Source organism: Pontibacter ramchanderi, from assembly GCF_002846395.1.
GTDB classification, from domain to species: Bacteria; Bacteroidota; Bacteroidia; order Cytophagales; family Hymenobacteraceae; genus Pontibacter; species Pontibacter ramchanderi.
Map to the genome: position 1 here is coordinate 57,395 of NZ_PJMU01000005.1, position 57,671 is coordinate 115,065.

A 57,671-nucleotide genomic window follows, 5' to 3' on the forward strand; every position below is an offset into this window, starting at 1 on the left:
GCCGACCAGCATTACACCGGGCTCAAAGAGTTTGCCGACCGGCTAGGTATAAACATTGGTAAACTGACAGGCTCTACCAAAACCAAAGACCGTAAGGTACTGCACGAGCAGCTGCGCTCCGGCGAGATGAAAATGATCGTGGGCACGCATGCCCTGCTGGAAGATGTGGTACAGTTCCATAACCTGGGCCTTTGCATTGTGGACGAGCAGCACCGCTTTGGGGTGGAGCAGCGCTCTAAGCTTTGGCGCAAGAACCCACGCATCATCCCGCACGTGCTCGTGATGACAGCCACGCCTATACCTCGCACCCTGGCCATGACGCTCTACGGCGATCTGGATGTGTCGGTGATCGACGAGATGCCGGCCGGCCGTAAAGAGATCGTGACGGTGCACCGCTTCGATTCGCACCGCCTGAAGGTGTTTCAGTTCGTGCGCGACCAGATCAAGTTGGGCAGGCAGGTATACATCGTGTACCCGCTCATAGAAGAGTCGGAAGGGATGGATTACAAGGATTTGATGGACGGTTACGAGAGCGTGCGACGCGCTTTTCCGGAGCACCAGGTGAGCATGGTGCATGGCAAGCTGAAGGCGCAGGACAAAGACTACGAAATGCAGCGCTTCGTGCGCAACGAAACCCAGATCATGGTAGCCACTACCGTGATCGAAGTAGGCGTGAACGTGCCGAATGCTTCCGTGATGATCATCGAGAGTGCCGAGCGCTTCGGTCTGTCGCAGTTGCACCAGTTACGGGGCCGTGTGGGGCGTGGTGCGGAGCAGAGCTACTGCATCCTGATGACAGGGTATAAGCTTAGCAAAGACAGTAAAACCCGCCTCGAAACGATGGTGCGCACCAACAACGGCTTTGAGATTGCCGACATCGACCTGAAGCTGCGCGGACCGGGTGACCTGATGGGGACGCAGCAGAGCGGCGTTCTCGACCTGCTCATTGCCGACCTGGCCAAGGATGCTCCCATCCTGCAGGAGGCACGGGCAGCGGCACAGCGTGTGCTGAACGAAGACCCGCAACTGGATCAACCACAGCACCAAAACATCATGCGCCACATCAAATCGCTCAGCGTAAACACGATCAACTGGAGCCGCATCAGTTAAAAATTCCTATCTTTACGGCGTTGGTGGTACCGCAGCCAGGTATAGGCTGGGGTTTAAAAAGGAACCGTGTGCAAATCACGGGCTGACGCGCAACTGTAAGTAATGATCAATTGCTGCTAAACAGTAGTCCATTGTCCGGGAACCGGATGAGAAGGACGGCAGCTATGTTACAAGCCAGGAGACTTGCCTCAACTATTATTCACGCATGCTTTCGCGCCTGAAGCCTGTGGTAGCATAGTAGTCATCTCCTGCGGCCTGAGTTGTCTTTGCCATGCAGGTACGCTCACTCCCTCTCCACATCCATACCTGCGCCGGCATGCCAAAATCACCCGTGTATGTCGCTGATCGATCACATCGCTATCCACCTTGTAACCACAGCTAAAGCTGTGCGACGCGGCATACCTGTATTTCAGCAACACCAACCCCATATAGCATGAATTTACAGAAACGTATTACCGATTCAGAAACGCGCATCTTCAAGGCAGTTTTCCCGAACACAACCAACCACTACGACACACTGTTTGGCGGCACCGCCATGCAGCTGATGGATGAGGTGGCTTTCATAACGGCTACCCGATTCTGCCGTAAAAGGGTAGTCACGGTATCGTCCGACAAAATAGACTTTACGCAGCCTATACCTGCCGGCACCATTGTGGAGCTGATCGGGCGGGTAAGCAGTGTTGGCAATACCAGCCTGAAAGTGCAGGTAGAGATCTTTGTCGAGGAAATGTACTCCAGCACACGGCTGAAGGCGGTACACGGCAGCTTTACCTTTGTAGCCATCGATGAGCACAAGCAGCCAGTATCTGTATTGGCCGAGGAGGTGCAACTGTAAACCTATACCTTTGATTTACGGCCTGTGACTAGCCTATACCTCGTTCCACGAGAAACAATTTTGATTATATTAGCTCCTGAATATCTATCAGAACAAACATGCAGTTACCTGTTAACCTTACTCCCTTAAGGGCATTGCGCCTGTTAGTGCTTCTGCTCCTGGCCACAAGCTATGCAGCCACACCGGTATCGGCCCAGGGCAAAAAAGCGGCTATACCTTTCAGCTACATACCTGACAATACCGAAGACCAGTACAACCAGACTATCCGCAGCAAAACGCTCCCTCTGGGCGCTGATGGCTTCGTGATACTGAGCCGCAGCAAACCTTCGGAGTATGCCATTGAACGCTACAATGCCGCCCTCAAGAAAGCCTGGTCTGCCAGCGTGCCCCTCGCCGCTGAGGAAACGGTAGAGGCTTTCACGAAGAACCAGGACGCGGTGCTGCTGATCACCCACCGCACCAACGAGCAGGGAAACCAGGTGCTGTATGCGCATCGGGTCGATTTACGGAGCGGGCAGAAAGATAAACCGGTCCTACTGCTCGAAGCGCCGGCTGACGTGCGCAAAGCAGGTATAGCCACTTCACCGGACGGCAACCGGCTGCTGGCCTATCGCTTTAATGTAACGGGAAACCAGGTGGTGCAAGGTATAAGCGGCAGCCTGTATGATAGCAAACTCCAGAAAACAAAGGACACCAAGTATAACCTGAGCGACCTGCGTGGCATTGTATCAGCAGAAGTGGCCCTAAACGACGCTGGCGACCAGTTCATCAGCCTGATCTCGGAGAACATGGAACGACTGACCGTGCGCCAGTATACCCTCAAGTCGCCGGAGGTAAAAGGGATGTCGGTGCTGGTGGGCGGCACTTTCGATGGCAAGAAGGTATACATTATGGATAGTAAGTATGCACTGCAGCCCAATGGCAACCTCTATGGCGTGGTGCTTACCGCCGACGAAAAAACCGGTGACTACTACAGCCTGAAGTCCGTAAAGTTCGATTTTGAAAACGAAGACATGGTGTTTGCCGAGGAATTCCGGTTTACACCCGAGTACCTGGCCAGCATAAATAAGCTGGACAAAAGCGGTGCAGCCAAAGCCAGCCGCCTGGAGGATATTTACCTGACCGACCTGATTCTGACGCCTGAGGAGAAGCTGATTGTGCTGGCTGAGAAAAAGTACATGGAAGGAGGCGAAAACTCACCCTACTATGCCAAGGAGATACACCTGTTTGCCTATGATCAGTTTATGGGTACTGCCTGGAGCTCTGTGCTGATGAAAAACCAGAAAGCACCGGCCGACGAGGCTTTCTCCGGTATATCGTACCGCTATAACTTGGCTGGCAACACGCTGCATTTACTCACGCTGGAAGAGCTGGAAGGCAAGCACGACCTATACCTGCGCCGCATTGATACCACCACCGGCAAAGCCGAATCCCCTAAAGCTGCCGGCTTAAACGTGGCCAAAGGCGAGGACACCGCCTACGTCAAAGACTTCACGGCGTGGCTAAGCGAAAAAGACCTCGTAGTGGTGGTGCGACCATCCAAAAAAGCGAACAGCCTGCAGCTCCGTCGCCTGCAGATCAAGTAAAAGCTATAGTTTTATACCTGCAAAAAAGCGCGGCCACTCTCTGGTCGCGTTTTTTTGCTTTTTGAGCCTTCGGGTAAAGGAGCCCAGTTGCACCAGCATGTGCACAAATCCCACATAATCCACAATCTCAATGTACATCTTAAGCTCCCGGCGAGACCCCTCCAACACGCCAAGCTTGTCTACCTTGTAAGTATTCATGGCCGACCAGGGCACCCAGCGCACTAATTTGTGATGCTTGATCATGTAGCGGTTAATGGCTACCTCCAACTGGTAACGCGCCACAGGTTGGACCAGCACCTGCTCCAGGTCATGGCGCAGCAATAGCCGCTCTCCGGATAACAGAATGTCGCTACGGTACCAGCGCACAAACCAAGGCGACCGAATACGACGCAAAATGAGCATATCGACTTGGGCTGTTTGCCCGAAAGCGCTGACGGCCTTTTCTAGCTCGACTCCATTTAACTCCTGCAGGTCGGCATCCATTAGCAATACCAGTTCGTGCTGCACAAACTGTAGCCCGTATTGTATGGCAGCTGCCTTGCCCCGGTTTTGGCTGAGCCGGATGACCTGCACCATAGGCCACTGGCGGCTTATCATGGTGGCAGTGTTGTCAGATGATCCATCGTCAATGCAAATAACCTGCTGTATACCCCGCACTTGCGTTACCACTTGCAGCACGTGTGCAATGCGGTCCTGCTCATTGTAACACGGAATCAGACAGGTCACTTCCATACCTTTAAACTTTCTTATCGATCCTCTCTACAAATAATACGTACCTCGCCACATGAAGTAATTTACCACACTACCTTGCAAACAAAAAGGCTGCCTCCTACGGAAGCAGCCTTTCCAAAACTATAGATTTGTCAGAATCTAGTATACAAACTCATTTGCCTCGATCATGGAAGCCGCAATACGACGACGGGCTTCTTTGGTATTGTAGAGGTCTTTTTTGGTGAAACGCTTCAGGCCCATGAACAACAGGCGTTGCTCATCACCCTCTACCATGGAGGCAATAGCGTCCTTCCCTGCCAGGTAAGCGGTATCCACGGCATCGTTCACGGTCACGCGCACAATGTCGATCTGGTTTGCTACGGCCTCCTCACCTTTCATACCTACCAGCTTCTCTACGCGCAGTAGCGTCGATTCAGCCACATAGGTTTTGATAGCCATGTCGGCGATGTTCATCAGGATCTCCTGCTCTTTAGCCAGCGAGTTCATGTATTTCTGCACAGCCGTGCCTGCTACCATCAGAATCGCTTTCTTCAGGTTACGGATGGCTTTGTGCTCGGCAGCGAACAGCCCCTCCTCTTCCGACCCAAAGTCAGGTATAGCCATCAGTTCGCTCTGTACCGCCTGGGCTGGGCCCATCAGGTCGAGTTCGCCGTTCATGGCTTTCTTGAGGATCATGTCAACGGTAAGCATGCGGTTGATTTCGTTGGTACCCTCGAAGATGCGGTTGATACGGGAGTCGCGGTAGGCACGGTCCATTGGGTAGTCAGCTGAGAAGCCGTAGCCACCGTAAATCTGTACACCCTCGTCCACCACGTAGTCTAGTACTTCAGAGCCTTCTACTTTTAGCATGGCGCACTCCACGGCAAACTCGCGGGCGGCACCCAGCATGGCTTCGTTCTCGCCCTTGCCAGCTGTTAACAGTTCCTGCTCTTTGCGGTAGATGTCCATACCACAACGGTACAGCGCCGACTCCACCGCGTAGATGCGGATAGCCTGCTCCGCCAGTTTGTGGCGGATAGCGCCAAACTTCGAAATTGGCAGTTTGAACTGCTGACGCTCGTTGGCATACTTTACCGACAGGTCCACCACTTTCTTGGAGGCTCCCAGCGTAGCTGCACAAAGCTTGATGCGGCCGATGTTGAGGATGTTGAAGGCAATCAGGTGACCTTTGCCGATCTCACCCAGCACGTTTTCTTTCGGTACTTCGCAGTCCGACAAGAATACCTGGCGTGTAGACGAGCCTTTGATACCCATCTTATGCTCCTCGTTGCCAAGGCTCAGACCTGGGTAGCCTTTCTCCACAATAAAGCCCGTGAATTTATCGCCGTCCACCTGCGCGAACACGATAAACACATCTGCAAAGCCAGCGTTCGTGATCCACATTTTTTGTCCGTTGAGGATATAATGTGTACCAGATTCGTTCAGAACAGCTTTGGTTTTGGCCGCCAAGGCATCAGAACCAGAGCCTGGCTCGGTGAGGCAGTACGCCGCCGCCCACTCACCAGAAGTCAATGGTGGCAGATACTTAGCTTTCTGCTCATCGGTGCCGAAGTACAGGATAGGCAGCATGCCTATACCTGTGTGCGCCGCGAAAGCCACCGGGAACGAGTGTCCCCCGCCTACCGATTCCGTTACCAGCAGGGAGGTGTTAAAGTCCATGTTCAGGCCACCGTACTGCTCCGGCATTGATACCGCGAAAAGTCCCAGTTCACCGGCCTTCTTCATCAGGCCTTCCATCAGCCCTTCCTCGTGGTTATCGAGACGGTCGAGCAGCGGGTTCACTTCTTCACGCACAAAGTCCAGACAGGTCTGCGCCATCATGCGCTGCTCCTCACTGAACTCGGCAGGTATAAACACGTCCTGCGGATTTGTTTCTTTGATCAGGAATTCACCACCGCGGACAGTGGCTTTGTTTTTATCTGTTACATTTTCCATGGCAGATTATGATTAGTGTTTTAGGTACAGGTTAGTATTTACTTCAGTAATTCAAATATGCCAGCTACGCCTTGGCCACCGCCAACGCAGGCGGTCACGATGCCGTGCTTGCCGCCGGTGCGGCGCAGGTCGCTGAAGAGCTGCACGCTCAGCTTGGCGCCAGAGCAACCCAGTGGGTGACCGAGGGCAATAGCACCACCATTGATATTCAGCTTGGCTGGATCAAATTCCAAGTGACGCATCACGGCGATGGACTGGGCCGCGAAGGCTTCGTTCATCTCGATCAGGTCAATATCGTTGAGGGTCATGCCCGCTTGCTTCAGGGCTTTCGGAACGGCGGCGATCGGGCCCATACCCATGATGCGCGGATCCACGCCACCGGTGCCGTAGCTTACCAGGCGGGCAATTGGCTCCAGGTTCAGTTCTTTCACCATGCGCTCGCTCATCACAACCACAAAGGCAGCCCCGTCAGAAGTCTGGGAAGAGTTACCGGCTGTTACCGTACCACCAGCCGCAAACACGGGCTTCAGACGCGCCAAGGCCTCTATAGAAGTATCGGCACGAGGACCTTCGTCGGTATCTACCACGTAGTTGCGGGTTTTCTTCTTGCCATTCTCGTCGAGGTAGGTTTCCTCTACCGTTACCGGCACGATCTGGTCTTTGAAGTAACCGTTTTTGATGGCATTGATTGCCTTTTGGTGCGAATGGTAGGCAAATTCGTCCTGGTCTTCACGTGAAACCTTATAGTCTTGTGCCACGGCCTCAGCGGTAAGGCCCATGCTCAGGTACCAGTCCGGATTGTTTTTAGCGATCTTGTAGTTCGGCACAGTCTTCCAACCGGCAGTCGGCACCATCGACATCGATTCGGTACCACCTGCAATGATGCAGTCGGCCATACCTGCGGCAATGCGGTTGCAGGCAATGGCAATAGTCTCCACACCCGAGCCGCAGTAGCGGTTCACGGTCATACCTGAAACAGACATCGGCAGTGACAACAGGGCGATCATACGACCGATCTGCAGGCCCTGCTCCGCTTCCGGCACGGCGTTTCCTACGATCAGGTCGTCTACGCGCTCGGGGTCAAGGGCAGGCACAGAGGCCAGTAGGTGTTTGATGACATCAGCGGCCAGGTCATCGGGTCTGGTGAACCGGAAACCGCCACGGTTGGCCTTGCCCACTGCGCTACGAAATCCGGCTACGATATATGCGTTGTTCATATTTTCTAATTGCTAAATTGTTAAATGGCCGATTGTTGATTCTTCAGTATTGCGGATGAAGAGCACAATCATTACTCATTATTCATTAGTCATTAATTTCTTAGCGGCTTGCCTGTGGTCAGGATGCTCTGGATACGCTCCAGTGTCTTGCGCTCGCCGGTCAGTGACAGGAAGGCTTCGCGCTCCAGGTCCAACAGGTACTGTTCGCTCACCTCGGTTGGGGCCGACAGGTCGCCGCCGCACATCACGTAGGCCAGCTTTTGTGAGATCTTCAGGTCGTGTTCCGACATGTAGCGGCCAGTGAACATCGCGTTGGCACCCGTCAGGAACATACCCAGCGCGCCACGGCCCTGCACCTTGATGTTTGTGCGCTGGATCGGCTTGGTATAACCAGCCTCTGCCAGTCTTATGGCCTGTGCCTTGGCATCGGCTATCTGGCGGTTGCTGTTCACCGAAATGCCGTCTGACTTACGGATGTAGCCCAGATCAATTGCCTCTTTCGCTGAAGTGGAAACTTTGGCCATACCAATGTTGAGGAATACGTTTTTCAGGTCGTTCAGCTCGATGTCGCCATCAGCGTACATGTCGGCCGCGCGCAGCGTCATTTCTTTGGTACCGCCACCGCCAGGTATAAGGCCCACGCCAAACTCTACCAGACCCATATAAGTCTCGGCAGCCGCCTGAATATGGTCGCAGTGCAGGTTCAGTTCGCAGCCACCGCCCAGCGTAAGGCCGTGCGGCGCGCCTACCACAGGTATAGCCGAGTAGCGCATGCGCATCATCGTGTTCTGGAACTGGCGGATGATCATGTTCAGTTCATCGTAATCCTGGTCCAGCGCATACATATAGATTAGTCCCACGTTGGCACCGGCAGAGAAGTTGGTGCCCTGGTTGCCGACCACCATACCGCGGAAATCTTTCTCGGCAAGCTCAATGCCTTTGTTCAGCGCCATGATTACGTCGCCGCCCATGGTGTTCATCTTGGTGTGGAACTCCACGTTCAGGATGCCGTCACCCAGGTCGATGATGGAGGCACCGCTGTTTTTCCAGATCAGTTTATTACCGCGCAGGTTCTCCAGGATGATGAAGTTCTCCGCGCCAGGTATGGCCTTGTATTCTTTGCTGTTGATGTCGTAATAGCGGCGGTTGCCGTTCTCTACAACGTAGAAGGACTCTTTGCCATGCTCCAGCATCTCCTCTACCCAACGGGCCGGCTGGTAGCCGTTTTCGATCATGCGCTGCACCCCTTCACGGGCACCGATCGCATCCCAATACTCAAACGGACCCAACTCCCAGCCGAAGCCGGCACGCATGGCATCGTCGATGCGGTAGAGTTCGTCAGAGATTTCCGGTATGCGGTTGCTTACGTACTGGAACAGCCCATAAAGCGATTCGTTGAAGAATTTAGCAGCCTTGTCCTCTTGTTTGGAGAACGCCTTGATACGCTTTTTCAGATCTTCGATCGGCTTGAGCACTTCCAGGCTCTGGAACTTAGCACGCTGCTTCGGGCCGTACTCCATGGTGTTCAGGTCGAGCGTCAGGATCTCAGTTTTACCCTTCGCGTCTTTTGTCTTTTTGTAAAAGCCCTGACCTGTCTTATCACCCAGCCATTTGTTCTCTACCATCTTCTGCAGGTAGTCCGGCAGCTTAAACAACTCGCGCGACTCGTCCTGCTCACCCGTTTGGTACAGGCCATTGGCTACGTTCGCCAAGGTGTCCAGACCCACCACGTCCAGTGTTCTGAAAGTGGCTGACTTCGGACGACCGATCATCGGGCCCGAGATGCGGTCCACCTCGTCCACATTCAGGCCGAGCTTGTTCATCACCTGCAGGCCCTGCATGATGGCGTAGATGCCCACGCGGTTGGCGATAAAGGCTGGTGTGTCTTTGGCCAGTACCGTGGTCTTGCCCAGGTACAGATCGCCGTAGTGCATCAGGAAGTCGACAACATCCTGATCCGTATCTGGCGTAGGTATGATCTCTAATAACTTAAGATAACGAGGCGGGTTGAAGAAGTGCGTACCGCAGAAGTGTTTCTTGAAATCGTCGGAGCGACCTTCCAGCATCATGTGGATAGGTATACCGGAAGTGTTGGAGGTGATCAGGGTGCCCGGCTTACGGTGCTGCTCCACCTGATCGAACACTGTCTTCTTGATCTTCAGGTTCTCTACCACTACCTCAATGGTCCAGTCAGCCGTGGCAATCTCCTTCATGTTGTCCTCAAAGTTGCCGGTCTGGATCAGGCGGGCGTCGGACTTGCGGTAAAGCGGCGAAGGGTTGGAGTTGATGGCAGCCTGCAGTGCACTGTTCACAATGCGGTTGCGAACATGCTTACTTTCCAGCGTCAGCCCTTTTTTCTCTTCGTCGGGGGTAAGTTCGCGCGGTACGATGTCGAGCAACAACACCTGCACGCCGATATTGGCAAAGTGGCAGGCAATGCGGGAGCCCATGACACCAGAGCCCAGCACGGCTACTTTCTTAATAATTCTTTTCATAGAAAAAGCTTGATGGTCTACTATGGTTAGAAAATCTCTTTGTTTTCGATCATGTTGATGATGCGCTCCGACACACGGAAGAACGTATTCAGCTCTTCCTGCGGAATGGCATCCTGCACCTTGTGGTTAAAGTGCAGCACGGTGCGCCTCGACACTTCTTTCTTCTCCAGCCCCTTTTCGGTCAGGAAGATGCGCACCAGCCTTTTGTCTTTGTCGTCCGACACCTTATAGATCAGGCCTTTTTCTTCCATGCTCTTCAGGATGCGGGTCAGGCTGCGTGCCTCCAGGCCGAGCAGGGGAGCTATCTTGGTGGCCGGGGTGCCTGTTTCCTGGTTGATGTTGAGCAGGACGAACCCAATGGAAGTGGTAATGTCGTTTTTGGCTGCCTCGGTATTGTACATACGCGAAATGGCGTGCCAACATACCTTTACATTATAATCTACGGTCTCTTCAGGCTTCATGCATTATAGTGTTTATACCAAATATATAAAATAATGTTATGCAAGCATACTATTTTATATAAAAAAATTATTTCGCATCCCGCCCTATTTATCAAAAGCGGGTTATTCGTAATTATCCCTTTTTATATGGTTTATGTATAATCCGGAGAATGGTTACAAACAAAAAACCCTTTCCGGATCGGAAAGGGTTTTTTGTTTGTAAAAGTGCCTTGGTTAGAACATGGCATCTATTTCTTTCTGGTAATTGCTTGAGATGTTTTTGCGCTTCACCTTCAGGGTCGGAGTCAGCTCTCCGCTCTCCACTGTCCACATGTTAGGTATGAGCGTAAACTTCTTGATGGTCTCGTACTGCGCCAGGCCTTCGTTCGCCTTGTCTATCTCGCGCTTGTACTTCTCCAGAATCTCTGGCTTCTTGATCATCTCGGCATCGGAGGTATACGGTATACCTTTGTGCGCGCACCAGTCCTGCAGTCCCAGGAATGCAGGCACGATCAGGGCAGCGGCGTACTTCTGCCCGGCTCCCACTACCATGGCCTGCTCTATCACCACCGACTCTTTCAGCTTGTTCTCGATCGGCTGCGGTGCCACATACTTGCCGCCCGAGGTTTTGAACATCTCTTTTTTGCGGTCTGTGATCTTAAGGAACTTGCCCTCCACCAGTTCGCCAATGTCGCCCGTATGGAACCAGCCTTCGGCGTCGATCACCTCGGCGGTCAGGTCCGGCTTCTTATAATAGCCTTTCATCACGTGCGGCCCGCGGGTCAGGATCTCACCGTCTTCGGCTATTTTTACCTCCACCCCGTCGATCACCATACCTACCGTACCGATCACATTGTTCTCCGGCTCGTAGCGGTTCACGGTAATTACCGGCGATGTCTCTGTCAGGCCGTAGCCTTCCATCACGCGGATGTTAGCCGACCAGAACACACGGGCCAGGCGCGGTTGCAAAGCGGCGCCACCCGACACAATGGCGATCACGTTACCGCCCAGCGCCTCGCGCCACTTACTAAAGATGAGTTTATTGGCCAGTTCCAGTTGCTTGTTGTACCACCAGCCTTTGTCTTCGCGGGTATCGTAGTCCAGCCCGAGCTCCAGTGCCCAGAAGAACAGCTTGCGCTTGATGCCGGTCAGTTCCATGCCTTTGGCCACAATCTTGTCGTATACCTTCTCGAGCAGGCGCGGCACGGTGGTGAACACGTGCGGCTGCACCTCTTTCAGGTTGTCGGCCACTTTCTCGATGCTCTCGGCATAGTAGATCGACACGCCAACGCGCAGGTATAGGTATAGGAGCATGCGCTCGAAAATATGGCAGAGCGGCAGGAAACTGAGTGCGCGGTGCGAGGCATTTAAGGGCACATAAGGCAGCGCCCCCATAAAGTTGCTCACCAGGTTCGAGTTCGTCAGCATTACCCCTTTCGGGTTGCCAGTGGTACCAGAGGTATAGATGATCGTGAGTACGTCGTCCGGAGCAACGGCGGCTTTCATGGGCTCCAGTTGGGCCACATCCTCGCCCTGCCCCAGTGCAACCAGTTCCTTCCAGTTTTTGGCACCGTGTATCTCATCGAAGGTATAGATCTCTTTCACGCCCTCCATGCCTTCGGTAGCAGCTACTACTTTATTATAGAGTTCGCTGTCGGACACGAAAACCGCCTTTACCTCGGCATCATTAAAAATGTAGCGGTAGTCTTCTACCGTGATGGTGGGATACATGGGCACGCTGATCGCGCCGATCTGCTGTATACCGAAATCAGCAAAAACCCATTCCGGTCTGTTCAATGAAATTATGGCAACTTTGTCGCCTTTCCCTATACCTAGTTTCAGCAGCCCAAGGCTCACCTGGTTGGCCATGTCCTGCACGTCTTTCGTGCTGTATTTTACCCACTGTCCGTTTACTTTGGTGGCCAGGCAGTCTGGTTGGGGAGCGTTTTGCAGCTGAAAAGGCAGCAAATCAAGCGTACGCGTTACGTTCATGGTGATTGCTTAGGTTAGTGTCAGTCTTGTTATAAAGCGTGTGGCGAACAGCACAGCGTTGGCCATGCCTACGTTCGTTAGTGCATTTTAATTATTTTTTTCTGAAATTTCTATACCTGCCTGTACAAATATTTGTCAATTATTATATTGATAGCACTTTTTACATTAAAAAGTTAGACTTAACTAAAGGGCGCTCGCAAAAGCTGCATTTTCACTATATTTGACTTTCCTCTTACTGCTCTATGAACCTTTCTATCTTCTTCGAACCTCTGAACGAGGACATCTTTGCCCTGCTTGACAGGCCCCGCACGCTTGGTGCGTACATTGGCCGCTTCACGGGCAAGTTTCCGGACTGGCGCGCAGCCGACATTGCCCTGCTGGGTGTGAATGAAACCCGCGGACGAGGAGAAGAAGCGGTATCGGAGACGTTTCCGGCGCGGGCGGTACGCAAAAAACTGTACAACCTGCACAAAGGAGCCGGCCGCTGTAACATTGTGGATCTAGGCAACCTGCGCCCAGGTATAACACTCGACGACACGTACCTGCGCCTGAAGGAGATCGTGGAAATCCTTATCTCGCATAATACAATCCCTGTTATCATCGGCGGTTCGCACGACCTGGAGTATGGCCAGTACCTGGGCTACGAGCACCTGGAGCGCGCCGTGAACATGGTGACCGTGGACAGCAGCGTGGACATGACCGAGGACAGCGAGGTGCCGGCCAACAAAAAGCAACTGCGCCAGATCCTGATGCATGAGCCCAACTATCTTTTCAGCCTGGGCCAGATCGGCTTCCAGTCATACCTGGTGGATCCAGAGGTGATGGCTACTTTCGAGAAGCTCCATTTTGAGGCCTACCGTGTAGGCGAGGTGCACCGCCAGATACAGGAAATGGAGCCGGTCGTGCGCCAGGCCGATTTGCTCACCTTTGATATTTCCGCTATCCGGCACCAGGATGCCCCCGGCTATACCCCTGCCAACCCGTTTGGGCTTACCGGCGAGGAGGCTTGCCAGCTTTGCTGGTATGCTGGCATAAGCGACCAGATGACGTCACTGGGCATCTATGAGTATGAGCCGGAGCAGGATAACCAGGAGCTGACGGCCATGACCATCGCGACCATGATCTGGTACTTCATAGAGGGCTTCTACCACCGCAAGCACGAAACAGAGTTCAGCTCTGGCAAGTTTACCAAATACGCCGTGGCCTTCAACGACAACCCCGACCGTATGATCTTTTTCAAGAGCAAGGTGAGCGAAAAGTGGTGGATGGAGGTAGAGCCCCTGTCGGATGAGAAAAGCGCGCGCATTGTACCCTGCAGCTACGAGGACTACCTGCAGGCCATTAAAGGCGAAGTTCCCAACCGCTGGATCCTGACACAGGCCCGCATCGGCTAAGCCACGAGGCCCGAACAAAGAAACAAACTTGATTCTGCTTCGTTTGCCCCAATCACTAGGGTAGTATTATTATATTTGCAACCCGGGCTCTGCAGAGCCTGCCATTACATGGAACAAAATCTCCCGGAGTATACCCTGCAACAGCTCGCCCTGCGCAACGGCCAGGACCGCGACGAGGTATGGGTGGCCTACAAAGGGCTGATCTACGACGTGAAAAAATCGAGGCTGTGGCGAAGCGGCAACCATTACGAACACTGGGCAGGCCAGGACCTGACAGCGGAACTAAAAGACGCCCCGCATACCGAATATGTGTTTGACAAATTTGAGGTGATCGGACAAGTCAAAAACTCAGTATACCGAAAATAAAGCACAGGGAGTACCGCCGTAGCAGGCTGGCTCCTGATCAACTATAAATTACCACTACTATGATTCTGATAGCTGACAGCGGCTCTACCAAAACAGACTGGCGCATCATCGATGCCGAAAACCAATACGAGCAGGTAACTACCACTGGCATCAACCCACAGTACCTCGATACTGACAAGATCTACAGCATTTTTGAGACCGAGCTGCTGCCACAGCTGAAAGAACGGAACATCAGCGCCATTTACTATTACGGCGCCGGCTGCAGCTCTCCGGAGCGCAACAAGCGTGTGGAGGATGCCCTGACCCGCGCTTTCCCGAGCGTGCCGAATTACGTGGACCACGATCTGCTGGCGGCGGCGCGCGCCTTGTGCGGCCACAAGCCAGGTATAGCCTGCATTCTGGGCACGGGCTCCAACTCCTGCCTTTACGATGGCAAGAACATCATCGACAACGTAACCTCGCTCGGCTTCCTGATGGGGGACGAAGGAAGCGGCGCCTACCTGGGCAAGCTGCTGATCAAAGCCTATATGTACCGCGAACTGCCGGAAGAACTGGCCACTTCGCTCACTAACAGGTATAACCTAACCAAAAACGGCATACTCGACGCCGTGTACGGCTCCGACATACCTAGCCAGTACCTGGCTACTTTCGCCAAGTTTATGCACGATAAGCGCAAAAACCCGGTGATCAAAGAGATGATCTACGAGAATTTTGAGGAGTTTTTTGAGCGCCACGTGAGCAAGTACGAGGGCTTCGGTGAGCTTCCGGTAAACTTTGTGGGGTCTATCGCGTTTCATTTTGCAGATACACTGAAACTAGTGGCGAAGAAATACGGCTGCCATATCGGGGTAATCATCTCCAGCCCGAGCGAAGGCCTGATCAAGTACCACCAGGAGCTGCTCAAAATGCAGAATGCCTAAGCGCACGCACTTTATTTCCAGAATTAAATTTGACCGACCAACACCGTGTCCACTACCGAATCCGATTCCCTCTACGATAGATTAGAGCAAATGCCCGTGCACGAGCTGCTCACCTGCATCAACCAGGAAGACAAGAGCGTGCCCCTGGCCGTTGAGCGGGTCATACCGCAGATAGAAAGCCTCGTGAATGCCACAGTAGCTCGACTTCGCCAGGGAGGCCGGCTTTTTTACATCGGGGCTGGCACCAGTGGCCGCTTGGGTATAGTAGACGCCTCGGAATGCCCACCCACCTACGGGGTGCCCCACGGCATGGTCATCGGCATTATAGCAGGCGGCGATGGCGCCATCCGGAAAGCGGTAGAGTTTGCTGAGGATGACACTAAACAGGCCTGGAAGGACTTGCAGGAGCACAACATCAGCAATAAAGACATGGTGGTAGGTATAGCCGCCTCCGGCACTACGCCTTACGTGGTAGGAGGTCTTGAAGCCTGTCGCCGCCAAGGTATAGCTACGGGCTGTATCGTGTGCAATGCCAACAGCCCGGTAGCTGCCGTAGCCGATTATCCGGTAGAGGTGATTACCGGACCTGAATTTGTGACGGGCAGCACGCGCATGAAAGCCGGCACCGCCCAGAAACTGGTGCTCAACATGCTCACAACAGCTACCATGATCCAACTTGGCCACGTAAGAGGCAACAAAATGGTGGATATGCAGCTGTCGAACGTGAAGTTGGTGGAACGCGGCACACGCATGCTGATGGAGGAACTGCAACTGACAAAACCAGAGGCCGCCGCCCTGCTCAAGAAGTATGGCAGCGTGCGTGCCGCCATTGAAGCATACCGAAACGGGAACCGGCTTTCCTAAGCCAACAAGCTATACCTGATAAAGCAGCTCGGCCTGCCCGTAAGTGTCATACGGGCAGGCCGAGCTGCTTTATGCTATACCTGAAAGTGCTTAATCGAGTATGGCCATGCTCTCCACGAGCACCTTGGCGGCTTCTTTGCTTGGCACTTTGTAATTGGTTACCGCCCAGTCGTAGCCCAGCTTAAAGCGGTCGTCCTTTATGGCGTAGCGTACTTTTTCGCGGTAGTCTGCCACCGGCTCCAAACCGAGCGTCTGCCGTAGCTCGTTTGCTTTGGCCTCTTCCTCCTCGCTCATGCGCTGCACCAGGTAGCGGCTCGAAAGGTCTCCAAACTCCTCATCATCTTTGCAGTCTTCCGGCTTGTTACAGATCACACGGGCGAGCACTTTTGAGCGGTACACGTTTTTCCCCTGCTGTTGGTCCAGCAGATAGGCGGCTGCCTGTGGATCGAGCTTGCCGTCCTGCACGGCTTGCGTGAGCACATTATTAAAATCGAAGCCATTGCGGGCGGTGGTCTGCCGCTGAATCACGATGCTGAAGCGGGGCAATATCTCCAGTGTGTCAGGTAAACCGATCAGTACTTCGCCGGGGTAGCCGTGCTTGCTGATCCAGGCCAGCAGGGTTTTCACGTTGTCCGCTTCAATTTTTCTGATAGTGTCGGCGTGTACGCGCAGCCCTCCCTTCGCCTGACGGAAGTACTGATCGCGAGCCCAGAGTTCGTCCAGGTCGGCACGCAGGTCTATGTTGGTGTTCTCCCGGAAGGCTTTTCGGCGTTTCGGGTATTTCTTGGCGAACTTCTTCCAGGCTTTGTGTGCTCTTAGCGGCTCCAGCGCTTCTTGCTGCTCCAGGTATTCCAGGGAAATTCCCTTTGCGACGAGCTTTTCCAGGTAATCTATACCTTGTTTTTCGTGGCCTGTGAGGGCGGCGCATACGGCAGCGTTGTAATAGTCGCGGGCGAAGCCATGTGGCACGGCGGTAAAAGCTTGCTGGTAGGTTTTGAGCGCGCCTTCATAATCCTCGGCCATCACCTGTCGCTCGGCTTTGTTTATGTGTGGGTGGTAATCCTTTGTATAGTCTGCCTTGGCCCAGGCGCTGGTATTAAAACTCAGCAGGACCAGCAGAAAGAGTAAAACTGCTGCTGGTCTAAGTGAAGTGTGGCTGAATGTGAACTGCATAGACAATGGGTGATGTTTTCAGATGGAACGTGCTATGTTATAACGTAACCGGAACAGCCTTAGCATACCCGGTCGCGATTTTGTACGTGCTTATACCTGCATCGGCACACAGGAGTTGGCCAATGGCGCAATTTCTTCCTTAAATATAGCCAACTTTGTGTTTATTCCTTAAGTAGACAGACAAATGCCGCCCTCAGCTAGCGGCGGCACCAAAACCTGACTTATGCACACGATTGAACCCTTTTACAACTGGCTGGAGCTGTACTCGGCCACCGACGACCCCCGCTCGCCGCTCTATGGCGCCGAAAACAGCCTGACACACTATACCCATACCATTTACGGCTACTACATACACCCGCAGTGGGACGACATAGACTCTGAAACGCTGTTCCTCAAAATACTTTACGCCGACTACGACCTGGGCTTTGCCGTGATTGAGTTTATCGGGGAGTGGAACGATGCGCTCAACAACGACATCATGAAACTCAAGCGCAACATCATCGATCCGCTGGTGCAGGAGGGCATCAAGCACTTTATCCTGATCGGTGAGAATGTATTCAACTTCCACGGTTCGGAAGACGATTATTACGAAGAGTGGTTTGAGGATGTAGAAGAGGGCTGGATCGCCGCCATCAGCTTCCGGGACTTTGTGCTCAGCGAAATGCGCAGCTACAACATCGACTCGTACATCAACTCCGGAGGCACCCTGGACGACCTGCACTGGCGCACTTACACCCCCAAACGCCTTTTCGGGCTGGTCAACAGTTTAATTCAAAAACGACTTGGGGCTTAATATGCCAGCAAACAGGTATAAACAAAAACGGCAGACTCTAAATGAGCCTGCCGTTTTCTATGTCGCCTGACGCCTACTGTACGGCATCTTCTGCTTTATCTTCAGCTTCATCAGCAGCATCCTCTACGTCGTCGGCCGCATCCTCAGCTTTGTCTTCTATTCTTTCTTGTCTGTTCTCCTCCCGCGTATCGCAAGATGCAAAAGAGAAAGTGAATAATCCGGCTGCTAGTAACATTACAATTGGCTTTTTCATATTAAGTTGGTTATGGTGAGAAATAAGCTTCTTGCATTACGGGCATCTTAAGTATAGGTTTTGGTATATATAAAAAAAGCACTCCTGAGAGTGCTTTTTTCTTTTGCCCAGCTTGCGCCAGGTAGTACTGGTACCAGCGATTACTGAACAGTAGTGGTGTCTTCCATTACAGAAGTAGTGTCCATTTCTACGTCAGACTCAACTTCAACTGTCTCTACAGTTTCTGTTTCAGTAGTCTCCACTTCAGTTGCAGTCTCTTCTGCGTTGTTGCAAGATGCGAAAGCGAAAAGACCTGCAGCGAATAGTAAACCGAATACTTTTTTCATAATGTTTTGTGATTGGTTAAGGATGAAGCTTCAAATATAACACTATATCCGAATATATTGATACAGAAGCTTTTATTTTTTCTTAAACAACACCTTGATCGGCACACCCTCGAAACCAAAGTGCTTCCTGATCGCATTCTCGAGGTAGCGCGCATATGGCTCCTTTACATACTGCGGGAGGTTGCAGAAGAACGCGAACGTAGGATTGTGCGTCGGCAGCTGCGTCACATACTTGATCTTGATGAACTTGCCTTTCATGGATGGCGGCGGATAGCGCTCGATCTCCGGCAGGATTTTATCGTTCAGCTTGGAGGTAGAGATTTTCTGGGTTTTGTTCTCGTATACCTGCATAGCTGTTTCCACGGCCTTGTGCACGCGCTGCTTTGTCGCCACCGATGTAAAGATGATCGGCACATACTTGATCGGCGCAATCGCCTCCAGTATCTTCTCCTCAAACTCTTTGGTGGTGTGCGTGTCCTTCTCAACCAGGTCCCACTTGTTCACCAGTATCACGATGCCCTTGCGGTTCTTTTCGGCCAGCGAGATGATGTTCACGTCCTGCGACTCAATGCCTCTGGTAGCGTCCAGCATCACAATACACACATCGGAATCCTCCAGCGCACGCACAGAACGCATCACAGAGTAGAACTCGATGTCCTCGCTCACTTTGCTCTTGCGGCGCAGACCAGCCGTGTCCACAATAATAAACTCTTTGCCAAAGGCATTGTAACGTGAGTCGATGGCATCGCGGGTGGTGCCGGCAATGTCGGTTACGATATTACGCTCCACGCCCAGCAGCATGTTCACAAATGAGGACTTGCCCACGTTCGGGCGACCCAGCACGGCAAGCCTTGGTATACCTGCATCCGGGTCTTCTACGCCTTCTGTTTTAAAGTGCTTCACTACCTCGTCGAGCAGGTCGCCGGTGCCGGAGCCGCTCTGCGATGAGATCGGGAAAATGTCGATACCTATACCCAGCGCATAGAACTCGCCCATTTGGTGAGCACGGGCATTGGTATCGGCTTTGTTGGCCACTACGTAAATCGGCTTGTCGGTGCGGCGGAGCACGTTCGCAAACTCCTCGTCCAGGCTGGTCAATCCGGCCTCCACGTCCACCATAAACAGAATCACGTCGGCCTCTTTAATGGCCAGCTCTACCTGCTTGTTAATCTCCCCTTCAAAAATATCGTCGGAGCCGTGCACGTAACCGCCTGTGTCGATTACGGTAAAAAATTTGCCGGTCCAGTCGCCGTGGCCATAGCTACGGTCGCGGGTTACGCCGCTCTCGTTGTCCATAATGGCTTGACGGCGCCCTACCAGGCGGTTAAAAAGCGTAGACTTGCCCACGTTCGGGCGGCCTACGATTGCAATGATGTTGGTTGACATCTAATAAAAATAAAATAGTTAAAGTGCCCCCGGAGCACCTTGCCCCGAAGCTTTAAAAGTGCGCTACTCGCTGCTGTAGCCGAATCGGCGTAGCAGCTTCTGGTCGGTTCGCCAGTTCTCGTTCACGCGCACGTATAAATCAAGAAATATCTTTTTCTGGAAAAACTGCTCCATATCCACACGGGCCTGTGTGCCCACTTTTTTCAGCGCCTCGCCTTTGTGGCCGATCACAATGCCCTTCTGGCTCTTGCGCTCCACGCTGATCTCGGCCCGGATACGGATGATGTCCTCTTCTTCCTTAAACTCCTCTACCACCACCTCGCAGCTGTAGGGAATTTCCTTTTTGTAGTTGAGTAGAATTTTCTCGCGGATGATCTCAGACACAAAGAAACGCTCAGGCTTGTCCGTCAGTTCATCTTTCGGATAAAAAGCCGGGTGCTCGGGCAACAACGCCAGCAAACGGGCGAACAACTGCTCTACCCCGAAATTATGCAAAGCCGAAATCGGGTGGATCTCGGTCGGGTTCATCTTCTCCTGCCAGTAGGCCACTTTCTCGTTCACTTCCTCCTCGGTGGCCTGGTCAATCTTGTTGATGAGCAATAGGATCGGCACATTGGCGTGCTGCAGGCGTTTGATCACATCGTCCTCGTCGTGCTTTTCGTAAATGTCCGTCACAAACAGGATGATGTCGGCGTCCTCCAGCGAGGTGCGCACAAAACTCATCATCGACTCGTGCAAAGCATACTGCGGCTTGATGATGCCAGGCGTGTCGGAGTACACGATCTGGAAATCATCGCCGTTCAGGATACCCATGATGCGATGGCGGGTGGTCTGGGCCTTGGACGTGATAATGGATAGCTTCTCCCCCACCAGGGCGTTCATGAGCGTGGATTTACCCACGTTGGGCTTACCTACTATACTGACAAAACCAGCTTTGTGCGGATTTTCGGACATACACTAAAATTTAAGGACGCAAAATTACTTCTTTTTTTACGAAACCCGGTGAAAATGTGTGGATTTAGAAATGAGTGAGTGAATAAGCGATTTGGAGAATGAGTGAATTGTTAAATTTTTGAATGGTTGAATGGTTGAATTGCTGATTGTTTATTGTTGTTCGTGCACGATTCGGACAGGTATAGCCGGCAGCATTATTTGTTGCTGAACAAGATAGGTATACCCAGGAACATTACTGGTGCACCGTTCGGACAAGTCTTAACCTGTTCCTTACAGCTCATGCTATACCTGCTTCATAATTACATGCACATAGCAATAGCTTGCTTACCAGTTTGCGCCGCTGCATTTTCTGGCTTACCAGCCCTGGAATTCATTAGCGCACCTAGCTCTACATTTCCAAACCTTCCAAATTTCAAATCGCTGCCAAACATTTTCTGGCGTTCATTACTTTACAGTTCAGTCCCTTTATCAGGGTATAGAAACTATCGATCTTAACTAACCCGTTATACTTCGTATCTTTGTATAGCAAAAAGCACTATTGATCTAGATGAGCAAGAAAAAAACAGGCAAGATTGGCGTACTGCTGGTAAACCTTGGCACACCAGACACGCCCAGCACTCCTGATGTCAGAAAATACCTGCGCGAATTCCTCCTGGACCCACGCGTGATCGATATAAACCCTGTAGGCCGCTACGCGCTGGTAAACGGCATCATCGCGCCGTTCCGGGCTCCTAAGTCAGCCAAAGTGTACCAGCAGCTCTGGACCGACCGCGGCTCGCCGCTGATGTACCATGGACGCGACCTGCAGTCCAAACTGCAAACCGCCCTGGGCGACGACTTCCATGTAGCCTTCGGTATGCGTTACCAGAGCCCAAGCATCAAAAGCGCGCTGGAAGAACTCCGCGAAAAGAGTGTTTCCCGTATTATTGTCGTGCCACTGTTCCCTCAATATGCGGCTGCTACCACCGGCTCGGTGCAGGACAAAATAATGGAGATCGTGAAGGAGTGGTGGATCATTCCGAGCATCAACTTTATTTCGACTTACTGCGATGATCCGGGCTTTATCAATGCCTTTGCCGAGTTGGGCAAGAAGTACATGGCCGAAGACGATTACGACCATGTGGTGTTCAGCTACCACGGCGTGCCGGAACGCCAGATCCTGAAAGGGAGCGACCATGGCTACTGCAAACTGGGCTCATGCTGCAACAGCTACAACAAACGCAACCGCTACTGCTACCGCGCCTCCTGCTTCGAGACCTCTCGTTTGCTGGCTGCCGAACTGGGCTTAAAGCCGGACCAATATACTGTTGCTTTCCAGTCTCGGCTGGGCAAAGACCCGTGGCTACAGCCCTACACCGACGAAGTGCTGAAAACAATGCCGGCCAAAGGAATTAAAAAGGTGCTGGCCTTCAGCCCCGCCTTCGTAGCCGATTGCCTGGAGACAACTATTGAAGTAGGCGAAGAATTTAAGGAGGAGTTTGAGCACGCCGGCGGTGAGAAATGGGTGCTGGTAGAAAGCCTGAACTCCAGCGACACGTGGGTGGAAGCGCTCAAGAACATGGTGCTGGAGAATTAATTTTGAAAGTTTGGAGTTGTGGAGATTTGAAGATATCTCCACAGGTATACTAACACTTTAGGTATAACCAGAAGCGCCGCGGCAGTTTTTGCCGCGGCGCTTCTGGTTTATCATATAGCTGCACATCCAACGCTGCTATACCTGTGCAAGACCCGGACAAATTGCGATAAATTGCCTTCAAATAAATATTCCGAGTAGCTGATTCTGATAGCGCTATTCGGACCTGAAACCCTGCGGGTCAGGAGGTCTGCAGAAGCCGGCATGATGGAATGCGGTAATATCCTAAACGGTTTGCCTGAATTACGAGAAGTCCCACAGCGCACCTGCTGGAATGCTTTAACTTGACAACATGGGGTTGCGAACTGCCCTTACAAGCAACTCTGATTATCCATCAGCCATTTAACATTCAACGATTGGCAATTTAGATCCTCTTGAAATCAACCCAGTAGTCGGAAGTAGCATCGGCATAGGCTTTGATCTTCTGAAGCAGTACTTCCGGGTCGCTCTCTATGATCAGGTTTTCGCGCTGGTCACGCTTCACGAAACCTTCGCTCACCGTATGGTCGATCATCTCGAAGAACTTGTCCCAATAACCGTTGATGTTGTAAAAAGCCACAGGCTTCCGGATAATGCCGAGTTGGTTCCAGGTGATGATCTCACAGATCTCGTCGAAGGTACCGAAGCCGCCGGGCATGGCAATAAAGGCATCGGAGCGGGCTGCCATAATCGCTTTTCGCTCGTGCATGGTTTCTACCACCACCAGCTCCTGCAATCCACGATGCGCCACTTCCCGATCTACGAGGCTCTGTGGAATAACGCCTATACCTATCCCTCTGCTTGCCAGCACGGCATCCGCAATCACGCCCATCAAGCCCACGTTGCCGCCACCGTACACCAGCTTTATACCTTGCTCGGCCATCAGTTTGCCTAGTTTGGCAGCGTCCTCGCTATACCTGGCCTCTATACCTGTGTTGGCGCCACAAAATACACCTATACTTCTCATTGCTATACCTTAGTTATAATGTTAATCTTAAACAGTGCTCCCAGCTCATCGAAAAGAGGAAGGCAACAGGCCTATACTCGGCCAGTGTTACCATCTTTTAAAAAGCTTGTCACTTTTTTGAAGGGATAAAGAAAGGCTCCAGCATTGCTGCTGAAGCCTTATAGGTTGTAAAACCAGCTACTATACCTAGGCCAGCTCTTTTTTATACATTTTGGCGACCGTCTCAGCCACGTAATCAATTTCTTCCACAGTGTTATACTTGCTGAAAGAGAACCTAACCGAACCGCGGCTTGGATCAACGCCCAGTGCACGCAGCACATGCGAGCCTGCATTGGCACCGCTGCTGCAGGCACTTCCACCCGAGGCCGATATCTTGGCAATGTCCAGGCTGAAGAGCAGCATCTCGTTGATGTCAGAGGCTGGTAAGCTCACATTGAGTACCGTGTACAGGCTCTTGTTACCAAATTCCGACATGCCATTGAAGCTCACGTCCTCCATCTGCTCGCGCAGCTTGTAAATCATGCGGTCTTTCAGTCCCTGCATGTGCTTCTGGTGCTCGGCCATGTCGCGATAGGCAATCTCGAGCGCCTTGGCCAGACCGATAATGCCATATACGTTTTCGGTACCGCCACGCATGTTGCGCTCCTGCGCACCACCCTGGATGAGCGGCTGAATCTTGGTACTGGCATCGCAGTACAAAAAGCCAACTCCCTTGGGACCGTGGAACTTGTGCGCCGAGCCTACCAGGAAATTAGCCCCTATTTTCTGCACATCGTGCACGTAGTGGCCCATGGTCTGCACCGTGTCCGAGTGGAAAACGGCGTCATACTTTCTGCAGATTTCGCCAATCTTCTCAATATCGTTTATAGTACCTATCTCGTTATTGGCATGCATGATCGAAACGATGGTACGCGGCTGATTAGCCAATAGCTCCTCCAGGTGCTCCAGATCCAGGTTACCGCGTTCGTCGTGACGCAGGTAGCTCAGTTGAAAATCGCCCTGCTTCTCCAGCATCTCCATGGTGTGCAGCACGGCGTGATGCTCCAGTTTAGTAGTAATGGCATGCTTTATACCCAGCGAACGGCAGGAACAGACAATAGCCGCGTTGTCGGCCTCCGTACCGCCCGAGGTGAAGAACACCTCGGCAGGCGACGTGTTCAGCAATGTAGCTACCGTACGACGGGCTTTTTCTATGGCGGCCCTCACCTCGCGGCCGTGAGAGTGGATAGAAGAAGGGTTGCCAAAATGCTCCAGCATAAAAGGGGCCATTGCCTCAAAAACCTCTTTATCGAGCGGTGTGGTCGCTGCATTATCTAAATAAACACGCATGATATTTTGTATTGGATTCTCTTTAACGAACTACTAAAGTATAAAAAAAAGTTGCGCCAATGGAGAAAAAGCATTGTTTCTCCTTTGGCGCAACCTCAGATTGCTAAGTTGTAAATATGCTACAGCAACAACACATTAGGCTTTTGTCGAAATGATTTCTTTGATGTCAGCAATAATCTTATTGGCCAAATGCTCCGCTGTGGCATTGCTCTCCGACTCCGCATAAATGCGAATGATCGGCTCGGTATTGGACTTGCGCAGGTGAACCCACTCTTTGTCAAACTCAATCTTTACCCCGTCAATGGTATTGATCGGCTGCTTGGCGTAGCGCTCCTGCATCTGAATCAGCACCTGGTCTACATCCACCTCAGGCGTCAGCTCTATTTTGTTTTTAGAGATGTAATAGTTTGGGTAGCTGGCACGCAGACGTGTCATGCTCATACCTGACTTGGCCAGGTGCGTCAGGAACAGGGCTATACCTACCAGGGCATCGCGACCGTAGTGCAACTCTGGGTAAATGATGCCGCCATTGCCTTCACCACCGATAATGGCATTCTCAGCTTTCATCATGTTCACCACGTTCACTTCCCCTACTGCGGCGGCATAATAACTACCACCTGCCTTCTCGGTCACATCGCGCAGCGCTCTGGTTGAAGAGAGGTTGGAGACCGTATTGCCCATCTGGTTTTGGAGCACATAGTCAGAAACAGCCACCAGCGTATACTCCTCACCGAACATACTGCCGTCTTCGTTTATCAGCGCCAATCTATCTACATCCGGGTCTACCACAATGCCCAAGTCGAACTTGCCTTTCTCAATCACGCGTGAGATTTCGCGCAGGTTCTCTGGCAGCGGCTCCGGGTTATGCGGGAAGTTCCCGTCTGGCTCACAGAACAACTTTTCTACCTTATTTACTCCCAGCGCTTCCAGCAACATAGGTATAGCTATACCTCCCGAAGAGTTCACACAGTCGATGGCAACGCTGAAATCCTTTTCTTTGATTGCCTGAACATCTACAAGCGGCAGCGCCAGAATAGCGTCAATGTGTTTTTGCAGTGCTTCGTCATCACGCTGGTATTTACCCAGGTCGTTTACCTGCGCAAACTCAAAAGCCTCTTTATCGGCCAGCTCCAACACCAGCTTACCCTCTGCATCAGAGATGAACTCGCCTTTCTGGTTAAGCAACTTAAGGGCGTTCCACTGCTTCGGGTTATGGCTCGCGGTCAGGATGATACCACCACCAGCTTTATAGTCAGGCACAGCCATCTCCACTGTAGGGGTGGTAGATAAGCCCAAATCGACTACGTTTATACCAAGGCCCTGCAGGGTAGCACATACCAGTTTATTCACCATGTCGCCTGACAGGCGGGCGTCGCGTCCTACTATAATGGTATTGTTGCCGGTTGTCTGCAATACCCAGGTACCGAAAGCGGCGGCAAACTTCACCACATCCACAGGAGTAAGCGCTTCACCGGCCTGCCCCCCAATCGTACCTCTGATTCCTGAAATTGATTTTATTAATGCCACTACGAGAATATTTTTTTCAGCTGCAAAAGTAATAATTTAGAATTAACGTTTAGCAGTTTATGGAATTTAGCTCCTGTCTGCATCTTATATTTAAAGGGCATGCTGCGCAGGGGCTGCCCTGCTGTGGAGTACAACCTCGCCACAGATGATTTTATTATCTTTGCACGTATGAATAACACGCAAAAATTTGAGGATAGTCCGCGCGGGCGCCAGTTGCAGGCATTCGACCGACTGCTGGACGTAATGGACGAACTGCGCGAAAAGTGCCCCTGGGATAAAAAGCAGACAATTGAGAGCCTGCGCCATTTAACCATTGAGGAGACTTACGAGTTGTCTGACGCCATTATCCGACAGGATATGCAGGAGATCAAAAAGGAAATCGGAGACATCATGCTGCATATGGTGTTTTATGCCAAGATCGCCTCCGAGCAAAAAACTTTTGACATAGCGGACGTGCTGAACGCCCTTTGCGAAAAGCTCATTTTCCGGCACCCGCACATTTACGGCAATACGACTGCTAACACAGAAGAGGAAGTAAAACAGAACTGGGAACGCCTGAAGCTGAAAGAGGGCAACAAATCAGTATTGGGCGGCGTACCAGCTTCACTGCCCGCGTTGGTGAAAGCCATGCGTATTCAGGAAAAAGCCAGGGGAGCTGGCTTTGACTGGGATGACAAAACCGAGGTATGGAAGAAGGTGCAGGAGGAATTGCATGAATTCGAAGCAGAGTTCAATACAGCCGACGTGCATGCCATCGATCATGTGAAAGCCACAGGAGAATTTGGAGACCTGCTGTTTTCACTCATTAATTTTGCACGTTTTATAAACATAAACCCGGAAGAAGCCCTTGAAAAAACCAATTTAAAATTCATCGATCGGTTCCAGTATATGGAGGAGGAGTCAGCTAAAGATGGCAAACGATTGCAGGACTTGTCCTTAAAAGAAATGGACAATTACTGGAATCAGGCAAAAAAAAGATAGGCATGCATAAAGTTTTAAAGAACATGCCTTATATTTAGGCTTCAATTTGTTCTTAAAACCTATCCAAACAGACTTACTTACGTTTAATTCTTCTGTTTAAAACTAGCTCGAATACTTTGCTCGTCTCATCAAAATTACCGGCCTGATTTATTACTATTACGGGAAGCTTCTTAACAGCTATTGTTAAGAATGCACTTATCCCGGGGCACATTGCCCGAAGTCAGCACACCAAACACCTGATTAGCAGACACTAACAAAGATATCAACCTATTTCAAAAAGCGAACACGGAGTTTAAACTTTGGATAAGAATTTAAAATAAAATATATTTGTAGAGTCGCCCAATTTGCTCTAAGTAAGAATACCGAAAAATCCATTTTGTACTTACTTTACAGTATTCTGGCGGGATTTTTCAAAATTAAAAGCGCTATATCGTTTGAAAATTGCGGAAAAAGCAGAAATTGCAAAACCAATAAAGAACTAAATCCAAAACAATTACATTTTATATTACACAAACAATTTTAATTACAACACAAACAGCTAAACTTTAAACTTTTAAACAAAATGGAAAAAAAGACTGCAGTAGTGAGCAAAGATGCTAATGTAGAGAAAAAGCCTAGCCCGATTGGTGGCGTGTTTGCAAGTATCGTTATTCCACTTGCACTGATAGCATGTGTGCTTATCTATATGTTCGTTTTTGGCAACCCTGCCAACTTCGAAGGCAATGACCCGAACAACCACCCACTTCCAGGCAACTACCTTGGCATTGTTTACAAAGGTGGATGGGTTGTACCTATGTTGTTAACACTTAACCTGCTGGTATTCATTTTCGCTATCGAGCGTGCGCTTACCATCAGCAAGGCAAAAGGCACAAAAGGTGTTGCTGAATTCGTTCGCACGATCTCTGCTAAACTGAAGCAAAACGACATCAACGGCGCTATCGCTGCCTGCGACGCTCAGAAAGGATCTGTTGCTAACGTGGTGAAGGCAGGTTTGCTGAAGTACAAGGAAATGCAAAACGAGCCAGAACTGCTGAAAGCAGAGAAGGTTGCCACTATCCAGAAAGAAATCGAAGAGTCTACTTCTCTTGAGCTGCCAATGCTGGAGAAAAACCTGGTAGTTATTTCAACTATCGCCTCTATCTCTACACTGGTTGGTCTGATCGGTACAGTACTTGGTATGATCAAGGCCTTCTCGGCACTTGCAACTTCAGGTGCTCCTGACTCAGTAGCACTTGCAAACGGTATCTCTGAGGCCCTTATCAACACGGCCCTGGGTATCACAGGTTCTACTATCGCGATCATCGCTTACAACTACTTTACAAGCAAAATCGACGAGCTTACTTACGGCATCGACGAAGCAGGCTTTAGCATGGTGTCTACTTTCACAGCTCAGCACGAAACACCAGCTGCAAGACCTCACACTGTATAAGTTAAACCGTATTTAACCAGATAAGATGCCTAAAGTAAAAGTAAAAAGAACAGCCCCCTCATTGGACATGACGCCAATGGTGGACTTATTCTTCTTGCTGGTTACTTTCTTTATGCTGACTGCAACAGCCCGTCCAGATGAGGCTGTTATAGTAGATACTCCTTCATCTGCTTCAGAAATCAAGATCCCGGACACTAACGTAATAACCATCACGGTAGATAAGAATGACCGTGTGTTCTTTGGGGTAGACGGGCAGCATACAAAGGAGGTATTGCTTGACAGAATTGCTAAGAACTACAATATTGGTTTTACCGAAGAGGAGCGAAAAACATTTTCTCTTCTAAGCAACTTCGGGGTGCCAATCAACCAATTGAAAGGTTACCTGGCAATGGAGTCAAATGCACGTAAAGAAGTGAACCAGCCGGGGATCCCAATTGATTCGACACGTAATGAACTTGGCGACTGGGTATTGCAGACACGCCTTAGTAACCCGCAGGTGGTAATTGCCATCAAAGGTGACCAGGACGTAAGCTACCCTACCGTTAAGCGTGTAATGGACATTCTACAGGAAAAGAAAGTAGACAGGTTCAACCTCATTACGGACATGGAGATGAAGCCAACTAACTAATAATTAGAAAGGAGATAAGATAATGGCAGAAATGCAACAACAGGCCGACTCTGGCGGCAAAGGCGGGAAAAAACGCGCCAAACGCCAGTCGACCAAAATTGACATGACACCGCTGGTAGACCTTGCCGCCCTTCTGATTACGTTCTTCATGCTTACCACTACCTTTAACAAGCCGCAGACGATGGAAATCAACATGCCGAAGAAGGTTGACAACCCGGAGGAGCAGATAGCATTGAAAGCCAGTAACGCCATGACCATTATACTTGGCGAGAACGACAAGCTGTACTACTACTTCGGTTTGGCAGAGGATAATCCGGAAATAATCGAGTCGAGCTACGCTGCTAACGGCATACGTTCAGTCCTCACTTCATCTAGAGTGAAATCGAACGATATGATGACCGTTATGGTAAAGCCAATGGAAGGATCACGCTACAAGAACATGGTGGACATCCTGGACGAGTTGAAAATTACGGATACCAAAAGGTTTGCGATGGTTGAAATCGCAGATTCAGACAAAAAATTGGTACAAGATCAAATTGGGAATTAAGATATGGAAGTAAGTCAGTTAGAAAAAGCATCGCTCGACGATATCGTCTTCGAAGGACGAAATAGGGCGTACGGTGCCTACCTACTTCGCAAAATCTACAATAAGCACATCACAATTGCCGCCACTGTAGCAATTTCATTGTTCTTCCTTTTCCTGAGCATTCCTTTGATTACTAAAATGATTAAGGGTGACCAGGAAGAAGAGCAAGTGGTAGACCGAATTGTAACCGAAGTAGACTTGGCTCCACCGCCACCACTGGATGAGGCAACGCCGCCACCGCCGCCGCCACCGCCACCAGATCTTCCGCCGCCGCCGCCGCCAGTACGTGCACAGGTAAAGTTCACGCCTCCGGTTGTGAAGCGTGACAACGAGGTACAGGAAGAAGAAAAAGTGCCAGATCAATCAGAGCTGGAGGACGTAGACATCGGAACCAAGACGGTAGAAGGTGTTAAAGGTGCTCCCCTGGATCTGGGTAATATCGACGGTACTAGTGACGTAGTTGCAGAAGTAGTAGAAGAAAAGCCATATACTTACGTTGAGCAGATGCCTGAATTCCCAGGTGGTGAAAGCGAAATGATGAAGTACCTTGGCAAGAACATCCGCTACCCAGCAGCCGCACAGCGTGCCGGTGTAGAAGGCCTGGTAGTTCTTTCGTTCGTAGTTAGCCGTACAGGCGAGATCTCAGAAATTGAGGTTGTAAAGAGCCTAGGCTCTGGTACAGACGAAGAAGCCGTTCGTGTTGTGAAAACAATGCCGAAATGGTCTCCAGGTAAGCAGAACGGTAGATCAGTACCTGTTCGTTACACATTGCCAGTACGATTTGCTATCAAGTAAGTTTTAATGCCTGAAAACAAAAAAGGCCCTCCCAGGAGGGCCTTTTTTGTTTTCAGGCAAGGCTCCATCATACCTATACCTTATAGCCTATCAATAGATAAAATAAAAAATAGCGCAAAGCTTATGGAATTGTAAACTGTGGTGCATCCAATAAGAAAATGCAGGACATACTGCTTCACCTCTAAAACACTTGCGCCATGAAAGAGAGCTATTTATTCGACACAACTTTCAACAACGTAGTATTCGCCACCCGAAACAAAGCCTACGGAGCTTATGAATTAAGGAAAGAATACGGCAAGCATATTCTGACTGCGGCGCTAATGGCGACAAGCCTGTTTGCGGCAGGATTAGGATGGCCCCTGCTGATGCCGGTTCAGGAAGCAAATGCTCCCAATGAAGAGAAGACTGGAATAAAAGAAAAAGTTATTCTGATCGACCAACCATTATTTCCTCCCCCGCCAACAAATCCTGAACCTAAGCAGGAAACAGTTGCGCCGGCTTCTGAAAAGCAGGTTAAAACCGTTAAAAGCACGACAATCAACGTTGTGCCCGACTCACATCCTGGTCCAGATGAAGCACCTCCCACTGACAAGGAAATGGCCGGAGCGATTATTGGTACTCAAAATCAAGATGGAGAATTGTCGAACAACCTAAACCTGGCAGGTATAGACGGCGATGAAAATAACGCGACAAGCGGTAACGGTAGCAGCGAAAGCAACGAAGTGTTTGAGTATGTAGAGGAAATGCCGCATTTCGAGGGAGGCGAGGCAGCACTGATGCGCCACATTAGTAAGAAGATTCGATACCCGAGACAAGCCGTTACAGAACAGGTTGAAGGTATAGTGATCGTGAGCTTTGTGGTAAGTAAAACCGGAAAAGTAACTGACGCAACTGTGCTGAAAGGCTTAGGTTATGGAACGGAGGAAGAGGCACTTCGCGTCATACAAAGTTTGCCGGCCTGGACGCCAGGAAGGCAAAATGGCAAACCGGTAGCAGTGCGCTATACCCTGCCAATACGCTTCAACCTGCAACGATAAGTTTGAATATAAAGTATAAAGCAGAGGCTAAACTACATATAGCGTGGCTTCTGCTTTAATTTTTAAAGTATAAACCTTAAATTTAAGCCTACATATATAGGCAAACCTGAACATGCTACGACCAAGAGGACAAGACGAAAGACCGTCTGTTACATTTTTCAACAAATTTGCACGCTACTTCGGCATGCTCATGACACTGGTTTATGTAGCATTGGGCCTCTTTATGATTTTCATGGATGAAGAGCAGTACAACCTAAGTATGTCAGACACGGCACGCACGATCTTTGGTGGAGTACTTATTCTTTATGGTCTCATTCGGTTTGTAAGAGCATATCAGATTAATTCCAAATCAAGGAGAGATAGATAAAATGATCAAAGCAGCCAAGGTGATTTTGGGGCTGGGGCTGATCGCTCTGGCAGCCTGCAACAGCAACCCCGAAACCAATCGTGACACCTCCACTACAGGTACTATCAGTATCAGCGTCGACGAAACCCTCCAGCCTATCATAGAAAGTCAGGTTAACACGTTCGAAGGTATTTATCGGTATGCCAATATCAATGCGAACTACAAGGCAGAAGGCAAGGTATTTCAGGATCTTCTTGACGATAGCACGCGCATTGGCATTGTATCGCGCACATTGACAGCAGATGAGAAAAAGGTCTTCGATCAGCGAAAAATCACCCCGCGGTATACCAGAATTGCTATTGATGCCGTTGCACTTATTGTAAACAACAAAAATCAGGACACGCTGCTGACCATGAGTGCGCTCCGGGACATCTTCTCAGGCAAAATCACGAACTGGAAGCAGCTAAACCCCGAGAGCAACTTACGTGATATCGCCCTGGTGTTCGACAACAACAATTCCAGCACCGCCAGGTATATGCGGGACACACTCATAGCCGGACAGCCATTGCCGCCATCAGCTACCGCCAGCAACTCTCACCCAGCCCTTATTGATTATGTGGCAAAGAACGAGAATGCAATTGGTGTAATTGGTGTGAACTGGATCAGTGACCGGGATGATACGACCTCTCTCAATTTCCTGAACCAAGTAAAAGTGGTAGGTATAAGCGCAGAAGAGAATCCAATAACAACGGACAGTTACTTTCAGCCGTATCAGGCATACATCGCTCAGGGTGATTATCCATTGCGTAGATTCTGGTATATCATTAGTACTGAGGGCCGTGTAGGTCTTGGCACAGGTTTTGCATCCTTTGTAGCAAGTGACCGCGGACAACGTATTATATTAAAGTCTGGCCTGGTGCCGGCCACTATGCCCGTACGGATAGTGGGCTTTAACAATAGGCCAAGCAAATTCAGACAAGACTAACGATTACAAACAATAATAACACAACCTAAATTAAACTAACAATGACAAATAACTGGAAATATGCTTTGCTGGTAGCTGCCATGTTCCCTACAGCAGCGGCATTTGCGCAGTCTGGTGATCAGGGTCGCAGAGCGACAGAACTCGGACGCTATCAGGAGGCTAAATCTATTTATAAATCTCAGTTAAACAGCAAAGACGCCGACAACGCTTATTTTGGGCTGGGTAATGTTTACCTGCGTTCAGAAAATGTTGACTCAGCTGCTTATTACTTCAACCAAGGCTTAGCAAAGAATTCTAAGTCTGCCATCAACATGGTGGGCCTGGGTAAAGTAGAGATGGCCAAGGGTAACCGTGCTGGTGCTGAGAAGCACTTTGCCGATGCCATGAAACGTGGTAAAAAAGACTCTAATGTGCTAGCCGGTATCGGCGAAGCTTACCTGATGGCTCCTGAAGCAACTGAGCAAGATTACAACAAGGCAATCGAGTACCTGAAGCAAGCTGTTGAGCGTGACAAAAACAATGCTGAAGCCTACCTGCTGATGGGTGATGCTTATTTGAAGCTGGGCAATGGCGGTCAGGCGATGACAAGCTATGATAACGCTATCCGTATCAACGACAAGTCTCCGAAGGCTCATTTGAGAAGAGGCCAGCTTTACACGAGCTCACGTAACTATAACGAAGCAGAAGAAGCTTATAAAAAAGCCATAGAGCTTGATCCAAACTACGCTCCTGCTTACAGCGACCTGGGTGAGCTTTACTACTTTGCCGGTCAGTACGACAGAGCACTGTCTACTTTCAAGCAGTTCGTAGACATGTCTGAAAACACACCTGCCACACGCGCCAAATATGCGTCTTTCTTGTTCTTAACGAAGGATTACGAAGGCACCATGCGCGAAGTACAGGAAGTACTAAAATCGGATCCTGAGAATAAGACCATGAACCGTCTGTTGGCCTACTCATACCTGGAGCTAGGTAAACCGGAGGAAGCGCTTAAGGCGATGGAAAACTACCTGAGCAAAGTAGACAAGAACAGCCTGATTGCAAGTGACTATGAGTACTATGGCAGAATACTAGCCAGAAACAACCAGCCTGCTAAAGCTGTAGAGAATCTGGAGAAGGCAATTGAACTGGATCCGAACAAACCAGAGCTTTACTATGACCTGGCTAACATGTACGCCCGTGAAAAGCAGTTCGACAAAGCTGTAGCGGTTTATAACAGAAAGCAGGAGAAGCTTGGCGCCTCTAACACGGACTACTTCCACCTGGGTAACGCCTACATGATGGCAGAGCAGTTTGAGAAGGCTGACGAGACTTACAAGAAGATTACAGACGCCAACCCTACTTATGCTTACGCTCACATCTGGAGAGCACGTGCCCAGGCGAACCTTGACCCTGAAACAGAGAAAGGTTTAGCAAAGCCTCACTACGAAGAGTTTATCAAACTTACGAATGGTGAGAAAGAGAAGTATAAGAAGGAGCTCATCGAGGCTAACACCTATCTGGGCTATTACTTCTACCTAAAAGGTGAGCGTGACAACGCCATCAAGTACTGGACAGAAGTGAAGACGTTGGACCCAACCAATACACAAGCTGAAACAGCTTTGGCTGAGATTAACAAGACCTCCACTGCTAAAAAGAAGCGTTAATTTTAATCAAGCGCTATAACAATGAAAAAGCCCGCTCCTCACAGAGCGGGCTTTTTCATTGTATACCTTATTGGTTTTTGCCCCAGGTTTATTGATTCTCATAAAGCGACCACTTCTCCAATGCTGCCTGAAAGTCGTCGGGGAGATCGGAATTGAATTGAATGAACTCCTTTGTAGTTGGATGCACAAAGCCCAATGATTTGGCATGCAGCGCCTGACGCGGCATCAGCTTGAAGGCATTCTCTACGAATGTCTTATAAGAGCCCGTTGGCATACCTTGTAGTATCTTGTCCCCTCCATAGGTTGCATCCGAGAAAAGCGGGTGGCCCAGGTACTTCATATGCGCTCTTATTTGGTGTGTTCTACCAGTCTCGAGGTTACACTGCACCAGCGACACATACTTAAACTTTTGGAGTACCTTGTAATGGGTAACTGCATGTTTACCAAACTCACCACCAGGGTACACGGTCATCACCCTTCTGTCTTTTACGCTACGCCCTACGTGGCCCACTATAGTACCTTCATCCTGTTTGGGCACTCCCCACACCAGGGCATAATACGTGCGCTCTATGGTATGCTTAAAGAACTGCTTGGCCAGAAAAGCCATGCTACACTCCGTCTTGGCTATAACCAGTAAGCCGGAGGTATCTTTATCGATGCGATGCACCAGCCCAGGTCGCCCCTCCCCGTTACGGGCGGTAGGAAGCTGCTGCAGATGATACGTAAGCGCATTAACCAAAGTGCCGGACCAATTATTAAATCCCGGATGCACCACCATACCTGGTTCTTTGTTAATGATCAGGAGCTCATCATCTTCATAAATAATGTTGATAGGTATAGCCTCCGGTATAATCTCGGTATCGCGAGGTGGGGTAGCCAGTGTGATAGTGATGACATCGAGTGGCTTTACCTTATAGCTTACCTTGACAGGCTTTTGGTTCACCTGCACCGATTCGGAGCGTATAGCGCCCTGTAGTTTGTTGCGGGTTACGTTGGGCAAACGGTCCATCAGGAACTTGTCGATGCGCAGCAGCGCCTGCCCCTTGTCCACCACAATGCGGTGGTGTTCGTACAATTCGTCCGAATCTTCTATACTGTCCTGCTCTTCTTCTTCAAAGTCAATCACGGTACTGGAGTTAGGTATAAACAAAAAGAAAGCCGAGGTATAAAACATCGGCTTTCCTGAACTCACAAAGGAGTGTTAATTACTTTTTCTTCTTGGCTGGAGTTGTAGTAGCTGGCTTAGCGGCAGCTGGTTGCTGCTGAGGTTGGGCCTGCTGAGCAGCGGCTGGCTGCTTGCTAGGATCTACGCCCAATTTTTTAAACACCAGGTTGTTGATGCTGCCGCTCTCAGGACCTTCTAGGATAGCCTGCTCGCTCAGGATGTACAGGTAGCCATTCTCTTTCGCTACTTCTTTGATCGCGTTCTCGATCTTCACCAAAACTGGCTGAATCAGCGACTGCTCTTTCTCACGGATAGACATCTGCGCATCATACTGGAACTTCTGGATTGACTGCTCCAGGTTTACCAGCTCACGCTCTTTGTCTTCGCGTACAACTTTGTCCATAGTGGAGGCACCTTTCTGGTAGGCCTGCAGCTTGGTGTTGTATTCGTTTTCTTTAGTTGCGAACTGCTCCTGCAGCTTCTGACCATATACTTCCAACTCCTTTTGCATAGAGGCTCTTTCCGGCATCTTGCTCAGAATCTCTTCTACGTTAGCATATCCTATCTTAGTCGCCTGCTCGTTAGTTTGGGCAAAAGAGGCAAAGCTGATAAAGAAAAACGCTACTACTAAAAATTTGATTTTGTTCATGATTGGATGGTTAATTGTTATTCTTGTTGTTTAGTTGTTTGACTTCTTTTTAGTTGGGGGAGTTTTCCTCTTGTCCTGTTGCTGTGTTTGGTTCTCCTCGTTCTGTATACCTGTTTCAGGCAGACTATCCGGATCATCCACTAATGCATCAGCCGGCTGTTTGCCAGGTACATTCTGCTTGTCAGTTGCAAGGCCCAGTTCCTCCAGCACATACTCCGTGTAGTCATGCACCGGGTTGGTATAGATCATGATCAGGTCGCCTGATTTATCAAATACCGTTTGCAGGCCTTTTGCCTTTGCCACTTTCTCAACAGCCGTAAATACCTCATCCTGTATTGGTCTGATCAGGTCCTGGCGACGCTTGAACATCATTCCCTCAAAACCGAAGACTTTGCGCTGGTATTCCCGCACTTCGTTTTCCTTGCGGGATATCTCTGCCTGGCGCTTCTTTTTCATTTCCTCGGTCAGAAGCACCTCTTCGGCCTTGTAGTCTTCTTTCATCTTCTCCACAGCCTGGTGCATCCCTTCGATCTCCTTCTGCCAGGCCGCGCTTTGCTTATCCAACTCCACCTGTGCTTTGGCGTATGCCGGCATTTTGCTCAGGATGAAGTTAGAATCAATATAGCCAAACTTCTGCGCCTGTGAAACAGTCGTCAGGAAAAATCCGGCTAAAAAGATGAACAAAAACTTTTTCATACTAATTCCTTATCGAATCTGCTGCCCGATCATGAAGTGGAACTGGCCACGCTTCATTTCCGGACGGCCAGGCACATCGTCAAATCTCCAACCGTAGTCAAAACCTAACAGACCGAAAGCTGCCATGAAGATACGCACACCCACGCCACCAGAGCGGTATAGCTTGAATGGATTGTATCGGTCATAAGAGCCAAAGCTGTTACCTGCCTCCAGGAAAGCCAAACCGTAAATAGTGGCACCCGGGTTAGGCGATATCAAATATCTTGCCTCCGTCACGAACTTGTTATAGGCAATGCCACCCGTGTTCAGGAGAGTCGGGTCCGGGTTGTTAATCACAGACTCGTCATCGTAACCACGCAGGCCAATATAGTCGGTTCCTACAAAGATGTTGGCACCACCTAGACCATTACCTCCTAGTCTAAAACGCTCAAATGGCCCAATGCTTGTCTTCGAGCTGTAGTTATTCAGGAAGCCGAAGTGGGCTCGGGTGTTCAATACCAAATTCCCTGCCAAATTCATGAAGAACGAGGCGTCGAGCATCCATTTGTTAAATTCTACAAACTCGAAGTTGTTGCGCTTGTCTGAGAACAGTGAGTAAGGTGGTGTCAGGTTCATGGCAAGCGATATATTGGAACCTCTTCTTGGGAAAGTAGGGTTGTCAATACTTACACGAGCCAGCGTGGTGTTGAACGAGATATTGTTAGACACGCCATTTTGGAAAGCTGTACCGAAAAGTGGGTAGTTTCTGAGGGTATAGCGGTTGTAGCTCAGGGTATGGCTCAACTGGAAGAAGTTATCCGGCCATTGCAGGGTACGGCCTAAACTTAGGGCACCACCATCCACATTCAGTCTTCTGTCGATATCTGCTCTCGGCTCGCGGCGCACTGTCTTGAACACACTCGCGGTAAGCGCGTTTCGCTTGCGCCCACCCAGCCAAGGCTCTGTGAACGAGAACGAGTAAGATTGGTAATAGCGACCGTTCGCCTGCACGTTAAGCGATAGGCGCTGGCCATCGCCGCTTGGCAGTGGTCTCCACTCCGACAGCTTCAGGAGCTTGCGGGTAGAGAAGTTGTTCAAGGTAAGACCTACAGTACCCACCGCACCGATCGGGCCACCCCAACCACCTGAAAGGCTGATCTGGTCATTCGGACGTTCTGATACAGTATAGTTGATATCCACAGTTCCCTCCTCCGGGTTTGGCATTGGGTTCAATCCTATCGTTTCCGGATCAAAATAGCCCAGGTTCGCCAATTCGTTTCTGGAACGGATCAGGTCTTCGCGGCTGTACTTCTGGCCAGGCAAAGTACGGATCTCGCGGAGCACCACGTGGTCACTTGTCTTGGTATTGCCTGTTACGGTTACTTTGCTGATCGTAGCCTGCGGGCCTTCCGATACACGCATTTCAATGTCTATCGAGTCGCCATCTACGGTTACCTCAACCGGGTCAATGTTAAAGAACAGGTAACCATCGTTCTGATAGAGAGCGGACACGTCTATACCTGTTGGGTTATAGTTGAGGCGCTTGTCCAGTTCCTGCTTGTTGTACACATCGCCTTTGTTGATACCCAATACACGAGTCAGGTAATCGTCTTCGTACAGGTAGTTGCCATTCCAGGTAATGTTTCGGTAATAGTAGCGGTTACCTTCGTCGAGCACGATGCGTACGCCCAAACGGTCAGGGCTCACGTTATACACGCTATCCGATACGATGATCGCATCACGGTATCCTTCGGAATTGTAGAAGTCAAGCAGGAGCTGCTTGTCGTTCTCGTACTCTGATCGCTGAAACTTCGATGAAGTAAAGATCTTATAGAAGCGCTTTTCTTTTGTCTTCTTGAGCTGCCGGCGAAGCTTCTTGTCAGAGAAAGCCTCATTGCCTTCAAAAATGATTTCGGATATTTTTACTTTGTCGCCTCTGTCAATGTCAATATTCAGCACTACACTGTTTGGCAGCAATGAGTCAGGGCGCTGCACAATATTGATTTTAGCATTGAGATAACTTTTCTCCGCGTAGTATTTACGAATGGCAGCGCGTGTCTGGTTAAGCACGGCATCTGTTACCACCTTGCCTCTGATCAGGTTGATCTTCTCGCGCAAGGCGTCCTGCTGCGATTTGTTTATACCTTTAAACTCAAAGCGAGACAGACGCGGGCGCTCTTTCAGGTCGAAGTTCAGGAAGATCTGGTTGCCCTCGATACGGGTCACGTACACATCCACATCGCCCAGAATACCCTGGTCCCACAGCTTCTGAACAGCGCGGCTGATATCCTCGCCAGGCACCGTAATTTCGTCACCAACTTTTAAGCCCGAGACTGCCGTAAGTGAAGTGGGGTCGAGGAATTTAACACCTGTAAACTCAATCCCGCCGATGCGGTACCGCTGGGGCTGGGCGTAGTCAATCGAATTGCTCTGTGCTTGATTATTCAGAACTTGTGAAGAAGCTGTGCCTGTCATTAGCAGAAACACAAGCACCCAGATGCATCTTGTCATTAATATGTTCACTTTGTTAGTTGTTCACTTGTCTTGCCAAAGCGGCGTTCTCTTCTTTGGAAGGCACAGATGGCTTCGTAAAGGTGTTCTTTTCGGAAATCAGGCCACAGCAGATCAGTAATAAACAGCTCGGTATAGGCTAGCTGCCAAAGCAGAAAATTGCTGATACGCTGCTCTCCGCTCGTACGAATCAATAATTCCGGATCGGGTATACCTGCCGTGGAGAGATACTGCGCGACAGTGGCCTCGTTAATGTCAGCCGGTGCTATAGTACCATGACCCACTTCAACAGCAATACGTTGCATGGCTTGCGCAATGTCCCAGCGACCGCTGTAGCTCAGCGCCAGCACCAGCGTCATGCGGCTGTTATCCTTTGTTATCTCGATTGCCTCAAGCAGCTCTTTCTGACAGGCTTTTGGAAGGCTATCCGTATCTCCTATTGTCTGAAGCCGAATGTTATTTTTGTTCAGCGTAGCGGTTTCTTTTCTGATAGTAGATACCAGCAGCTGCATTAAGGCGGAAACCTCTGTTGCCGGCCTCGACCAGTTTTCAGTGGAGAAGGCGTATAGGGTTAGGTATTCGACTCCCATCTCTGCTGCAGCCTCCACCGTTTCGCGAACAGCTGTGATAGCGTTCTGATGACCAAAAATCCGCAGGCCGCCTCGTTTCTTTGCCCAACGTCCATTTCCGTCCATGATAACGGCAATGTGTCTTGGCAAATTGTCTAAATCTACTTGTTCCCTGAAATTCATTAAACCACAATTTCCTTGCAAGTTACAAAAAGCAAGATAATTTAATGAAATTTTAGCGGGTTAATCTAGTATTCCGGCTTTGCGCTTGTAAACGGGCGGGCAGTTGAGTCGGTATAGCGTATAGGACAGGCTGATACCGTTATAGAAGTACATGTCCTTATCAAAAGGGTTGGCATATGCCTTGGATTTACTGGCACCCAGATCGGCCGCCAACAATGGAGAGCCATTTTCCTGCAGATAGTCCAGGTTATCGGTAAGCATAAAGCGGGGCCCAAACTCCAGGCCCAGGTTCCAGTGCTTGCTCAAGGCATATTTCACACCTACCCCCAAAGGTAAAGTAACGGTAAACTTGTTATCGAACGGTTCCATCACATCGCCCTGCCGGCTAAGCTGATGGTTGAAATTGAGCAATGCAGCCCCCAGGAAAAAGTAAGGCGACACGCGGTGTGGCTGTCGGATATTGGCATAGTAATCCAGGAAATTATACTCTATACCCAGTGAGAACTCGATCATACTCAACTTCAGCTCCGTATCGCGCCAATCGTGGTGTGGCAGGTTTTGCGACTCGTCTTTAAAAGTTTTGTCGTTGAATATACGGTGACTGCCCATTAAGGCAGCCTTGAGCGTAATGGGCGCAGAAATATCATGCCGGTAGAAGACCGTCATGGCAGGCTGGTTGCTTAAGAAACGGTAGTTAGGAGAGATTTCGCCAACGTAGTTCGCACCACCTATACCCACGCCAATCTCGCTGGTGGTGATTGGCTTAATCTGCTGCAGCTGGGCGTTCGCCGTATTGCATAAAAAGACGCTCCCAATTTGCAGTAGTACACAAATAAGGAGCGTCTGTCTGAATGTATTCAAAGTCATGTAAACTGATTTCGGAGTTTAGGAAAACAACGCACTACCCTCCGTTATATTATCTGAATTTAGGTCTTCTTATACGTGGGTTCAGGATATAGTTCAGACCCAGGCTTGTCTGAATGTACCAATCGTTGTCAGAACTGTTACCACGTGTACGGTTGTTGCTTGTGCCATACGGTCGCAGTCTGCTGAACCCGTTAGGCTCTGTGATCAGGTCGTTGGTAAAGCCAGACTCTGCACTTCTGTCAGAGAAAATAACAGAGGCGTTGCGGTTGTCTACGCGGTTGTTCTCGCTTAACAGAACGTCTTTGTCAACGTGGGCTGTACTTACATCATCTAGGTAATCGGTGAAGGTCGCTCTCCAACCTACCTCAAAGCTAAAGTCCCAGTTGCGGTCGAGCTTGTATCTTACACCAAGGCCAAACGGAATAGCAATCTGCACACGGCTGTAAGGATCGCTTACTGTACCCGGATGGTCTACAAACTGACCTTCCGTTCCAAGCGGTTGCAGGGCATACCAGCCAGAAGGGATGTCTTTATCTGCCGACAGGCCTGGATGTGACCCGTTCTCGTAATACGCTTTCGGGTTGTGGTGCAGTACCGCTACACCAACAAAGCCGTAAGGCACAAAATCAGGGCGGCGGCGGTAGTAGTTGCGGTTTTCGAAAAGGTCAATGATCGCTACGGCGCTTAGTTCTTTAATATCGTTGCGGAAAGAAAGGTTACGTCTGTAACGGCCTAAGTTCTCGCCTTCATCAGGCCCCGCTGCTTTGGCATCATCACCCGCAATGCGGTTCCAGTTGAAAGCTACACGTGAGGAAATGCGCGGGAAATGGCGGTGCGTATAGTTGATGCCTATACTTGGCCGGGTGGACTTTACACGCATACTCGTGAAGTTAGGCTGAGGTACCAGATCGCCAAAGTAGTTTGCAGCTCCTAGCTGAATACCCACTGTGGAGTACTCCTTCCGCTTTGTAAAGCGCTGTGCCTCAGCCTCAATGGCTACAGTTGTCAGCACGGCAGTAAGTAATAAAAACAGCGTAGTAATTTTCTTCATAGCAAACTAATTTCTTTTAAGCGTATTTCCGCAAGCTTATAATTCATCCAAATTAAACCTCTGTGACAAAAATAGAAATAATTTTCTGGTATAAAAATAGGTATATTAAATATCGAATATAATTTACCTAAAAATATTTGTTCTTTTATCAAGACCCCAGTTTAGCTTGCCTCGCAGGGTCGTCAGGAAGTTAACGTGGTGCAGTTTGACAAGCCGCGCCACGAAGCTCTCACGCCGCACCGCTATCTGGACCGACATGTCTACCGCAACGGACCTGGAGTCAAGGGAAGCCAAGTAAGTACTGCTGCGTCCCTCTACCTCAAACGAGATCACGGTCTTATCCGACACGATCATGGGCCTTACGTTCAGGTTGTGAGGGCATACGGGTGATATTACGAAATTGTTGGTCTGCGGCAGCACCAGCGGACCACCGCAGCTAAGCGAGTAGCCCGTCGATCCGGTTGGGGTAGCCACCACCAGTCCGTCGGCCCAGTAGGTGTTTAGATATTCACCATCTATATACGCATGCACGGCTATCATGGACGACGAATCGCGCTTAAGCAAACTAAACTCGTTCAGTCCAAAGTTAATGCCGTCGAATATCTCCAGATCGGAGTCAACCCGGATTAGTGCGCGGTCGTCGAAGGTATAGTGTCCTTTGAAAAGCGCGTCGAGCGCCAGGTTGATGCTATCGTGCGCGATGGTGGCCAGGAAACCAAGTCGCCCGGTGTTGATGCCCAGAATCGGGATTTGAAGCGCCCCGACATAGGTCACTGTGTCCAGCAGCGTGCCGTCGCCCCCCAGGCTCAGCACAAAGTCTACTCCCGCCAGGCTGTCGCCACGGTTAAAGGTAGCAATGCCCGACGGCAGGTGAATCCGGTTCTGCAGAAAAAGGCTGAAGTGCTCCACCACCAGCAACTCGGTATTTCGGCGCTGCAGCTCGTCAAACAGGTTTTGGATGAAAGGTCCGTATTCTTCGTCGAAGGGTTTTCCCAGTATAGCTATCTTCATATATCTTCTTTTACTTAAAAAGGGAAGCGGCCGCTCAGGTAAAAGCCGCCTGTCTTTTCACGGTTTACGGTGTACTCGGCCCGGAACACAAAGTCGTAGAAGGTGACAAGGTGCAGCCCCGCCCCTATACCTGCGAGCAGTCTGTTGGACAGGGGGTTGCCTTTCTCAAACATTTCATCTACGACATAGCCTGCATCTGTGAACACATTGGCGTAAAGCGCAAGTGGCACCTTGTTGAACTTGGGGCTTCTGATAAACTTCAGGTGCACGCCCTGGTGCTGAAAAAGCTCCCGCGTCAGGCCCTGCTTAAACAGGCCAAAATGCTGCCCCCCAACCACCTGCAGCTCGTATCCCCGCACCAGTGAACGAAAACCCAGGGCTACATTATCGGCATAGGCATAGTGCTTCGAGAGCCGGGCCTGCGCCTCGCCACCCACAAAATAATAATATTTGCCGGATAAGTGTCTATAATCCACATACTTTGCACGCAACGTAGTGATGGGCGTTCCGTTACCGTTTACAAAGAAAGTCTGCGCGGCTATCGCTTCAAAATAACTGCCCGTAAGCGGGTAGATAAAGGAATTGCGCAGGTTCACTACTTTGGCCAGTTCCAGCCGCAGGTACCGCCGCTTATGCTCATGCTCGCTGTAGTATTGCGGGTTCAGCTCCAGCACCGTATCAGCCACCTGCTCCTGCACATAGGTTAGCCGGATCCCCTCCTGCCGCTGCACACTTTGCCGGTGGGTGAGCCCCGCTGTGAGCAGTGTACGCTGTATCGGCACGCCGCGATCCTGCACGTAAAACCGCTGCCGGTTGTTAAGCGTGCGGTAGTCGATGGCACGGCTGCGGTAATCTGCCACCCCGAAGTCCATCCCCAGTTTGTGTGCACGACTTATATAGGGCACCCGATAGGCAAACTCCAACCGTTTGTTAAATCCCTGCTGCAGCCTGACACGCACTTCTTCATTCCGGCCTCTGAAATTACGCCTGATCAGGTTAATGCCGTAGTCAACACGGCCCCAGTCGCGACGCTCAAGCCAGGCATTAAAGTTACGATCGGCAAAGTCGAAGATGGGAATAGGATACAGGTACCAGCGCTCCTGCATGGTATAGGTCACCGAAACAAGTCCTTCGTCGCAGGTATAGGTATAGCCCACCTCATGAAAAAGACGTAGGTTGAACAGCCGCTTGCGGTTTTCCTCCAGCTTCGCCTCCAATTCGCTTGTCGGCAGGGTATCGCCGGGAGCAATGTTGAGCTCAAAAAGAAGCATCCGGCTTTTGCTGACCTCGTTGCCCTTGAATTGGATACTATCGACTACAACTGATGCGGTATGGCAGGGCTGTGCCGCCAAGGTATGGCAGAGCAAACTAAAGCAAAGCAGCAGAAAAGCGCGTTGAATCACGGACAGGGCTATATGTCCAGGTATTTGAACAGCATGTCTAGGCGGTCCCGGCCCACATCGTACTTGGCGCCGTCCTGAAACTGGGCGGTCACACGGTACTCGAATCGCTCCAGCGTAGCGATGATGCGGGTAAGATCGGAGGTATTGAGTTTAAGCGTGAGCTTGATGTTGTAAGGGTCAATTTCGTCGGGAGACACATAGGCGCTAAGTATCTTGGTGTTTTCCTCCTCTATCAGCCGGCTGATCTGACTCAGCGAGTAGTCCCGCTCCGGCATGGTGAGCACCAGTATACTGCCCTGGCCCTGCAGTGCCGACATCTGCCCGAAGGCGGCCAGCGTGTCGTTGATCGTGATGATGCCCATGTAGTCCTCCTCTTCGTCGAGCACAGGCACCACCTGAATTTTGTTTTTGATGGCCGCCTCCATTACATCATAAAAATGCTGGTGGTGCATCACGAAAACATCCTGGTACTCCAGCTTGACATGCTCTAAAGTCTGGCCCCGGTCGGGGAGCTCGATCAGGTTGGTTTCGGTGGCAAGGCCCATGTACTTGCGGTTGCGCGACACGGGCAGTTCGTTTACGCGGAACTCATCCATCCATCGCAAAGCCTTCTCGACGGTGTCGTAAAGCTTGAGCGGCGGTATCATTTGGTTGATGAGTTCTTCTGCGATCATGTGGCTGTTTCCCTTGCTTCTGTTTTGGCCAAAAATTTATCTAAGATACTGTTAAACCGCTCCGGATGTTCCATCATCGGCGCGTGCCCGCACTTGTCTATAAAGTAGAGCTCTGAGTTTGGCATCAGCCTGTTAAACTCGTGCGCCACCAGCGGCGGCGTGATCGTGTCGTTCAGTCCCCATATCAACAACGTAGGCACGGTTATGTTTGTGATATCCTTGGCCATGTTGTGGCGCTGTGCCGACTTGGCAATGGCAATGATACGCAGGCACTTGGCATTGCTGTTGGTAATGTCGAACACTTCATCCACCAGCTCCTTGGTGGCTGTTTCAGGGCTGTAGAAGGTATAACCTACCCGCTCCTTCACATACTCGTAGTTGCCACGTTTCGGGAACGAGCCGCCCATGGAGTCTTCGAACAGGCCAGAGCTGCCGGTCAGCACGAGGCGTTTCACTTTGGCGGGGTTCTTTAAGGTATAGACCAGCGCCACATGTCCGCCCAGCGAATTGCCCAGCAGGGTCATGTCGCTCAGATTCTTAAATTTAACAAAATCTTCGATAAAAGAAACCAGCCCCGGCACGCCAGCCTTGTGAAGCGACATTTCGTAGATCGGCATAAGCGGAATAACCACACGGTAGCTTTTAGAGAAATGGTCTACTACACCGTTCCAGTTGCTGAGCGCCCCGAATAAGCCGTGCAGCAACAGCAATACGTCTCCTTCTCCTTCGTCTATGTACTGAAATTCGCCTTCGTGTTTGACCTGTAGATTCATCCCTGATATTCCTAAAAGTAATGTGTTGTAAAAAATCCGTCGGCTACCGACCTGCAATATTAGCAAAATCAAGCCAGTTTTTCAGCATGCCGAGCCCATAAGTCGTGAGCGCGGCCTCCGGGTGGAACTGCAGCGCGTGCAGCGGCAGCGTGCTGTGCCTGAATGCCATGAGCTCTCCTTCGGCTGTATACGCAAGCGGCAAAATACTGGCAGGCCATTGCGTCAGAACCAGCGAATGGTAACGCACAACCGGCATCCGGGCAGGCAGCCCATTGAACAGCGGGTCAGGTTCACAAATGATTTCGGAGATCTTGCCATGCATAGGCTTCATCCCTTTGGCCAGTGTGGCACCGAAAAACTCGCCCAGCGCCTGGTGCCCCAGGCAAATCCCCAGCATGGGCACTTTGTCGTGGTAGTGTCGGATCACCTCCATCATCACGCCTGCCTTCTGCGGCTCTCCTGGCCCTGGCGACAAGACAATGCCCTGTATAGGCAGCGCCTTGATCTCGTCCAGCCCCACATCGTTTCGCAGTACATGCATCTCAACTCCCAGCTGACCAAAATAATCGACCAGATTATAGGTAAAAGAGTCGAAGTTGTCGAGCAGGAGAAGCATGGGGCGTTTGGGAAGTAAGAGGTAAGAATTACGATTTCAGAGTTTCGGATTGAAAGCCATGCAGGGACAGCGACTTGACATTGATCAGTAAGCAGTTACCTCCTAATGGTTAGCAATTAACAGCCAGCCATCAGCAATTTAACCATTTAACAATTCAGTCTTTTAACTCCTCAACTCTCTAACCCTTAAACTCTCCAACTTCTAAAAGTGTTCTTTCAGCGAAAGCAGCAAGGATTTTACAAAAGGCAGTACATAGCTCATTACGCTGAGGGCATAGGGAGTTGTTTTGACCACGAAGGGGTATACCGTAGAACTTGCCGCAGTTTCGGGCGTGATGGCTATACCTGCCATTTCTGAGACGTAGAGCAGCAGGCTCAGGGCCAGCGTCCATTTCAAGGCTCCGAGGAGGGCGCCCAGTATGTTGTCGAACATACCAAAGGGCGTAAAATCAATTACTTTTTTGAGCAGAATACCCAACACACGCACGCCCAGGATAATGGCCACGAAGATGACCAGGAAGGTGACGAATGGCAGCAAGCCACCCGCGTCGCCAATGTACTCCTTCATGATGGGCAGGCCAGAATCGAGCAGTTTGAGGCCGAGCAGAATACCCAGCACCAGTGCAAACAACGAAATCAGTTCGAGCAGAAGGCCTTTGCGGAAACCCAGAAAAGCGCCGAACAGAATAGGTATAGCCAGAAAAATATCGAAGGTACTCACAGGATAGAAATATTAAAGGCAGAAACGAACACCTGTCGCCTCTGCCTTCAAATATAATGTAATTGGAGCACTCGCACCAGCGTGCGGGCTGATAAAAAAATCCGGTTCTTAGAAATCGGTGTTGTTCAGCAGATCGCTCACGGCTTTGGAAATAGCACGTCCGTCGGCTTGCCCGGCCAGTTCGCGGGAGGCAACGCCCATTACCTTGCCCAGGTCCGAAGGGCCGCTTGCGCCCACACGCTGAATGATCTCCAGCAGGCGAATGCGCAGATCGCCCTCGTCGAGCTGCTTGGGCAGGTACTCCTCTATTACGGCCAGCTCAGCCAACTCAATTTCCTCCAGGTCGGGGCGCTGCTGCTTGGCGTATATCTCGGCCGACTCGCGGCGCTGCTTGGCGGCTTTGGTGAGCAGTTTCATTTCGGCATCCTCACTGATCCCGTCGGTGCCGCCCTTTTCGGTTTCAGCCAGCAGTATAAGCGACTTTATACTGCGCAGCGCTTGCAGGCGGGCTTTCTCTTTGGCCAGCATGGCCTGCTTGATATCGGCTTCAATGCGTTGTTTTAAACTCATAGTTTTGTGTTTGTTTGATTGTGTGCGGCAAGCGGTCATGTTCCTGCCTATACTTTATACACTACTACAGCCAAGGCCGTAGGTTATCATCTTAAGCAAATTTCCATTAATTTAGTCTTTCCGTAAGCATACGTATCACCAGCCTGCGGGCTACAACACATATACCATGACCAAACTCAGTGTAAATATAAACAAAATAGCCACACTGCGGAACGCACGCGGCGGCGACAGACCCAACGTAGTGCAGGCCGCCAAAGACTGCGAGCGCTTCGGAGCCGAAGGTATAACCGTGCACCCACGCCCCGACGAGCGCCACATCCGCTACCGCGACGTGTACGACCTGAAAGAAGTCGTGACCACGGAGTTTAACATCGAAGGCAACCCAACGCCTGATTTTCTGAAGATTGTGCGCGACGTGCGTCCCACCCAGGCCACGCTAGTACCTGATGCGCCAGACGCCATCACCTCCAACGCTGGTTGGGACACACTGCAGCACAAGGATTTTCTGACGGATGTGATCGGAGAGTTGAAAGAGCTGGGTATACGTACCTCCATTTTTGTGGACCCGGATGTGCGCATGATCGAGGGAGCGTCCTTTATCGGCACAGACCGGGTTGAGCTATACACGGAGGCATATGCCAAACATTACCCTACAAGTCCCGAAGATGCCATCCGCTCATACCTGGTGGCCGCCCAGAAGGCGCAGGAACTGGGTATCGGTCTCAACGCCGGCCACGACCTCGACCTCGACAACCTGAAGTACCTGAAGGACACGCTGCCCGGCTTGCTGGAGGTAAGCATCGGGCACGCGCTGATCTGTGATGCGCTATACCTGGGGCTCGAAAATACGATCCAGCTATACCTGCGCCAACTCAAATAACGTGGTCCACCCCCTTACCATACAGGAGTTTCTGGCAAAAGCGAAGCAGCTGCCTGTGCTGGACGCCCGCGCTCCCAAAGAGTACGCGATCGGCCGCATTCCGCAGGCGCTGAGCTTTCCCATTTTTTCGGATGAGGAACGCGCCAGGGTGGGTACAGCCTACAAGCAGCAAGGGCACGATCCGGCCGTGCTGATAGGGCTCGACCTCTTCGGTCCCAAAATGGCCGGCTTTGTGCGGGAAGCTGAGAAGCTGGCCCCAACCAAAGAGCTGCTGGTGCATTGCTGGCGCGGTGGTATGCGCAGCGGGGCCATGTCCTGGCTCCTCGATTTTGCAGGCTTTCAGGTATACCTGTTGCAAGGCGGCTACAAGGCTTATCGGCACTACATGCATGAGCAGTTTGAGCGCGTACGACCGCTGCTCGTGATCAGTGGCAACACCGGCAGCGGCAAAACCGACCTGCTCCCCTACCTGCAGCAGCACGGCCAGCAGGTGATCGACCTTGAAAGACTGGCCAGTCACAAAGGCTCTTCGTTCGGGAGCATCGGCATGGCTCCACAGCCCAGCACCGAGCATTTCGAAAATCTGCTGGGTATGTCCATGCTTGAGCTGGATGGCCAACGTCCGTTGTGGCTGGAGGATGAGAGCATCAGCATCGGGAAGATTCAGTTGCCTCAGCCGCTTTTCCAGCGCATGCAGGAATCCCCGACCCTAGTGCTCGAAGTGCCCAAGGCGATCCGTATACAAAAGCTGGCTGAGGAGTATTGCCGCACCGACTGTGCTTTACTGGAGGCCGCCATCCTGAGAATAAAGAAGCGCCTGGGCGGCCTGGCCACAAAAGAAGCCCTTGAGGCGATCCAAACGGGCGACATGGAGAGAATGGTGGACATTGCCCTGACCTATTACGACAAAGCTTATACCTACGAACTGGCCAAAAAGCAAACCGTGCTGCGCCTGCCGTTGGAGACCCTGGACCCGGAGGAGAATGCCCTGCGCCTGATCGAATTTGCCAAACAGCACAAGCTGATTTAAGACCATGGAAGAAATCAACATAAAAGACATAAGACTCACCCAGTACAGCCACGGCGCTGGCTGCGGCTGCAAAATATCCCCGAAGGTGCTCGACAAGATCCTGCACACCGACATCCACTACCCCGAAAACGACATGCTGCTGGTCGGCAACAGCTCCCGCGACGATGCCGCCGTGTACGACATCGGCAACGGACGCGCCGTCATCAGCACCACCGACTTTTTCATGCCCATCGTGGACGATGCCTACGACTTTGGACGCATCGCCTCGGCCAACGCCATCTCCGACGTCTACGCCATGGGCGGCACTCCAACCATGGCTATCGCTGTGCTGGGCTGGCCCATCGACAAGCTGGCGCCCGAGGTAGCCAAACGCGTGATCGAGGGGAGCCGCAGCATCTGCCACGAGGCCGGCATACCCTTGGCCGGTGGCCACAGCATCGACAGCCCGGAGCCGATCTTTGGCCTGGCCGTAACCGGCATGCTCGACATCCCGAACCTGAAGCGCAACGACACCGCCACTGCCGGCTGCGAGCTATACCTGACCAAACCGCTGGGCGTGGGTATCCTGACAACAGCCCAGAAAAAAGCCATCCTCAAGCCGGAGCACGCCCACCTGGCACCGCAGCAGATGATGCAGCTCAACAAGATCGGAGCCGAACTGGGACAGCTGCCGCAGGTAAAGGCCATGACCGACGTAACAGGCTTTGGATTGCTGGGTCACCTATCCGAAATGTGCGAAGGCAGCAACCTGGCCGCTGAAGTGTGTTTCGACAACGTACCGGTCATACCCGAAGCGTTAGAGTACCTGGCACAAAAAGCCATACCGGGTGGCACGCACCGCAACTACGACAGCTACGGCCACAAAATAGCCGAACTCAGCCCAGACCAAAAGCACCTGCTCTGCGACCCTCAGACCAGCGGCGGCCTGCTGGTAGCCGTTGACCCATCCGGACGGGAAGAAGTGCTGCAGCTGTTCGAGCAGCATAACCTGCAACTCCAATCGCTAGGCACGCTTCAGGAACGTGGCAACGAGGAGAAGCTGATCCGGGTGGTATAGCGACCCTTTGCGTTTTGCTTTCGTAAGCCTACATTGATAACTGATAATTGACCCCTGTTCACTGATAAACATGAAACTACACTACAAGGAAATGGGCCACGGGCAGCCGTTGCTGATCTTGCACGGTTTGTTTGGCACCTTGGATAACTGGCAAACACTGGCCAAGCGGCTGGCCGAGCACTATAATGTATTTCTGGTAGACCTGCGCAACCACGGCCGCTCTCCGCACAGCGACCAGCACGATTACGACCTGATGGCGGAGGATGTGCTACGCCTGGTAGAGGAGCTTCAAATACCTACCCCGGCCATCATGGGCCACTCCATGGGCGGCAAAGTAGCCATGAACTATGCTCTGAAATACCCGACCCGTCTCACCAAACTGATCGTGGTAGACATTGCCCCGAAAGCCTACCCTCCGCACCACGACGAGATCATCGATGCCCTGCAGTCGGTGGACCTGAGCACCATAACCAGCCGTGGCGAAGTAGACAAGCAGCTGGCTAAAACCATATCGCAGGAGGAGGTGAGACTGTTTTTGATGAAGAACCTATACCGCAAAGAAGACAACACCTTTGGCTGGCGCATGAACCTCGACGTGATTGAGAAGAACTACGAAAAGATAGCAGCGCCCATCACGTCTGACACGCCATTCAAAAAGAACACGCTCTTTATAAAAGGCGGCAGGTCCAGGTATATTTTGCCGGAAGACGTCTATACCTGCATCGAGCATTTGTTTACGCTGGTGGAAGTAGAAACCATACCGAACGCCGGCCACTGGGTGCACGCAGAGGCACCGGACGAGGTATATGACCTGGTAACAAGGTTCCTGGATACGAACTAAGCAGCACTATTTGCATAACAAACACCGAAGCCGCGGCCCCAACTGCGGCTTCGGTGTTCCGATATAAGCCTATAACAGGTATAGCACCTTCAACAATTTAGCAGTTCAACATTCAACAATTAAAGCCATACCTTTGCAGCATGAAAAAGACCGGTACGCTATACCTTATCCCTACCATTCTGGCAGACGACACCGCCGACCAGGTGATATCGCCGCAGGTAAAGGATACCGTAAGCAGACTCACTTACTTTATTGTGGAGAACCTGCGCACCGCCCGTCGTTTTGTCAAAAGCATTTGCCCGGAGTTGGTAATCGAGCAGCTGAACTTTGTGCAGGTGGATAAAGATGCGACACCCGCACAGGTGCAGGCTTCGCTCAAGCCGTTGCTGGAGCAAGGTATAGACGGGGGCATTATCTCTGAAGCGGGCTGCCCAGGTATAGCTGACCCCGGAGCAGAGGTAGCAAAATACGCGCACCAGAAAGGTATACTGGTGGTACCATTTGCCGGCCCGTCGGCGATCCTGCTCAGCCTGATGGCTAGTGGTTTTAACGGGCAGCGCTTTGCGTTTCATGGTTACTTGCCAATCGAAAAAGGGCCACGCCTGCAGGCGCTGCGCAACCTGGAGAAGGAAATGCTCCAGCGGGACCAGACGCAAATCTTCATGGAAACGCCCTACCGCAACAACAAACTGCTCGAAGACCTGGTACAGACCCTGAGCGGCGGCACCCGCCTCTGCATTGCGGCCAATATCACCTCACCCGAGCACGAATTCATCCAGACCAAAACCGTTGCCGAATGGAAAGGCAAACTGCCCGATATACACAAACAGCCCGCGGTGTTTCTGATCTATAAATAATCTGCCTGTCGGCACTATATAGCGAGTCCTATATTCCGCTATGCTTATACCTGCAGCCTGACAGCAGCATTTACCAACCCTCAGGTATAGCCATGGTTGCATTTTTCATTACCCGGCAATCATCGGGGTAGCGGAACGGGGCAACGGGGTAGTCAATATCATTTCGCAAGATAACCACTTGCCTTGCGCTGACCCCTGAAACGTCAAAAAAACCGATTACCTGCTCATTTTCGTTGTTCACGCTGGTGATATTTCCCTTAACCTCAGCTGGTGGAGGATCAAACACGGTACCTGTGGCGAGCTTTTGCTGCTCCAGTATCCTGAAAAAGTTGTACGCCTCCTCGCTGATCGAATGCTGGTATACGGTCAGTTTGTTTTTCACCCCCAGGTATTTCTCAAAGGGCATGAAGAGTACATTCTGTCTGAGCACCTTCTTCCCGTTGGACAGGCGGTCATCGATCACTTTTAGCTGCTCCAGCCGCTCATCTAAAAAGCACTGAACGCAGCACTCTTTGGGTGCAGGTAGTCCGGTGAAGGGATGAATGTAGTCCCAGGGCTGCGTATTTACCTCGTACTGGGTATGGAAAGACCAACGCAGGAAGTTCTTCTCTTCTGCCGGGTCGGTATAATCCACGAGCACGTTGTACCCCGGAAGCAACTGCTTCTCGCGCTCTCCGGGGAAGGCAAAAGTTTGCTCAGCTACTTCAAACTGAACATCGTCTATCGCAATGGGCTCCCGCATCACAACCGGCTTCGATTGGTAAAGCTGATCGCCTACGGTAATGTTGAGCGTATAAATACGCCCGGGCGTGCCTATGGCCTGACTGCCGGGTGCCGGGAAATAGTACCCCTGCCTGTCGTACAAAAACATGTGCCACTCCCCTTCTTCGCTCGTCACTGTCACGACTGCCTTTTCCTCAAACTCGTTGTAGGGCGAGGAATGTGGCTGCGAGTAGCTAAGTCGCACATAGTTCAGACTGGCCTCATTCGTAAAATACCCTTCTACTACCAAGTGCTTTCTTTGGGTGCTCAGATCTGTATCAACCTGATCGATACAGCCCATGAGAAGCAGCAAGACGAACGGCAGCAACCTTCTTAGCATACGCATTAAAATTTGACATTGAAGTTGATGGAAGGTATAGGAGCCCCTATAACAGCGAGTTTATAGGCTGCCGGCGCCTCCCCGTAATAGTGCTGGTATAGCATGGAGTAGGCGTTTTTGCGGCCATACAAGTTATAAACAGAGAAGCTGCCGCTGTACTCGACGTTCCCTCGCTTGATGATCTCCCGGTTCAGAGACACATCCAGGCGGTGGTAATCAGGCATGCGCTCCTGGTTCCGGCCAGTGTAGTTGGCAAAAATCTGCCCCTGGTACCAGTACCAGGAATCGGCTACTGTAACAGGCCGCCCAGTGGTATAGGTAAAGTTCGCTGTCATTTTCCACTTCGGCCACAAGTGATAATCAGTGAAGATGTTCAGGTTGACCGGTTTGTCGTAGTTAGATGGATAGGCTTTTCCGCCATTGATGGTTTCTGCCGCAGTATTGCCGGCTATTGTTCTAAAAGACCTGGAGTAGGTGAGGCTCACCCACCCCGTCAGGCGCCCCTGGTTTTTCCGCAGCATCCACTCCGAGCCATAGGCATTTCCTTTGCCGAACAACAGATCCGATTCGAGCGTGGGGTTAAGCAGCAGCGTGGCCCCATCTTTATAATCGATTTGGTTATAGAGTTTCTTGTAGTATACCTCCCAGCTGAAGTCGTACCAACTCTCCGGGCTCGTGTAAAAATAGCCCAAGGCCACCTGGTCGGCTACCTGGGGCTCTATGTGTTTGTTCGAAAGCTTCCATACATCCACCGGGGTAATGGCAGCCGTGTTCGAAATAAGCTGAATGTACTGCCTGGTTCTGCTGTAACCCGCCTTCAATGAGGTATTGTCAGTTAATGAGTATTTAAAGGAAAAGCGTGGCTCGAACCCGTAATAAGTCTGCACGACCTCTCCTGCCCCATACGAAAGTGTATCTATGATATTGACATCGCCCCTGGGCTGCCCTTCAGCATAAACATAAGTATCTGAGGGACCGATTTTGGCAAACTGAGAGAAGCGCAACCCTGCCGACAGGGTCATCCTGTCTGTCAGTGTCATTTCATCGTTCACGTAGAGAGATGTTTCATAGCCTTTGTCGCTTTCCAGTCGGCGCCGGTTGAGGCTGGAACTGCCGTAGGGCACCAGCTCACCCGGATCGATCAGGTATACAGCTGCATCGCCACCGAAGTCGAGCTGATGCTTGTCAAGCCCGAAATAGCCAAAGTCCAGCTTCAGCTGTGTGAAATCTATACCTGAGTTAAGCGCAAACTCCTCTCCTATGGCAATGCCCTCGACCTTGTTTGCATAGTGGCTTTTAACCAGCGTGGCTATACCTGTAAAGTTGTTGCTGAAAAGATGGCTCCACTTAAGTGTGCCCAGGGTGTTTTTCCATTGGTAGGTTGTGTCGTTCGGGAACTTGAAGCCGTCGGCACTGTGGTAACCGGAGAAACTGATGGTGTTCTTTGGATTGAGCTTGTACTTGAATTTGACGTTGCCGTCGTAGAAATGGCCGGAGCTGTTTTTGATGTTCCGGTTGGGGAAGAGCTTCATGATGTAGCCCGGAAAGGCTCCTCTGAATGCCACCAGAAAGGTGAGCTTGTCCGACAGCGGGCCATCTGCACTAAACTTGCCGGATATAGGAGAAACACCGATCTCATATTTCATCCGCTCCTCATTCCCGTCCCGAAGGCTTACATCCAGAATAGAGGAGATTCTGCTCCCATACCTGGCCGATATGCCGCTTCGGTGCAACTCATAGCTTTTCAGGATATCGGGATTGTAGACCGAGTAGAAGCCGAACAGATGGTTGGCATTGAACAAGGGGGCATCATCCATCAGCACCAGGTTTTGGTCGGCACTGCCACCGCGCACAAAAAAGCCCGACGTGCCTTCGCCTGCATTCACCACGCCGGGCAGTGCTGAAACACTTCGCAGCACATCAGCCTCCCCTAGCAGCTTCGGCATGCGCGTCAGCATTTTCTGATCGATAAACGAGCTGCCCATGTGGGTGCTGTTGACGTCTGTAACAGGCCGGCTCGTAATCTCTACCTCCTTCAGCTTGAAATTGGTTCTTGTCAGCATCAACTCAACCTCCTTGTCATCCGCCACTGTAACGGACTCCTCAAGCGGCGCCATGCCTATGTACTGGCAGGTAATTTTGTAAGTACCCTTCTCTAAAAGCACCGAAAAGCGCCCCTGCTTATCTGTGAGCACGCCCTTATCGCCAGGTGTAATAACCAGAAAAGCACCTTCCAGTCTTTCGCCCCATGTTCCTCTTACTGTACCTGATAGTTTGTACTGTTTTGGCTTTGGAGTTTGGGCCCATGCGCCCAGTGCGAAGACCAGCAGTAAAAGGATAATGGCGACAGATTTTCGGGGCATACAAAGCCAGCTAATGTTCAGACAATCTTTAAATATACAAAGTTTAGACATTCAATTATCAACACAAGCAAAAGCTTTTTGATAAATATTTCATACCCTTAATATATCGGTTCTATTGGCTCTGAAGCCGCTCGCAGCGTCAACTGCTTCAACTAATATTCGGTTTATAAATTACCCTGTCTGGCAATTCAAAACGGTAAGTTCCTGTAAAAAGAAAAGGTCTCCGGATTCCGGAGACCTTTGCCAATGAAGAAGACTACTACCTAGTGTTCTTAAACTCAATATTCATTAATAAGTGTTTATCTATCGGATATCCCAGAATAGCTTAGTTGAGCTCTGGTCACCACCGATGGCTGACGCAGCAGCAGCATTGTTTCCTGGGTTAAGCGTTTGCTCGTTAACAGGATAGATCAAACGCTTAGGTACGATCAAACCATCTACCGGAGGAAGCAGGTTCGGAGCGTCTAATCTTCTCCAGGTTAACCATGCATCGTATCCGCGGTTGTAAAGTGCGATCCACTCCTGCGTACCGATCTTCTGTCTCCAGTCGCCAGGAGCCGTCAGGTAGTTTACGCTCGGCTGAGCCAGGTAAGCCAATGCCTGTGCTTCTGTGCCACCCCAGTAAGTGATAGATGCTGTCACTCCTTTGTTGTAGTGCTCGATGGCAGTACCACCTACGTTGTAACCTCTTTCCACGGCTTCGGCCAGCAGGAACTCAACTTCAGCATAATCGATCAGCAAAGCTTCGAAAGTAGGGGCTGCCACCTTCGCGCTTACAGTAGAGAAGCTGGTGAAGGTGTTAGGGAAACCATACTTACCGCCTACATACTGGCCGTTTACCTGTGTGAAGTAGAACTCTCTTCTTGGGTCGTTGCGCTGGTTCATGGCATCAACCAAAGTGTTGGCAGCCACATAGTCTTCACGAGTTGAAAGTGGACCTTTCACGTTAGAAGAGATTGGGTTGTTGTTCGGTGGAGCAGACAGGTATTCGAAGGCTGCATTCTCAGCGTTGCTGGAGATAACGCCACCTGCACCCGGTGCAGTTGCCGACTCGGCCAAGGCTTTTGCTCTGGCATTGTCAACATCGGCTACTACCATACCTAACTTCAGCTTCATGGAGTTACCGAACTTAAGCCAATTCGCCATGTTGCCGCCGTACAGGATGTCACCGCTACCACCAAATCCGGCAAAAGCAGGGTCAAGCTGGTCTACAGCTACCTCAAGGCGAGACAGGATATCGTTGTAAATAGTCTGCGCATTGTCGTATTTAGGTAGTGCATTCTGCGGATCGAGCGCCTCAGTATAAGGAACATCGCCAAATGTGTTTACCAATACAGACCAGGTATACACTTCCATGATCTCTAACTGAGCCAATTGGTTTTGTTTAACGCCAGCCGCAAGTGTCGCGTCATCGTTAATCAACCTCTTCGCTTCTTTCAGGTCATTAAGTACGTCACGATACAGC

At 50.9% G+C, this 57,671-nt stretch carries 53 protein-coding genes and 1 riboswitch (2 of these 54 running past the window's edge); of the genes, 22 read left to right on the forward strand and 31 right to left on the reverse strand.

The window, feature by feature from the left end; all coding sequences use genetic code 11:
* From recG to BD749_RS18270, 3 genes are all read left to right on the forward strand, one after another.
* Positions 1 to 1,110: the 3' portion of an ATP-dependent DNA helicase RecG gene (gene recG, locus BD749_RS18260; RefSeq protein ID WP_101447197.1), read on the forward strand. The gene continues 987 nt to the left of window position 1, outside the view; the window shows 1,110 of its 2,097 coding nt (coding positions 988–2,097); its start codon lies beyond the left edge, outside the window; its stop codon occupies positions 1,108 to 1,110.
* Between the two features lie 7 nt (positions 1,111 to 1,117).
* A riboswitch (cobalamin riboswitch) is annotated at positions 1,118 to 1,315 on the forward strand.
* Between the two features lie 228 nt (positions 1,316 to 1,543).
* Positions 1,544 to 1,945, forward strand: a complete 402-nt coding sequence (locus BD749_RS18265) for an acyl-CoA thioesterase (RefSeq protein ID WP_101447199.1) — start codon at positions 1,544 to 1,546, stop codon at positions 1,943 to 1,945.
* Between the two features lie 98 nt (positions 1,946 to 2,043).
* Complete coding sequence (locus BD749_RS18270; RefSeq protein ID WP_143741283.1) at positions 2,044 to 3,531, forward strand: hypothetical protein; 1,488 nt, start codon at positions 2,044 to 2,046, stop codon at positions 3,529 to 3,531.
* 3 nt (positions 3,532 to 3,534) lie between these two features.
* Here the strand turns inward: BD749_RS18270 and BD749_RS18275 are convergent, their stop codons facing one another.
* The 6 genes from BD749_RS18275 to BD749_RS18300 form a co-directional block, all read right to left on the reverse strand.
* Entirely contained in the window at positions 3,535 to 4,263 is a 729-nt protein-coding gene (locus tag BD749_RS18275) for a glycosyltransferase family 2 protein (RefSeq protein WP_101447203.1), read from the reverse strand.
* Positions 4,264 to 4,401: 138 nt separating this feature from the next.
* Positions 4,402 to 6,198: an acyl-CoA dehydrogenase family protein gene (locus BD749_RS18280; RefSeq protein WP_101447205.1), complete on the reverse strand. Its 1,797-nt coding sequence runs from the start codon at positions 6,196 to 6,198 to the stop codon at positions 4,402 to 4,404.
* Positions 6,199 to 6,236: 38 nt separating this feature from the next.
* The gene (locus BD749_RS18285; RefSeq protein WP_101447207.1) at positions 6,237 to 7,415 is read right to left on the reverse strand and encodes a thiolase family protein; all 1,179 of its coding nucleotides are present in this window, start codon (positions 7,413 to 7,415) and stop codon (positions 6,237 to 6,239) included.
* A 92-nt stretch (positions 7,416 to 7,507) separates the two neighbouring features.
* Positions 7,508 to 9,910 carry a 3-hydroxyacyl-CoA dehydrogenase/enoyl-CoA hydratase family protein gene (locus BD749_RS18290; protein WP_101447209.1) on the reverse strand — a complete coding sequence of 801 codons (2,403 nt, stop codon included), beginning with the start codon at positions 9,908 to 9,910 and terminating at the stop codon, positions 7,508 to 7,510.
* 26 nt (positions 9,911 to 9,936) lie between these two features.
* The gene (locus BD749_RS18295) at positions 9,937 to 10,371 is read right to left on the reverse strand and encodes a MarR family winged helix-turn-helix transcriptional regulator (protein WP_101447211.1); all 435 of its coding nucleotides are present in this window, start codon (positions 10,369 to 10,371) and stop codon (positions 9,937 to 9,939) included.
* 213 nt (positions 10,372 to 10,584) lie between these two features.
* Positions 10,585 to 12,342: an AMP-dependent synthetase/ligase gene (locus tag BD749_RS18300; RefSeq protein ID WP_101447213.1), complete on the reverse strand. Its 1,758-nt coding sequence runs from the start codon at positions 12,340 to 12,342 to the stop codon at positions 10,585 to 10,587.
* 242 nt (positions 12,343 to 12,584) lie between these two features.
* On the opposite strand from BD749_RS18300, the gene BD749_RS18305 reads away from it, so the two are divergent.
* From BD749_RS18305 to murQ, 4 genes are all read left to right on the forward strand, one after another.
* A complete protein-coding gene (locus tag BD749_RS18305) occupies positions 12,585 to 13,736 on the forward strand; it encodes a formimidoylglutamase (RefSeq protein WP_101447215.1) in 1,152 nt (383 codons plus the stop codon).
* 108 nt (positions 13,737 to 13,844) lie between these two features.
* Positions 13,845 to 14,102, forward strand: coding sequence for a cytochrome b5 domain-containing protein (locus BD749_RS18310; RefSeq protein WP_101447217.1), 258 nt, complete (start codon positions 13,845 to 13,847; stop codon positions 14,100 to 14,102).
* A 59-nt stretch (positions 14,103 to 14,161) separates the two neighbouring features.
* A complete protein-coding gene (locus BD749_RS18315) occupies positions 14,162 to 15,022 on the forward strand; it encodes a hypothetical protein (RefSeq protein ID WP_101447219.1) in 861 nt (286 codons plus the stop codon).
* 45 nt (positions 15,023 to 15,067) lie between these two features.
* Complete coding sequence (gene murQ, locus BD749_RS18320) at positions 15,068 to 15,886, forward strand: N-acetylmuramic acid 6-phosphate etherase (protein WP_101447221.1); 819 nt, start codon at positions 15,068 to 15,070, stop codon at positions 15,884 to 15,886.
* Between the two features lie 90 nt (positions 15,887 to 15,976).
* Here the strand turns inward: murQ and BD749_RS18325 are convergent, their stop codons facing one another.
* Positions 15,977 to 17,059: a hypothetical protein gene (locus BD749_RS18325; RefSeq protein ID WP_101447223.1), complete on the reverse strand. Its 1,083-nt coding sequence runs from the start codon at positions 17,057 to 17,059 to the stop codon at positions 15,977 to 15,979.
* 223 nt (positions 17,060 to 17,282) lie between these two features.
* On the opposite strand from BD749_RS18325, the gene BD749_RS18330 reads away from it, so the two are divergent.
* Entirely contained in the window at positions 17,283 to 17,852 is a 570-nt protein-coding gene (locus BD749_RS18330) for a hypothetical protein (RefSeq protein ID WP_101447225.1), read from the forward strand.
* 73 nt (positions 17,853 to 17,925) lie between these two features.
* On the opposite strand, the gene BD749_RS18335 is transcribed toward BD749_RS18330, so the two are convergent.
* The 4 genes from BD749_RS18335 to era all read right to left on the reverse strand — a co-directional run bounded on the left by BD749_RS18335 (position 17,926) and on the right by era (position 20,771).
* Positions 17,926 to 18,087 carry a hypothetical protein gene (locus BD749_RS18335; RefSeq protein ID WP_218972563.1) on the reverse strand — a complete coding sequence of 54 codons (162 nt, stop codon included), beginning with the start codon at positions 18,085 to 18,087 and terminating at the stop codon, positions 17,926 to 17,928.
* A gap of 158 nt (positions 18,088 to 18,245) precedes the next feature.
* Entirely contained in the window at positions 18,246 to 18,431 is a 186-nt protein-coding gene (locus BD749_RS18340; protein ID WP_101447229.1) for a hypothetical protein, read from the reverse strand.
* Positions 18,432 to 18,503: 72 nt separating this feature from the next.
* A complete protein-coding gene (der, locus tag BD749_RS18345) occupies positions 18,504 to 19,817 on the reverse strand; it encodes a ribosome biogenesis GTPase Der (RefSeq protein WP_101447231.1) in 1,314 nt (437 codons plus the stop codon).
* 63 nt (positions 19,818 to 19,880) lie between these two features.
* Complete coding sequence (gene era, locus BD749_RS18350) at positions 19,881 to 20,771, reverse strand: GTPase Era (protein WP_101447233.1); 891 nt, start codon at positions 20,769 to 20,771, stop codon at positions 19,881 to 19,883.
* 547 nt (positions 20,772 to 21,318) lie between these two features.
* Here era and hemH point away from each other — a divergent pair.
* On the forward strand, positions 21,319 to 22,347 hold the full coding sequence (gene hemH / locus BD749_RS18355; RefSeq protein WP_101447235.1) for a ferrochelatase: 1,029 nt from the start codon (positions 21,319 to 21,321) through the stop codon (positions 22,345 to 22,347).
* A gap of 421 nt (positions 22,348 to 22,768) precedes the next feature.
* On the opposite strand, the gene BD749_RS18360 is transcribed toward hemH, so the two are convergent.
* The 3 genes from BD749_RS18360 to glmM all read right to left on the reverse strand — a co-directional run bounded on the left by BD749_RS18360 (position 22,769) and on the right by glmM (position 26,206).
* Positions 22,769 to 23,350, reverse strand: coding sequence for an LOG family protein (locus BD749_RS18360; RefSeq protein ID WP_101447237.1), 582 nt, complete (start codon positions 23,348 to 23,350; stop codon positions 22,769 to 22,771).
* A 186-nt stretch (positions 23,351 to 23,536) separates the two neighbouring features.
* Positions 23,537 to 24,679, reverse strand: coding sequence for a cysteine desulfurase family protein (locus BD749_RS18365; protein ID WP_101447239.1), 1,143 nt, complete (start codon positions 24,677 to 24,679; stop codon positions 23,537 to 23,539).
* A gap of 135 nt (positions 24,680 to 24,814) precedes the next feature.
* Entirely contained in the window at positions 24,815 to 26,206 is a 1,392-nt protein-coding gene (gene glmM / locus BD749_RS18370) for a phosphoglucosamine mutase (protein WP_101447241.1), read from the reverse strand.
* Between the two features lie 168 nt (positions 26,207 to 26,374).
* Between glmM and mazG the strand changes: the two genes are divergently transcribed.
* From mazG to BD749_RS18415, 8 genes are all read left to right on the forward strand, one after another.
* Entirely contained in the window at positions 26,375 to 27,187 is an 813-nt protein-coding gene (gene mazG / locus BD749_RS18375; protein ID WP_101447372.1) for a nucleoside triphosphate pyrophosphohydrolase, read from the forward strand.
* A gap of 562 nt (positions 27,188 to 27,749) precedes the next feature.
* The gene (locus BD749_RS18380; RefSeq protein WP_101447243.1) at positions 27,750 to 28,616 is read left to right on the forward strand and encodes a MotA/TolQ/ExbB proton channel family protein; all 867 of its coding nucleotides are present in this window, start codon (positions 27,750 to 27,752) and stop codon (positions 28,614 to 28,616) included.
* Positions 28,617 to 28,641: 25 nt separating this feature from the next.
* Complete coding sequence (locus BD749_RS18385; protein ID WP_101447245.1) at positions 28,642 to 29,244, forward strand: ExbD/TolR family protein; 603 nt, start codon at positions 28,642 to 28,644, stop codon at positions 29,242 to 29,244.
* Positions 29,245 to 29,266: 22 nt separating this feature from the next.
* Positions 29,267 to 29,791 carry an ExbD/TolR family protein gene (locus BD749_RS18390; RefSeq protein WP_101447247.1) on the forward strand — a complete coding sequence of 175 codons (525 nt, stop codon included), beginning with the start codon at positions 29,267 to 29,269 and terminating at the stop codon, positions 29,789 to 29,791.
* A gap of 3 nt (positions 29,792 to 29,794) precedes the next feature.
* On the forward strand, positions 29,795 to 30,625 hold the full coding sequence (locus BD749_RS18395; protein WP_101447249.1) for an energy transducer TonB: 831 nt from the start codon (positions 29,795 to 29,797) through the stop codon (positions 30,623 to 30,625).
* 197 nt (positions 30,626 to 30,822) lie between these two features.
* Complete coding sequence (locus tag BD749_RS18400) at positions 30,823 to 31,662, forward strand: energy transducer TonB (protein WP_101447251.1); 840 nt, start codon at positions 30,823 to 30,825, stop codon at positions 31,660 to 31,662.
* 368 nt (positions 31,663 to 32,030) lie between these two features.
* Positions 32,031 to 32,993, forward strand: a complete 963-nt coding sequence (locus BD749_RS18410; protein ID WP_101447255.1) for a PstS family phosphate ABC transporter substrate-binding protein — start codon at positions 32,031 to 32,033, stop codon at positions 32,991 to 32,993.
* Between the two features lie 41 nt (positions 32,994 to 33,034).
* On the forward strand, positions 33,035 to 34,639 hold the full coding sequence (locus BD749_RS18415; protein ID WP_101447257.1) for a tetratricopeptide repeat protein: 1,605 nt from the start codon (positions 33,035 to 33,037) through the stop codon (positions 34,637 to 34,639).
* A gap of 88 nt (positions 34,640 to 34,727) precedes the next feature.
* Here the strand turns inward: BD749_RS18415 and BD749_RS18420 are convergent, their stop codons facing one another.
* The 14 genes from BD749_RS18420 to BD749_RS18485 form a co-directional block, all read right to left on the reverse strand.
* Positions 34,728 to 35,813 carry an RluA family pseudouridine synthase gene (locus BD749_RS18420; RefSeq protein WP_101447259.1) on the reverse strand — a complete coding sequence of 362 codons (1,086 nt, stop codon included), beginning with the start codon at positions 35,811 to 35,813 and terminating at the stop codon, positions 34,728 to 34,730.
* A gap of 31 nt (positions 35,814 to 35,844) precedes the next feature.
* A complete protein-coding gene (locus tag BD749_RS18425; RefSeq protein ID WP_101447261.1) occupies positions 35,845 to 36,453 on the reverse strand; it encodes an OmpH family outer membrane protein in 609 nt (202 codons plus the stop codon).
* A gap of 30 nt (positions 36,454 to 36,483) precedes the next feature.
* The gene (locus BD749_RS18430; RefSeq protein WP_101447263.1) at positions 36,484 to 37,149 is read right to left on the reverse strand and encodes an OmpH family outer membrane protein; all 666 of its coding nucleotides are present in this window, start codon (positions 37,147 to 37,149) and stop codon (positions 36,484 to 36,486) included.
* A gap of 9 nt (positions 37,150 to 37,158) precedes the next feature.
* Positions 37,159 to 39,639, reverse strand: a complete 2,481-nt coding sequence (gene bamA, locus BD749_RS18435) for an outer membrane protein assembly factor BamA (RefSeq protein WP_101447265.1) — start codon at positions 39,637 to 39,639, stop codon at positions 37,159 to 37,161.
* Positions 39,640 to 39,647: 8 nt separating this feature from the next.
* The gene (locus BD749_RS18440) at positions 39,648 to 40,391 is read right to left on the reverse strand and encodes an isoprenyl transferase (RefSeq protein WP_101447267.1); all 744 of its coding nucleotides are present in this window, start codon (positions 40,389 to 40,391) and stop codon (positions 39,648 to 39,650) included.
* Positions 40,392 to 40,451: 60 nt separating this feature from the next.
* The gene (gene porG, locus BD749_RS18445) at positions 40,452 to 41,258 is read right to left on the reverse strand and encodes a type IX secretion system protein PorG (RefSeq protein WP_101447269.1); all 807 of its coding nucleotides are present in this window, start codon (positions 41,256 to 41,258) and stop codon (positions 40,452 to 40,454) included.
* Positions 41,259 to 41,307: 49 nt separating this feature from the next.
* Complete coding sequence (locus tag BD749_RS18450; protein WP_101447271.1) at positions 41,308 to 42,309, reverse strand: DUF6089 family protein; 1,002 nt, start codon at positions 42,307 to 42,309, stop codon at positions 41,308 to 41,310.
* Positions 42,310 to 42,432: 123 nt separating this feature from the next.
* Complete coding sequence (locus BD749_RS18455; protein WP_101447273.1) at positions 42,433 to 43,320, reverse strand: NAD kinase; 888 nt, start codon at positions 43,318 to 43,320, stop codon at positions 42,433 to 42,435.
* Positions 43,321 to 43,334: 14 nt separating this feature from the next.
* Positions 43,335 to 44,723 carry a POTRA domain-containing protein gene (locus BD749_RS18460; protein WP_245869441.1) on the reverse strand — a complete coding sequence of 463 codons (1,389 nt, stop codon included), beginning with the start codon at positions 44,721 to 44,723 and terminating at the stop codon, positions 43,335 to 43,337.
* 8 nt (positions 44,724 to 44,731) lie between these two features.
* Positions 44,732 to 45,397 carry a CBS domain-containing protein gene (locus BD749_RS18465; protein ID WP_101447275.1) on the reverse strand — a complete coding sequence of 222 codons (666 nt, stop codon included), beginning with the start codon at positions 45,395 to 45,397 and terminating at the stop codon, positions 44,732 to 44,734.
* Positions 45,394 to 46,170: an alpha/beta fold hydrolase gene (locus tag BD749_RS18470; protein WP_101447277.1), complete on the reverse strand. Its 777-nt coding sequence runs from the start codon at positions 46,168 to 46,170 to the stop codon at positions 45,394 to 45,396. The genes BD749_RS18465 and BD749_RS18470 overlap by 4 nt, the downstream gene beginning before the upstream one ends.
* 43 nt (positions 46,171 to 46,213) lie before the next feature.
* The gene (locus BD749_RS18475) at positions 46,214 to 46,786 is read right to left on the reverse strand and encodes an anthranilate synthase component II (RefSeq protein WP_101447279.1); all 573 of its coding nucleotides are present in this window, start codon (positions 46,784 to 46,786) and stop codon (positions 46,214 to 46,216) included.
* Positions 46,787 to 46,987: 201 nt separating this feature from the next.
* The gene (locus BD749_RS18480) at positions 46,988 to 47,506 is read right to left on the reverse strand and encodes a CvpA family protein (protein ID WP_101447281.1); all 519 of its coding nucleotides are present in this window, start codon (positions 47,504 to 47,506) and stop codon (positions 46,988 to 46,990) included.
* Between the two features lie 108 nt (positions 47,507 to 47,614).
* Complete coding sequence (locus BD749_RS18485) at positions 47,615 to 48,076, reverse strand: GatB/YqeY domain-containing protein (RefSeq protein WP_101447283.1); 462 nt, start codon at positions 48,074 to 48,076, stop codon at positions 47,615 to 47,617.
* A 166-nt stretch (positions 48,077 to 48,242) separates the two neighbouring features.
* Here BD749_RS18485 and BD749_RS18490 point away from each other — a divergent pair, with 166 nt between their 5' ends.
* The 5 genes from BD749_RS18490 (at position 48,243) to BD749_RS18510 (ending at position 52,741) form a co-directional block, all read left to right on the forward strand.
* Positions 48,243 to 48,956 carry a pyridoxine 5'-phosphate synthase gene (locus BD749_RS18490; protein ID WP_101447285.1) on the forward strand — a complete coding sequence of 238 codons (714 nt, stop codon included), beginning with the start codon at positions 48,243 to 48,245 and terminating at the stop codon, positions 48,954 to 48,956.
* A 1-nt stretch (position 48,957) separates the two neighbouring features.
* Entirely contained in the window at positions 48,958 to 49,986 is a 1,029-nt protein-coding gene (gene mnmH / locus BD749_RS18495; RefSeq protein ID WP_101447287.1) for a tRNA 2-selenouridine(34) synthase MnmH, read from the forward strand.
* Positions 49,987 to 49,990: 4 nt separating this feature from the next.
* Positions 49,991 to 51,043, forward strand: coding sequence for a selenide, water dikinase SelD (selD, locus tag BD749_RS18500; RefSeq protein WP_101447289.1), 1,053 nt, complete (start codon positions 49,991 to 49,993; stop codon positions 51,041 to 51,043).
* Positions 51,044 to 51,113: 70 nt separating this feature from the next.
* Positions 51,114 to 51,884 carry an alpha/beta fold hydrolase gene (locus tag BD749_RS18505; protein WP_180336461.1) on the forward strand — a complete coding sequence of 257 codons (771 nt, stop codon included), beginning with the start codon at positions 51,114 to 51,116 and terminating at the stop codon, positions 51,882 to 51,884.
* Positions 51,885 to 52,024: 140 nt separating this feature from the next.
* The gene (locus BD749_RS18510; protein WP_101447291.1) at positions 52,025 to 52,741 is read left to right on the forward strand and encodes an SAM-dependent methyltransferase; all 717 of its coding nucleotides are present in this window, start codon (positions 52,025 to 52,027) and stop codon (positions 52,739 to 52,741) included.
* Positions 52,742 to 52,811: 70 nt separating this feature from the next.
* Here BD749_RS18510 and BD749_RS18515 read toward each other — a convergent pair whose 3' ends face one another.
* From BD749_RS18515 to BD749_RS18525, 3 genes are all read right to left on the reverse strand, one after another.
* A complete protein-coding gene (locus BD749_RS18515; protein WP_245869443.1) occupies positions 52,812 to 53,843 on the reverse strand; it encodes a DUF4249 domain-containing protein in 1,032 nt (343 codons plus the stop codon).
* A 5-nt stretch (positions 53,844 to 53,848) separates the two neighbouring features.
* Positions 53,849 to 56,206, reverse strand: a complete 2,358-nt coding sequence (locus BD749_RS18520) for a TonB-dependent receptor (RefSeq protein ID WP_101447295.1) — start codon at positions 56,204 to 56,206, stop codon at positions 53,849 to 53,851.
* Positions 56,207 to 56,509: 303 nt separating this feature from the next.
* Positions 56,510 to 57,671 carry the 3' portion of a SusD/RagB family nutrient-binding outer membrane lipoprotein gene (locus BD749_RS18525; RefSeq protein WP_101447297.1) on the reverse strand. The gene runs 278 nt beyond the window's last position, so only the last 1,162 of its 1,440 coding nucleotides appear in the window; its start codon lies off the right edge, out of view — the gene reads right to left on this strand; it ends in the stop codon at positions 56,510 to 56,512.

What these genes read in the sequence shown, in the direction of transcription:
- BD749_RS18265 (WP_101447199.1), top strand. Translation starts at nt 1,544, where the DNA reads ATGAATTTACAGAAACGTATTACCGATTCAGAAACGCGCATCTTCAAG.
- BD749_RS18270 (WP_143741283.1), top strand. Translation starts at nt 2,044, where the DNA reads ATGCAGTTACCTGTTAACCTTACTCCCTTAAGGGCATTGCGCCTGTTA.
- BD749_RS18275 (WP_101447203.1), bottom strand. Translation starts at nt 4,263, where the DNA reads ATGGAAGTGACCTGTCTGATTCCGTGTTACAATGAGCAGGACCGCATT.
- BD749_RS18280 (WP_101447205.1), bottom strand. Translation starts at nt 6,198, where the DNA reads ATGGAAAATGTAACAGATAAAAACAAAGCCACTGTCCGCGGTGGTGAA.
- BD749_RS18285 (WP_101447207.1), bottom strand. Translation starts at nt 7,415, where the DNA reads ATGAACAACGCATATATCGTAGCCGGATTTCGTAGCGCAGTGGGCAAG.
- BD749_RS18290 (WP_101447209.1), bottom strand. Translation starts at nt 9,910, where the DNA reads ATGAAAAGAATTATTAAGAAAGTAGCCGTGCTGGGCTCTGGTGTCATG.
- BD749_RS18295 (WP_101447211.1), bottom strand. Translation starts at nt 10,371, where the DNA reads ATGAAGCCTGAAGAGACCGTAGATTATAATGTAAAGGTATGTTGGCAC.
- BD749_RS18300 (WP_101447213.1), bottom strand. Translation starts at nt 12,342, where the DNA reads ATGAACGTAACGCGTACGCTTGATTTGCTGCCTTTTCAGCTGCAAAAC.
- BD749_RS18305 (WP_101447215.1), top strand. Translation starts at nt 12,585, where the DNA reads ATGAACCTTTCTATCTTCTTCGAACCTCTGAACGAGGACATCTTTGCC.
- BD749_RS18310 (WP_101447217.1), top strand. Translation starts at nt 13,845, where the DNA reads ATGGAACAAAATCTCCCGGAGTATACCCTGCAACAGCTCGCCCTGCGC.
- BD749_RS18315 (WP_101447219.1), top strand. Translation starts at nt 14,162, where the DNA reads ATGATTCTGATAGCTGACAGCGGCTCTACCAAAACAGACTGGCGCATC.
- BD749_RS18325 (WP_101447223.1), bottom strand. Translation starts at nt 17,059, where the DNA reads ATGCAGTTCACATTCAGCCACACTTCACTTAGACCAGCAGCAGTTTTA.
- BD749_RS18330 (WP_101447225.1), top strand. Translation starts at nt 17,283, where the DNA reads ATGCACACGATTGAACCCTTTTACAACTGGCTGGAGCTGTACTCGGCC.
- BD749_RS18335 (WP_218972563.1), bottom strand. Translation starts at nt 18,087, where the DNA reads ATGTTACTAGCAGCCGGATTATTCACTTTCTCTTTTGCATCTTGCGAT.
- BD749_RS18340 (WP_101447229.1), bottom strand. Translation starts at nt 18,431, where the DNA reads ATGAAAAAAGTATTCGGTTTACTATTCGCTGCAGGTCTTTTCGCTTTC.
- der (WP_101447231.1), bottom strand. Translation starts at nt 19,817, where the DNA reads ATGTCAACCAACATCATTGCAATCGTAGGCCGCCCGAACGTGGGCAAG.
- era (WP_101447233.1), bottom strand. Translation starts at nt 20,771, where the DNA reads ATGTCCGAAAATCCGCACAAAGCTGGTTTTGTCAGTATAGTAGGTAAG.
- hemH (WP_101447235.1), top strand. Translation starts at nt 21,319, where the DNA reads ATGAGCAAGAAAAAAACAGGCAAGATTGGCGTACTGCTGGTAAACCTT.
- BD749_RS18360 (WP_101447237.1), bottom strand. Translation starts at nt 23,350, where the DNA reads ATGAGAAGTATAGGTGTATTTTGTGGCGCCAACACAGGTATAGAGGCC.
- BD749_RS18365 (WP_101447239.1), bottom strand. Translation starts at nt 24,679, where the DNA reads ATGCGTGTTTATTTAGATAATGCAGCGACCACACCGCTCGATAAAGAG.
- mazG (WP_101447372.1), top strand. Translation starts at nt 26,375, where the DNA reads ATGAATAACACGCAAAAATTTGAGGATAGTCCGCGCGGGCGCCAGTTG.
- BD749_RS18380 (WP_101447243.1), top strand. Translation starts at nt 27,750, where the DNA reads ATGGAAAAAAAGACTGCAGTAGTGAGCAAAGATGCTAATGTAGAGAAA.
- BD749_RS18385 (WP_101447245.1), top strand. Translation starts at nt 28,642, where the DNA reads ATGCCTAAAGTAAAAGTAAAAAGAACAGCCCCCTCATTGGACATGACG.
- BD749_RS18390 (WP_101447247.1), top strand. Translation starts at nt 29,267, where the DNA reads ATGGCAGAAATGCAACAACAGGCCGACTCTGGCGGCAAAGGCGGGAAA.
- BD749_RS18395 (WP_101447249.1), top strand. Translation starts at nt 29,795, where the DNA reads ATGGAAGTAAGTCAGTTAGAAAAAGCATCGCTCGACGATATCGTCTTC.
- BD749_RS18400 (WP_101447251.1), top strand. Translation starts at nt 30,823, where the DNA reads ATGAAAGAGAGCTATTTATTCGACACAACTTTCAACAACGTAGTATTC.
- BD749_RS18410 (WP_101447255.1), top strand. Translation starts at nt 32,031, where the DNA reads ATGATCAAAGCAGCCAAGGTGATTTTGGGGCTGGGGCTGATCGCTCTG.
- BD749_RS18415 (WP_101447257.1), top strand. Translation starts at nt 33,035, where the DNA reads ATGACAAATAACTGGAAATATGCTTTGCTGGTAGCTGCCATGTTCCCT.
- BD749_RS18420 (WP_101447259.1), bottom strand. Translation starts at nt 35,813, where the DNA reads ATGTTTTATACCTCGGCTTTCTTTTTGTTTATACCTAACTCCAGTACC.
- BD749_RS18425 (WP_101447261.1), bottom strand. Translation starts at nt 36,453, where the DNA reads ATGAACAAAATCAAATTTTTAGTAGTAGCGTTTTTCTTTATCAGCTTT.
- BD749_RS18430 (WP_101447263.1), bottom strand. Translation starts at nt 37,149, where the DNA reads ATGAAAAAGTTTTTGTTCATCTTTTTAGCCGGATTTTTCCTGACGACT.
- bamA (WP_101447265.1), bottom strand. Translation starts at nt 39,639, where the DNA reads ATGACAAGATGCATCTGGGTGCTTGTGTTTCTGCTAATGACAGGCACA.
- BD749_RS18440 (WP_101447267.1), bottom strand. Translation starts at nt 40,391, where the DNA reads ATGAATTTCAGGGAACAAGTAGATTTAGACAATTTGCCAAGACACATT.
- porG (WP_101447269.1), bottom strand. Translation starts at nt 41,258, where the DNA reads ATGACTTTGAATACATTCAGACAGACGCTCCTTATTTGTGTACTACTG.
- BD749_RS18450 (WP_101447271.1), bottom strand. Translation starts at nt 42,309, where the DNA reads ATGAAGAAAATTACTACGCTGTTTTTATTACTTACTGCCGTGCTGACA.
- BD749_RS18455 (WP_101447273.1), bottom strand. Translation starts at nt 43,320, where the DNA reads ATGAAGATAGCTATACTGGGAAAACCCTTCGACGAAGAATACGGACCT.
- BD749_RS18465 (WP_101447275.1), bottom strand. Translation starts at nt 45,397, where the DNA reads ATGATCGCAGAAGAACTCATCAACCAAATGATACCGCCGCTCAAGCTT.
- BD749_RS18470 (WP_101447277.1), bottom strand. Translation starts at nt 46,170, where the DNA reads ATGAATCTACAGGTCAAACACGAAGGCGAATTTCAGTACATAGACGAA.
- BD749_RS18475 (WP_101447279.1), bottom strand. Translation starts at nt 46,786, where the DNA reads ATGCTTCTCCTGCTCGACAACTTCGACTCTTTTACCTATAATCTGGTC.
- BD749_RS18485 (WP_101447283.1), bottom strand. Translation starts at nt 48,076, where the DNA reads ATGAGTTTAAAACAACGCATTGAAGCCGATATCAAGCAGGCCATGCTG.
- BD749_RS18490 (WP_101447285.1), top strand. Translation starts at nt 48,243, where the DNA reads ATGACCAAACTCAGTGTAAATATAAACAAAATAGCCACACTGCGGAAC.
- selD (WP_101447289.1), top strand. Translation starts at nt 49,991, where the DNA reads ATGGAAGAAATCAACATAAAAGACATAAGACTCACCCAGTACAGCCAC.
- BD749_RS18505 (WP_180336461.1), top strand. Translation starts at nt 51,114, where the DNA reads ATGAAACTACACTACAAGGAAATGGGCCACGGGCAGCCGTTGCTGATC.
- BD749_RS18510 (WP_101447291.1), top strand. Translation starts at nt 52,025, where the DNA reads ATGAAAAAGACCGGTACGCTATACCTTATCCCTACCATTCTGGCAGAC.
- BD749_RS18515 (WP_245869443.1), bottom strand. Translation starts at nt 53,843, where the DNA reads ATGCTAAGAAGGTTGCTGCCGTTCGTCTTGCTGCTTCTCATGGGCTGT.
- BD749_RS18520 (WP_101447295.1), bottom strand. Translation starts at nt 56,206, where the DNA reads ATGCCCCGAAAATCTGTCGCCATTATCCTTTTACTGCTGGTCTTCGCA.